Raw genomic sequence first — 57,671 nt, 5'->3', positions numbered from 1 at the left:
TTGCCGAAGTCGATAAGCGCTATGGCTCGTTCGACCTCTATGTTCGCGAGGGGATTGGCCTGGATGATGCCGCGATCGACCGGCTTCGCACGACCTTGCTGGCGGGGGCGCCGCAATAGCCGCCGTGTTTGCGTCCGGCTCTGCACAGCAGGCAGCATTTGGCGTTCACCAGAAAACGGCCATGTTTCGTGGTCCAAATTAGCAAAATATAAGCGGACGCTCGGACTCGGGGATTCAGCCCTGTGTCAATTGTCCGTCGCAATCAGGGTGAATGGCGCCCAAGCGGCGGGATGCGCCCAGTCACTGGTCCAGCCTTCCACCACGGTGCCGTCTTCGCGCCTGCCCGATCGGATCGCGCGCATGGCCGATTGGAAGGCAGCCGCCTTGCCTGCCTTCCGGTTCCGCGCCGCGTTGACGAGTGTTTCGACCGTGAGCGCAGCCGTGACCCTATCGCCGACGCGCCAGCGGCTCGCGAGCAGTGCGTCGGTGCCGGCATATAGGAATGAACGTGCCAGCGCCGATAGGGCGTCGGCCCCGCCAGGCCCTTCGGTCGTTCCCGTGTTGCAGGCCGACAGAATGACCCACTCGGCCGAGAGGTCGAGCTCGGCGGCTTCGGCGGCGGTCAATATACCGTCGTCGGCGTATGTCGCGTGGCCTGGGGGCGTGAAGATCAGGCCGGGCTCGGCGAAACCTTCGATCTCGCCGGGCAATATGCCATGCGTGGCAAAAGCGACGATGCGCGCGTCGCGCAATCGCGTGTTCGTTCGGACGGCGGTCTCGGTGGCATCGGGGCCGAGGTGGATTGCGTCGATGTCGGCGTCGAGCGCGCGCGCCATCGCGTTCAGCTCGACCTCGGTGCCGGGAAGCGAAGGAAGCGCGCGCAGGCGTTCGGGATCGGCGAGGGTGCCGCCGATCCCTCCGGTCCGTGGCGAGAGTCCCGTGGCAGCGGCCCGTTTGTTCCCCGCTTTGGCCAGCACCGGTGCGCCATAACCGATGAAGGGGCGTGCGTTTCGCCCGGCCGACCGCGGCTTTCCCGTCCGCAAGGATTCGACCGACGGCAGGGTAACGATCGCAAATCGATCGCCGAGCCAGGGGGTGGCGGCGAGCGCCTTCTCGGAGTCGGGGCCATTGGGTTCGGCGGTGATGAAGGCGGCGAAGGGAAGGTCGGCGAGCGCACCCGAAGTCGTCACATAGAGGGTCTTTACATCCTTAAGCAGCGGCTCATGCGGTTGGACGAGGAAGCGATAGAGATCCCAGGCGTAGCGGCGCTCGAACAGCGGCGACGCGGTCCAGATGCCGCTGCAAGTCTGGGGATCGACCTCGCAGCGAAACGCGTCGATCGTGCCGCGCAGGAAGGATTGCAGCCGCGGCACCGCGTGCCAGCCCGCCCCCTTGGTCGTCACGACAAAGGTGAAATCATAAAGTTCGCCCTCGGTGACGAGAAGCAGCGCCTCGCCCGGACGCAGACGGCGGCGCACCTCGTCTTCGCTCAGGGGCTGGGGCAGTGCGAGGCGCGCGTAATCGGGGTAGGAACGACGCAGCCGGGCCTCGATTTCACTAAGTTCCCGGCCCAGCGTCCAGATCCTGTCCTTCAAATTTTCGGCGGCGTCGGGTGCGCCGATCATGGCCGTGCCAAGGGTGTGGTTGAGGTCGCGGATTTCCGAGGCCAGATCCTGCTGGCGTCGCACCAGCAGGGCGAGCGGGGTATCGCCAAGCGCTTCGCGGGCGACGATACCGGCCAGCGCGCGGGTCGATGCGCTCGATGTCAAATCCTGCGCAATGCGGAAGGATTCGGATCGCAGCTTCGCTTCCTCTCTCCGGACCTGCGTCGCCCGATTGGCGTAGAGGGTGAGCGCCAGCGCGAAGGTGCCGGCCCCCGAGGCGTCGGACCAGCCGCCTTCACTGACGGCGGCGGCGACCGCGCGCTCACCCGCGCTTGCCCCCGCCACATCCCGCGCCGACAGCACGCGCGTTCGTTCCGCGCGCGCGCGCGCGACCGCACCGCGCATAAGGCTGACATATTCGGGCGAAGCGGGATCCTTGCGCGCGATCGATCGGGCCAGTTCCATCGACGCGATCGCGACATAGCGGTGACCGGGATCGAGCGAGCCGGCCGCGCGCGCCAGCGCGCGCCGCTGATAATCGATCGCAGCTTCGGCCTTGCCCTGCTTGGCGAGGATCGCGCCCATTCGGCCGAGGTCGGCGATATTCTCTTCCAGGTTGCTCTCGGGAAGTGCGGAACGCAAGGCGATGACGCGTGCCTGGAGCGCGCTGGCATCGTCATATTTCGCGCTCTTGATGAGCAGGCCGACGAGATTGCCGAGCGAGCGGAGCGTGTCGGGATTGCCCGCTCCCAGGTGGCGCTCGCGGATCGCGATCGCCTGGCGCAGCCGGACCTCGGCTTCCAGCTCCCGCCCTTGACGGTCGAGGTTGGTCGACAGCAAGGCGAGCGTTCGCGCGGACCCAAGGCTTTCGCGCCCCTTCGTGCGGACGAGGGTTTCGAGATTACGGCGACAGATCGCCTCGGCGCCCGGCAGGTCGCCCATTTCCTCAAGGTTCAGCGCAAAATCATTATATTCCTCGAGGACGAAAGGGTCCTCGGGGCCGAGTGCGAGCCTGCCATATTCGATCGCCTTCTGGATTGCCGTCGAGGCTTCCGGCCGGCGGCGCTGCCCGGCGAGCACTTCGCCCAGGGTGCCCCACGCCGCCGACAATGATCGCGTTTCCCCATCCGACGGCGTGAGCAGTTCGATCGCGCGGCGCGCACTGGCTTCGGCCTCCGCATAGCGGCCGCGTACACTCTGGACGAGCGCGAGCCGCCGCAACGCCGCGGCGTGCGCGGCGCGGTCGCCGAGCCGCTCGCGAATGCCGATGGCGTTCCGCATCAGCGTTTCGGCGGTGTCAGCGCGGCCGGTCAGATAGAGAATGTTCGCGAGCGTCTCCATGTCGGTTGCCGCGCCCGGCGATCGGTCCCCGGCTGAACGCCGGGCCATCCGTGCCCGAACCGCGGCTTCGGCCTTGACGAACTTGCCGCCATCGATGAGTTCGCGGATCTCCTTTTCGGTATCGCCGACCATGGCGATGCTCGCCGGGGCTGGCGGCGCTGAATCGCCTTGCTGTTCATGGGCGGGAGCGCGCGCTTCCGCACCGCGGCGGAGTATCGTGGCAAGCTGGTAGAGCGACGCGCGGGTGTCGGCGTGATCGCGCCCGAGCACGCGGGCCTGGATTGCATAGGCCTGTTCCGCGGTCGTTTCGGCCTCTGCGATGTCGCCCTGCAGCGCCAGATAGAGCGACAGCAAATAATGTTCGCGCGCGGTTTCGACACTGTCGCGGCCTGTCGCGTCCGCGACCGCATCGACCTTGCGGCGTTGCCCCGCGGAGCGTTCGCGATAGGCCGACATCTTCGCTTCGGCATCGGCGAGCAGTGATTGCAGTGCAGCGACCACCGCATTGCCGTCGCCGAGCATCCGCCGACCGGCGCCGACCCCTTCGCTATAGGCCGTAATAGCTTCCGGAAGCCGGCCGCGGGCTTCGAGTATCCGTCCGGCATTGCCCCAAGCCGCGATCAGCCGGTCGTCGGCCAGGCCGGGTGCCGAGAGCAGGGTTATGGCGCGCCGCGCTGCGGCCTCGGCCTCTTCATACCGCCCGCGTTCGAGCAGGACCGATGCGAGGCGGTTGAGGCTGCGGCCCGTCAGCCTGTCGTCGCCCAGCTGTTCGCGTGTTCGCACCGCGGACCGGATCAGGGGTTCGGCTTCCTCGGCGCGCTTTGTCATGGCGAGCAGGAGTGCCAGCCATTCGGTGTCGCCCGCGGCCGCGGCGGTCTCCATGCTGTCCGCTGTGACATGCGCCTTCAGGCGATCGCGCAGGATCGTTTCGGCTTCGTCAAATTTGCGGGCATCGATGAGCGGCTGGACCGCGGTGTCGCCCGGTTGCGCCGCGGATGTCGTTTGCGCCCGCAGGGGCGCAGGCTGCGCCGTCATCAGGATGCAGGCCAGCCAGCCAAGGCGATGGATGACGCGAAGTGAATGTTTTTCCATGAATGATTGCGGTCGATCGAAAATCGGTCCCATTGGATGTTGGAACAGGCGGGCACGGCATTGGTTCCGCCAGCACGCTTCCCAGTTCGTACCGCTTTCATCCAGACAACACCCGCGAGCGAGGTGGCTTTCGATGCGGGCTTCGGCGACTTCTCGGAATTCAACCGGCGATTTCGTCGATTTATGGGAGCGACGCCGGTCGCGTTTCGTCACCGCTGACGGCTGCCGGTTCCTCGCGACTGCGGCGTGCGCGTGACCACTGGCGAGGGGAGCCTCATCGAGGAGAAAGCTTGCCTTTTGTACGGCTCGTTAGGTGGAGCAGCCGGCAGCGATCGCAGCGGTATATCCGGAGCTGCAACTCAGAGCGTCGAACCACAGCAAGCGCCTCCTCCTCCGATCGATAGGAGGCCTTCTTTACGCAAATGCTTAGTCTCGTGCGCATACTGCCTCATTGCCAAAGATCGCGGACGGCTGCTTCTCGCACAAAAGAGGCCGAAAGAAATTGTCTGCTATCGGCCAGTAGCAGCCAAGGATCGGTGCTCGGTGGAATGCAATGCGCTGGTGACATCCAGAAACGCGGAAATCAGGCGCGATTGCAACCGGTCCTGCCGGCACACGATATGGGCATAGTTGAAGATTTCGGCATCGACGACCGGCAGGCTGCGGATGCGTTCGTCGGCGATATATTCGGCGCTCGAGACGAAACCGAAGCCGACGCCGCTCGCGACCGCCTCGCGCACCGCTTCGCGGCTGCCGATCTCCATCACGATTTTCGGCCGCACATTCGCCTTCGCCATGGCCTCGTCGCTCGCGCGGCGGGTGTTCGAGCCATGTTCGCGTGCCACCATCGGCTGGTCATGGAGGTCCGCGATGCGGATATGGTCGCGGTCCGGCGCGAATAGGGGATGGTCGCGGCGCCCGAATGCCACGATCGGGCTTTCGCTATATTGGGAATACCAGAGCCGGTCGTCATTTTCGACATAGGCCAGCACCGCGACGTCGGATTCAAACTCGAGAAGGTTGCGCAGGACGACGTTCGAGTTGCCGATCGACACCGAGATTTCGATTTCGGGATAGCGGGCGTGAAAGGCGACGAGCATCTCGGTCACATGAAAAGGTCCGACCGCGCCGACGCGGAGATGGCCGGTGCGCAGCTCGCGGCTCTCGGTCAGGAAATGCCGGGCGTCGGCTTCGTCGGCAATCATTCGCCGCGTGATCTGTTGAAGCTCGCGGCCGGCGTCGGTGAGGCGCATCCGCCGCCCGGTGCGCACGAACAGCTCGACCGCATATTCCTCCTCGAGCTGGCGGATTTGCGTGGTCAGCGTCGGCTGGCTGATGTTCAGCCGGTTCGCCGCGGCGGTGACGCTCTCGGTTTCGGCGACCGCGTGGAAGGATCGGAGCTGCGTATACCTCATAGATTTTTTATATAGATACAGCGAAAACTATCAATTGGATAATCTGACGCGCATCGGCTTCAAGGCTCTCCAACAAGAGCAAAGGGAGGACGAAAGCGCCGATGTCCGTTTCGTGGAAATATGGAAATCCTGTCGAGGTGACGTTTTGCGAGGACGCCGTGGCGGCGGTCGGCGACAAGGTTGCGGGCCGCAGCTTTTGCCTCGTCACCTATAATGACCATCCCTATTTCGACGACATCGTCGCGGCGATTTCGGCCCGTGTCGGCGCCCCCGCGGTCGTAGTGCGCGAGGTTGAGCCGAACCCGAGCTTCAACGGGCTGCGCGGCCTGTGCCGCACCTTTGGTTCCGCCGCGACGACCCCCGAAGTCATCGTCGCGTTCGGCGGCGGATCGGTGATCGATTCGGCCAAGGCGCTCGCGGTCTCGAGCGGCGACTTCGCCAACGTCCAGGACTACCTCGAAGGTCGCAAGGGCGCCGAGGCGGTGAAAGCGATGCCGATCATCGCCGTGCCGACCACCTTCGGCACCGGCAGCGAGGTCACTTCTTGGGCGACGATCTGGGACACCGATGCGCGCAAGAAATACTCGCTGAACCGCCCCGACCTTTATCCCGAGCACGCGATCATCGACCCGTCCACGTCGCTGGGGGTGCCACGCGGGCTGACGCTGGCGACGGGCCTCGATACGCTGTCGCATGCGCTCGAAAGCATCTGGAACGTCAACGCCAACCCTGTCTCGGCCAACCACGCCATTTTCGCGGCGAGCGAGCTGATCGATGCGCTGCCCAAGCTGGTCGACGACCTTGGCAATCTCGAGCTGCGGACCCGCGTGGCGCGCGCCAGCCTTTTTGCGGGGCTCGCTTTCTCGAACACCAAGACCGCGCTCGCGCATTCGCTGTCCTATTATCTGACGTTGCACCACGGCACCGTCCACGGGATCGCCTGCTCGTTCATGCTGCCCGCCGTGATGCGCAGCGCGATCGGCCAGAACGCGGCCTGCGACCAGGCGCTGGCGCGGATATTCGGCGCCGACCTCGCCGCGGGCGCCGACCGGCTCGACGCCTTCCTGACCGGGCTCGGCGTGTCGACCGACGCGACCGATTACGGCGTCACGCGCGAGAATTGGCTCGCGGCGATCGACGATGCCCTCGACGGCGAGCGAGGGCGCAATTTTATCGGCACCCGCGATGCCTTTTTGTCCAGCGCGGCCTGAGGAGAATATTTGTGAACATGCCTACCACCCCCGCCGACCTCGTCGTCAACGGCCGCGCCTACGCGCATCCTGACCGGCCTGTTGTCGTCATCTGCCTCGACGGTTCCGAACCCGGTTATATCGAGGCCGCGATCGAGGCGGGGGTCGCGCCGAACCTCGACCGCATCCTGAAGACCGGAACGAACCGGACCGCGCTGTCGGTGGTTCCGACCTTCACCAACCCGAACAATTTGTCGATCGTAACGGGCCGCCCGCCAGCGGTGCACGGCATTTCTGGCAATTTCTTCTATGACCGCGAGGCGGGCGTCGAGGTGATGATGAACGACGCGAAGTTCCTGCGCGTGCCGACCATCTTCGCGACCGCCCAGCAGGCCGGGATGAAGATCGCGGTGGTCACCGCCAAGGACAAGCTGCGCACGCTGCTGGGCAAGGGGCTGGACTTTGAGGGCGGCACCGCGATCGCTTTCTCGTCGGAAAAGGCGGATCAGGCGACCAAGGCCGAAAACGGCATCGAGGACGTGCTCGATTTCGTCGGCCTGCCGCTCCCGAACGTTTACTCCGCCGACCTCTCGGAGTTCATTTTCGCCGCGGGCGTCAAGCTGCAGAACAGCTTCCGCCCCGACCTCATGTATCTGTCGACGACCGACTATGTGCAGCACAAGGCGGCACCGGGGGCCAAGGCGGCGAATGATTTCTATGCGATGTTCGACCGCTATGTCGGGCAGCTCGATGCCGCCGGCTGCACGATCGTCATCACCGCCGACCATGGCATGAACGACAAGCACGACAGCGACCAGCAACCCGACGTAATCTATCTTCAGGACGTGCTCGATGCGGCGCTCGGCGCGGGCACCGCCCGCGTGATCCTGCCGATCACCGATCCCTATGTCGCGCACCACGGCGCGCTCGGGTCCTTCGCGACCGTCTATGTCGATGCCGACAAGGTGCAGTCGGTGATCGACATCGCGGGCGCGGTCGCGGGCGTGACGGTCGCGATTTCGGCCGCGGAAGCAGGCGAGCGCTTTGAACTGCCGATCGACCGCATCGGCGACGTCGTCGTCATCTGCGATCGCCACAAGGTGCTCGGCACGACGGCCGCGCGGCACGATTTTTCGGGCCTGACCGAACCGCTGCGCAGCCATGGCGGGCTGACCGAACAGACCGTGCCGCTGATCTCGAACCGCCCGACCGAGGTGGCCCCCGATCGCGTCCTGCGCAATTTCGACGCGTTCGACATGGCGCTGAACCTGGTGCGCTGAGATGAACATCCACACCAGCCCCAGCCAGCCCGTTCGCCTCGAATCGATGCGCATCGCCGGCAAACTCGTCCGGACCGACGACGTCATCGAGGTCCGCAATCCCTATGACAATACGCTGACCGGCACCGTCCCGGCGGCGCGGCCCGAGCATGTCCGCGAGGCGTTCCGCACCGCCAAGGCGTTCAAGCCGAAGCTGAGCCGCTACGAGCGCCAGCAGATCTTGCAGCGCACCGCCGAACTGCTGCGCGATCGCAAGGAGAAGTTCGCGCGGCTGATCGTCGCCGAGACCGGATTGTGCTGGAAGGACGCGCTTTACGAAGCGAGCCGTGCCTATGACGTCTGGTCGTTCGCGGCGCAGCTCACCATCAAGGACGACGGCGAAATCTATGCCTGCGACATCTCGCCGATGGGCAAGGAGCGCAAGATCTTCACGACGCGCGTCCCGCTGCTCGGGGTGGTGTCGGCGATCACGCCGTTCAACCACCCGCTCAACATGGTCAGCCACAAGCTGGCGCCGGCGATCGCGACCAACAATCGCGTGGTGCTGAAACCCACCGAGCTCACGCCGCTCACCGCGCTCGCGCTCGCCGACGTGCTGTATGAGGCGGGACTGCCGCCCGAAATGCTGTCGGTCATCACGGGCAATCCGTCGACGATGGGCGACGCGATGATCACCGATCCCGATGCCGACCTTGTGACCTTCACCGGCTCGGTGCGCGTCGGCAAGCACATCGCCAACACCGCGGGCTACAAGCGCAAGGTGCTCGAACTCGGCGGCAATGATCCGCTGATCGTGATGGAGGACGCCGACCTCGACAAGGCGGCCGAGCTTGCGGTGGCGGGGGCGACGAAGAATTCGGGCCAGCGCTGCACCGCGGTAAAGCGAATCCTGGTGGTCGACAGCGTCGCCGATGATTTCGCGAAACTCGTCGCCGAAAAGGCGAAGTTGCTGAAAAGCGGCGATCCGATGGATCCGTCGACCGACGTCGGCACCGTCATCAACGAACGCTCGGCGATCCTCTTTGAAAACCGCGTCAACGATGCGGTCGAGCGCGGCGCGGAAATCCTGCACGGCGCGCCGCGGCGCGGGGCACTGTTCGCGCCCACCGTCGTCGATCATGTGCCGGCCGACTGCGAGCTGGTGTTCGAGGAAACCTTTGGCCCGGTGATCCCGATCGTCCGCTGCCCCGACGATATTTCGGAGGTGATCCGGATATCGAACTCGACCGCCTACGGCCTGTCGTCGGGCGTCTGCACCAACCGCCTCGATTATGTCACGCGCTTCGTCGCCGAGCTCGAGGTCGGGACGGTCAATGTCTGGGAGGTCCCCGGCTACCGGATCGAAATGTCGCCCTTTGGCGGGATCAAGGATTCGGGGCTGGGCGACAAGGAAGGCGTCGTCGAGGCGATGAAGGGCTTTACCAACGTCCGGACGTGGTCGCTTCCCTGGAATATTTAATATTTTGTCATAAAAACTGCACAAGAATCACTAAATAGAGAGCACATAAAGTGCCTATTCACGGGACAGATGCAAATGAACGTGGTTCAAAAAGGTGTTACGGAACTCCGTAACTTGACAGATAGTAGTATATTATTTCGTAAGGCGCAGCATCGTATGCTGTTTGCGGCGATGTTTTGCTATCTGTTCTTTTATACCGGTCGGCAAACCTTCGGGTTCGCGATCCCGGGCATCCAGGCCGAATTCGGCGTGTCGAAAGAAACGCTGGGCTGGGTCAGCGCGGCACTTTTGTGGTGTTATGCGATCGGGCAGGCGATCAACGGCAACCTCGGCGACAAATATGGTGGCCGCCGCGTGATGAGCGCGGGCGCGATCCTTTCGTGCATGGCCAACTGGGCGGCGAGCTTTGCAACGGGCGTGCTCAGCCTTGGCGCGCTGTGGGGACTCAACGGCTATTTCCAGGCGATGGGCTGGGCGCCGGGCAGCCGGCTGTTGTCGAACTGGTTCGGCAAGCATGAACGCGGCAAGGTGTTCGGATTCTATGTGTTCGCCGCGGGCATGGCGTCGGTGCTGTCCTTCGTCACCTCGATCATCGTCGTCCATGTGTTGCAGCTCGACTGGCGCTGGATCTTTCGCCTGCCCGTGCTGTTGATGCTGGTCGGGGGTATCGCCTTCTATCTGATTGCGCGCGAACGCCCCGAAGACTTAGGGTTTCAGTCGCCGCACGACGATGTCGCCGACGAGGACACCGCCCCCGATGTCGCCGACGACGAGAGTTCGTGGGCGCGCTACAAAGCGGTGCTTTCCAACTGGCGCTTGCTGCTCGGCGGCCTTGCCATCGGTTTCCAGAATTCGGCGCGCTACGGTTTGCTCGTCTGGGTGCCGGTGCACTTCCTCGGCGGTGCGGGGGAAGCGGCTCCATCAAACAGCTTCATCGATCCTCAGTGGATCAGCGTCGCGCTGCCCGTCGGGATGGCGATCGGGGCCGCCACCAACGGCTGGGTATCCGACAATGTCTTCGGGTCGAAACGCTATCTCGCGATCGTCCTCTATATGGTGCTCGCCACCGTCACCTCGCTGTTCATGTACACGATCCCCGCCAGCGACGTGTATCTCGGCCTCGCCACGCTCTTCCTGTGCGGCTTCTTCGTCTACGGCCCGCAGTCCTCCTTCTGGGCGCTGTGCCCCGACCTCGTCGGGCACAAAAGGGCCGGGACCGCGATCGGGATCATGAACTTCTTTGCCTATCTGTTCGCGGGGCTCGGCGAACCGCTGATCGGCGGCTTCATGGACACGCATCACGACACGTCGCTGGTGTTCCTGATCGTCGCGGGGGCGAGTGCCGCCAGCGCAACGGTGGCGTTGTTCATCCGGCGATGAACCGCCCCTGAGGGGCCGCCCGGCAAAGTTTCACGTGCTCAGTTTATCCGGCCGCGCCGATCGGTGGCCGCCTGCCTACCCAGACTGCGATTTTTGCTTAATGCGGAGGGAAACATGAAAGCTCGTCATTCGATTCTATGCGGCACCGCGATGGTGTTCGCGCTCGCCACAGCAGCCGGCGCCCGCGCGCAGGATGCGGCTCCGTCCGCCGACGCGGCACCCGCAGAAGCCGATGCGCCGACGAAGGAAATCGTCGTGACCGGCACCAATATCCGGCGCGCCGAAACCGCGCTGCCGGTCACCGTCATCGACCAGTCGGAAATCGACCTGCGCGGCGGATCGACCGGCGCCGATCTGTACGAGACGCTGCCGTCGGCGTCGCCGCCCGAAATCAACGAAGGCACGATCGCCTCGCAGGGCGCGCGTGGCGACGTGTCGTCGCCCGACCTGCGCGGCATCGGTTCGGGCAGCACCTTGCTGCTGATCAACGGCCGCCGCATGGCGCCGCATCCGATTTCCGGGACCGATCAAGGCGTGCCGTCGCTTTCGGCCAATGCCAATGTCATCCCCACCGCGCTGATATCGCGCGTCGAAGTGCTGCGCGACGGCGCATCGGCGATCTACGGTGCCGATGCCGCGGCTGGGGTGATCAACAACATCATCTCGCCGACCAAGGATCGCGGACGCATTTCGATGGAAAGCGCGATTACGCAGCACGGCGGTGCCGAGGAATTCCGCGTTACGGCGGCGAAGACCTTTCAGTTCGGCCAGACGTCGATCGGCATTTCGGCCGACTATTTCCGGCGCAACGACCTGCTGTTCGGCGATCGCAAATGGGGGTCGCAGTCCGACCTGCGACGCACGCGCAAACTGCCCGCGCCGTGGAACGGCCTGCCGATCGTCAATCCGGCGACGGGCGCGAACTTCTCGCTCGACAACGACCTCGATAACGGCAGCACGATCACCCATCATGGCCAGTTCCGCCGCGGGTTCATTCAGTCGGACTTCCTGACGTTCAACGGCGGGCGGCCCGACGGCAACCGCGGGATCTCGACCTCGACCTCACCCGCGGGGGGCGTCGCGACGGTCGCGACCGACGGCACCTTCTTCCTTTATCCCGGCGCCGATGGCGCGGTGAACTTCAAGCAGACGGCGCCGTCGCGCAACCTCGGCAACCCCGAGGACGAATATTATGACAACCGCCTGCCGCACCGCACGCTTGTGCCGGGGCTGAAGCGGCTCAATCTCGCGATGTTCGTCGAACATGAGTTCAACGACAGCTTCACCATATTCGGCGATGTCCTCTTCTCCGGCTCGCACGCGAACAGCCAGCGCGAAGCGGCGAACATGCAGAACGTCAACGAACCCGGCCTCTATGTCCCGGCGTCGAACCCCTATAACCCGTTCGGCTCGCGCTTTTATCATCCGCAGGGCCTGCCCAACGCCGATGGCACCGCGCGCATCGCCGGCACACCCGCCGACGTCACGATCGTGTCGGGGCTGATCCCGCCGGGCACCAAGGATCGCTATATCGAAGTCGATTCGACCTTCTACCGTGCTATGGCGGGCGCGCGCGGCAAGTTCGGCGACAGCTGGGCCTGGGAAAGCGGCCTGCTCGTCTCGGGCGCCTACAGCCACGAGACCGAGTCGAACATTTTCCGCGAATCTTTGCTGCGCCGGGCGCTCGCGCGCACCGATGGCAGCGCCTACAATCCGTTCCCGGTGACGTTCAAGGTGGTGAACAACCGCGTCGTTGTCGATCAGCCCTATGTGAACCCCAACACGGTCACCGAGCCGATGTACGACACCGACAACCGCTATGGCAAAACGCGGATCATCGTGTGGGACGCGAAGATCGGCGGCGAGCTTTGGAAGCTTCCCTTTGGCGGCGGCCCCATCCAGGTCGCGGCGGGTGCCGAGGCGCGCTGGGAAAGCTATCATGCGTGGAAGGCACCGTTCGCGGGCCTCAACCCGCCCGGATCGGGGAATGATTTCCCGTACCTGCGCGAAAACGACAACGACTTCATCGCGATGAGCCCCAATTCGGACATCGACGCCAAGCAGAATGTGCAGGCCGCCTATGCCGAGGTCGCGCTGCCGCTGGTGACCGACGACAACCGCTTCTTCCTGTTCGACCGGCTCGAGCTGAGTGCCGCGATCCGTCACGAGCGCTTCTCGATCCACGGATCGAGCACGACACCCAAATACAGCATCCTCTGGGCGCCCGCGTCCTGGGTGAAGCTGCGTGCGTCCTATAATGAATCGTTCCGCGCGCCGAACCTGGCGCAGACCAACACCACGCCGCTGCTGCGCGTGAACTACACCGCCGATCCCTATCGCCGCGACGTCACCAATTCGGCGGCGGACGACAGCGCGCCGCGGCGCACCTTCCGCCAGGGCAACGACCGGCTCAATCCCGAAAGGGCGAAGAACTTCGGCGCGGGCATCGCGATGGAGGTGCCGGGCATCCGCGGGCTTTCCTTCACGGTGGATTATTGGCGGCTGAACCAGCGCGACGCGATCACCGCGCTCGGCAACACCGAGGTGCTCGCGACCGATGAACTGCTGCTCGACCTCGCCACCCAGGCGGCGCTCGCGTCGGGCAAGACGGCCGACCAGATCGATCTCGGATCGGGGACGGCCAATTATGCGGGCAACAGCCGCGTCACCCGCCGCGCCCCTACGCCGGTCGATATCGCGACCTTCAACGCGTACAACGCCGCGCAGCCAACCAACGCCACCAAGCGCGCCGTCGTCGGTGAGATTACCAGCCTGATCAACGACTATATCAATCTCGGCTCGCGCAAGCTCGCGGGGCTCGACCTCGCGCTGCAATATCGCGTGCCCGACTTCGGCCTCGGCCAATTCACGCTGAAGGCCGAAGCGACGCACTATCTGAAGCGCGACGAGGAGCTGGCCGACGATGGCATCGTCAACGACGAACTCGGCAGGAACAAGCGCGCCAAATGGAAGGGCATTGCGTCGGTCAACTGGAAGAGCGACGGCTGGTCGCTGGGCTGGTTCACCAGCTATTACGGCCCCTACGCCGACACGTCGGCGTCGACCACCGAGGCGATCTATGAAGCCCTCGGCCGGCCCAAGAGCATCATGACCTTTGACGATAACGGCATCAAGCGCTTCTATCTGCGCGTGAAGCCCGCGATCCTGCACAATGCGCGCATCACCTATGCCTTCGGCCCCGGCAACGACACGCGCGTGACCTTCGGCGTCAACAATGTCTTCGACGCCGACCCGCCCGTTGCCGACGAGGATGAGGGCTATTTCGTGGGCACCGTCAACCCGCGCGGCCGCCAGTTCAAGCTGAAGCTCGAGCACCGGTTCTAAGATTCCGCCCGACCCATCATTCATTTGTGGAGCCAGTCATGAAACTTTGGCGGACAATCCAGTTTTCGATCGCACTCGTGATGGCAACAAGCCTGCCGGTGGGCCAGGCGGGCGCCCGGGCGGGCGCGGCAACCCCGAACGCTGCCGAAGTGTCCGGCCGTCACCCGGTGCTGATGATCTCGATCGACGGGCTGAGGCCCGACGCCGTGCTCGACGCCGATAAACACGGCTTGAAGATTCCGATGCTGCGCAGCTTCCTGATCGGCGGGAGCTACGCACAGGCCGTGATCAACGTGAACCCCACCGTGACCAACCCGAACCATACGACATTGGTCACGGGCGTGCTGCCCGCCGAGCACGGCATCTATAACAATCGGCCCTTCGCGCCGGCCGCTAAGCTGCCGAAAAGCTATAGCAGTTATGCGCAGATCAAGGCGCCTACGCTGTGGGGGGCGGCAAAAGCAGCGGGCCTCAAGACCGGGAGCATCTTCTGGCCGGTCACCCAAAGGGCTACCGATATCGATTTCAACCTCGTCGAAGGCAATGACGAGGATGACGCGAAGATCGCCGACGACGCGATCGCGCTGATCGAGCAGAAAAACCCCGAATTGCTGACGGTCCATTTCGTCAATTTCGACCATCAGCAGCATGAGTTCGGTCCGTTCAGCGCCGAGGGCAACGCGGCGCTTGAACGGATCGACACCGCGCTCGGCCGCGTCGTTGCGGCGTACCGGAAGACGCATTCCGGCGGCGTCGTCGCGGTCGTGTCCGATCACGGCTTCGACAGGGTGACGCATCAGGTCAATCTGAACGCCGCCTTCGTCGACGCGGGCTTCATCAAGCTCAGCGGCAAGGGCGACGAGCAGGAGGTCACCTCGTGGAAAGCCTTTGTCTGGTATGTCGGCGGATCGGCGCTGATCGTTCTCCAGGACCGGAAGGACCAGAAGACGAAGGCAAGCGTCAGCGAATATCTGCAAAAGCTGGCGGCCGACCCGGCCAACGGGATCGAGCGCATCTACGCCCGCGACGAATATGCGAATCGCGGGCTTCCGCCGGCAGCGGAATATGTCGTGGCGTTCAAGCCCGGATACCGGATGGCCAACGCGATGACGGGGCCGATCGTGAAGCCGTCCAAAGGCGGAGCGCATGGTGCCTTCTCGACGCGGACGGTCCGTGCCGACATGCATTCGTCCTTCTTCATCACGGGGCCGGGGATCGCCGCGGGCCAGAATCTGGGCGTGATCGACATGCGGCAGATCGCGCCGACGCTTGCCGCGGAACTGAAGGTTTCGCTTCCCGCCGCCCGCGCACCTGTGCTTCCGATCCGCGGCCAATGACGGAGGAAAAGCGCGTGTCCGACGTGTATCCGGTTCCGGCGGCGTGGACAGAGCGGGCGCTCGGCGAAGCGGCCTATGCCGCGATGTACGAAACCTCGCTCGCAGAGCCCGACGTTTTCTGGCTGGAGCAGGCGAAGCGACTCGACTGGATGAACGCGCCGGACACGGCGGGCGACTGGTCGTTCGACGAAGGCGATTTCCGCATCGCGTGGTTCGCCGACGGCACGCTCAATGTCGCGGCCAATTGCATCGACCGGCATCTCGCGAGCCGGGGCGACGACGTCGCGATCATCTGGGAACCCGACGATCCCGCCGAAGACCCGCGTCGTATCAGCTTTCGCGAACTGCACCGCGAGGTCTGCCGCTTCGCCAATGTCCTGAAGGCGCAAGGGGTCGGCAAGGGCGATCGCGTCACCATCTATATGCCGATGATCCCCGAGGCGGCGTTTGCGATGCTCGCCTGCGCGCGGATCGGAGCGATCCATTCGGTGGTGTTCGGCGGCTTCTCGCCCGAGGCGCTGGCGGGCCGCATCACCGATTGCGACAGCCGCGTCGTCATTACCGCCGACGAAGGGCGGCGCGGCGGCAAGCGCATCGCGCTCAAGGCCAATGTCGATGAGGCGGCAAAGCGCGCGCCCGCGTTGGAGAAGGTGATTGTTGTGCGGGCAACCGGCGGCGCGGTGGCGATGACCGCGGTCCGCGACATCTGGTATCACGAGGCCGCCGCAGAGGTCGCCGCCGACTGCCCGCCTGAGGAAATGAACGCCGAGGATCCCCTGTTCATCCTCTACACGAGCGGCTCGACCGGCAAGCCCAAGGGCGTGCTCCACAGCAGCGCGGGCTATCTGCTCTGGGCGAGCCTGACGCATGAGCTTTGCTTCGACTATCGTCCCGGCGAGGTGTGGTGGTGCGCCGCCGACATCGGCTGGGTTACGGGGCACAGCTACATCCTCTATGGCCCGCTCGCCAATGGCGCGACGACCCTGATGTACGAAGGGCTGCCCAACTGGCCCGACGCGAGCCGCATCTGGCAGGTCGTCGACCGGCACCAGGTTCACACCCTCTTCACCGCCCCCACCGCGCTGCGCGCGTTGATGAAGGACGGCGACGCCTTCGTGACAAGGACGAGCCGCAAGTCGCTCCAGCTGCTTGGCACGGTCGGTGAGCCGATCAACCCCGAGGCGTGGCGCTGGTATCATGCGGTCGTGGGCGAGGGCCGCTGTCCGATCATCGACACATGGTGGCAGACCGAGACCGGCGGCGCGATGATCGCGCCGATGCCGGGCGCGACTGCGCTCAAGCCCGGCAGTGCGACGAAACCCATGCCCGGCGTCGATCCGCAACTCGTCGATGGCGAGGGGCATGTTTTGCCCGGCGCAGCCGAGGGCAATCTCGTCATCGCGCGGAGCTGGCCGGGACAGATGCGCGGCGTCTGGGGTGATCGTGCGCGCTTCTTCCAGACCTATTTCACCACCTATCCGGGCAAATATTTCACCGGCGACGGCTGCCGCCGCGACGACGACGGCTATTACTGGATCACCGGCCGCGTCGATGACGTCATCAATGTTAGCGGCCACCGCATGGGCACGGCCGAGGTCGAAAGCGCTTTGGTGCTCCACCCCAAGGTGGCCGAGGCCGCGGTGGTCGGGATGCCGCACGATGTGAAGGGGCAGGGCATATACGCCTATGTGACGCTCAATGCCGGCTGCGCCGCGGACGACGCGCTGCGCGGCGAACTGGTGAAATGGGTACGCAGCGAAATCGGCCCGATCGCGACCCCCGACGCGGTGCAGTTCGCACCCGGCCTGCCGAAAACCCGCTCTGGGAAGATCATGCGCCGCATTCTCCGGAAGATCGCCGAAGGGGATGTGTCGTCGTTCGGCGACACATCGACACTCGCGGACTCCGCGATCTTGGAAGCTTTGGTGGCCAATCGAATCCGTTGAGAGGCGAAAGCGCCGTATCAAGATTGGTGGAATTGCCACCGCGGGCGCATTGCAAATCGAACGGCCGCATGTTCCCGTTTTTTTCATAAGCGGACATTCCGCAAACGGTGATTTGCTGTCAGGTCAGTCGCTCGTGGAACGGCGCGCCAACGACCTGATGGTGCATGGCTCAATCCGCTCGTGTCGCCCGTTTACAGCGGTTTCGCAGCCGGTTTCCCGCCGACGCTGATTCAGGGCGGCACGCGCGAAACATCAATGTCTCCGGGTTTTTCGATTGGATAGCGGTGACCCATTCGTCGGCGCGAGCCAGGACATATCGGTGCTTCGCCCCGTCGAGGGATGCGCCGACAGGAAAATTCCGCCTTTGGGAATCTGAATGGACAGCGTGTAACCGCATTGACGCGAAGCGCCCCTAACCGGCCGAGTTCCATAAGGGGACTCGACAATGCAACTCGCACACAAAAAAAATTACGCTCTGACGCTTCTATCTTCTTTGACCGCGTTGGCATGGTCAATGCCCAGCATCGCTGCGGAACAGGATGCAACCCAAACGGCCGCTCCGGAAGCGGAGGCAGGAGCAGAAGAGACGGCGCAATCGGACATCGTCGTGACGGGAAGCGCCCGCGCCCAGCGCCGGTTCGATGTATCCTATGCCGTGAACTCCCTTGGACAAGAAGAGGTCCAGCGGATCGCGCCCAAGAATTTCGCCGACCTGCTCGGCACCGTTCCGGGTATCCAGGTCGAAGCGACTGGCGGCGAAGTGCAGAACATCACGCGCGTCCGCGGCATTCCTACCGATCGCGGATACCTGATCTTCCAGCAGGACGGGCTGCCGCTCTACCATGAGATTGACGGCGTGTTTTTCAACTCCGGTGAAGGCATGAATCGCTTTGACCTGATGACCGAGCGCGTCGAAATCGTGCGCGGCGGTCCGGCGCCGATCTATGCCAGCAGCGCCGCAGCGATCGCCAATAACATCACCGTGTCGGGCGGCCCCGACGCGCGCGGCAAAGCGCAGTTAACTTTGGGTGATACCGGCCTGTACCGGCTCGACGCGATGCAGTCGGGTCCGATCGGCGAGCGCACCTATTTCGCCATCGGCGGCTTCCTGCGCCAGCATGACGGCTATCGCGACGGCGGCTTTCCCAGCGACAAGGGTGGCCAGATCCGCGCCAACCTGAAGCACGACCTCGACAACGGCTTCGTCAAGGTGTCGATGCAATATACCAACGACCACAACATCTTCTACCTTCCGATCCCGGTCGCCGATCCGCGCAATCCCTCTCTCTCGCTCGATCCCTATATCGATTATCACACGGGTACGCTGAACTCTCCGGCGCTCCGCAACGTCAACGTCAAATATCGCGATGGTGCCGGCGTGCTGCAGGGTTTGAACCGGGATCTTGCCGATGGCCGGCACATGCGCTTCTTCAACGTCGGCCTGCAATATGAAGGCGATTTCGATGGCTGGCTGGTTTCGGCCAAGGGCGGCTTCACCAAAGGCAAGAGCAGCTTCGACGCTTTCTATTCGACCACCAACCCGGTTAGCGCGAACACCTTTGCGGCAAGCTATCTGACGGCCGCTCGCACCGCTTTCGGGGCCGACGTGGCGCGGCTCGGCTATGCCGTTGCGGGCACCAACGGCGCGACGGTTTATGATCCGGGCGCGGCTTCGGGCCTCATCATGTCGGGCCAGTATCGCGTTTCCGAATCGGACTTTTATTCGGGGCAGGCCGATCTCAGCGTTACCCGCAAGTTCGAGACCGGCTTGGGCACCCATGACGTACGTATAGGCGTTTATGGGGCGGCTTATGGCAATACGCTCTTTCAGGCCTATCAGGACATGCTGATCGAAGTGCAGAGCCAGCCCCGCACGATCGACCTTGTCGCCTATTCTGCGACGGGCGCCGTGCTCGGCTCGGTCACCCAGAACGGCGTGTTGCGATACACCACGACGCTGAACCAGGGCGAGGCCGATGCGAAGATGGTCGCCGTCTACGCCAATGATACCTGGGAGATTACCGACGGACTGCGGGTCGACGGCGGCATCCGTAAGGAATGGTATGACTATGAAGGCTTTGCGCTGTTGTCGACCGCCGCCGATCTGGGTGATGCGACGACGCTGGCCGACAACGCCACCCGCGCTTTCAGCGGGGCCATCGTTTCGAACAAGCTCAAACCCTCGGCGACCAACTGGACGGCCGGCGTCAATTATGACTTCACGGACAATTTCGGCGCTTACGGCCGCGTTTCGAACCTGGAAGTGCCGCCCCAGATGGGCGTGGTATCCAGCACCGCCCCGACAATCATCAAAACCAAGGCGCGGCAATATGAACTGGGCGTCAAGGCCAGCTTCGGCCCGCACTACCTCTACGTCACCGGCTTTTACACCAAGTTCGATCCTTTCAACGCGACGTTTATCGCGTTCAACCCGGTGACCGGCCGCAATGACCAGCCCGTGCCGTTCATCGGCGAGGCTGTCGCAAAAGGCGTCGAGGTTGACGGCCGGATCAAGCCGGTGAGCTGGTTCGAACTGGCCGGTTCGGTCACCTGGGCCGACCCCCAATATCGTAATCTCGCGAACACGTCGGGCGCCGATCCGACCGCGGTGAACGGCAACCAGATCATCCGCGAGGCCAAGTTTTTCGGCAATGTGCGTCCGTCTGTCCGTTTCCCGGTCGGCGGAGGCGAAGTCGAGATCGCAGGACGTTACGAATGGGTGGGCCGCCGCTACGTCGATCTTTTCAACCTGACGGCGTTGCCCGCTTATCAAACATTCGGCGCAAGCGCGTCGGCGAGCTTTGGCAACTGGCGCTTCCAGGTGGTTGGTGACAATCTGACCAACGCCAAGGGATTGACCGAGGGCAACCCGCGGACCGACCAGCTCGCCGGTCAGGGCGCGGGCGATGCGATCTATGGACGACCTTTATTCGGCCGCAGCTTCCGCTTTATCCTCAGCCGCAGCTGGTAAGGGTGCGCGCAATTCGCACCACAGCCTTGAGCATCTGCCTGGCCGTCGCCTCGTCCCTTTATCCGGGACTGGCGGCGGCGCAGGACCCGGCCGGCTACGCATCGCCCTTTGCCGACACGCTGGCGACCCGCATCTTTCCGCTGTTCGCAATGATGCGGGCGCCCGATTGGGCGCAGGCGCTGCGTGACGATCCCGTTCTGGTGGAACTTGCCGCCGCGCGCGCCGCGCGGGTGCCGGAAAACAGCTGTGCGCCGTCTCCGCAATGTCTGGCCGATGCGTGGATATGGACCGAGGCGGATATCGCCCTGGTGCAGACGCGGTTGCGGCTGATGGTGAGCGATAAAAAGCGCGCCAGGGCGCTCGTGACGCGGCAAATGCGACCTTCCGGGCGCTTCGCCCGCCATGCGGCACTGTCCGATGCGGAGTTTGTGGCCACGGCGTGGGCCGAAACGGCGGCAGCGGTGAACCAGGTCATCGCCGTCTATGCCAAGGGGACACCACCGCGTTATCCCGTTATCGACTCCATCATTTTCAATATTGCCGACCCCAAGATGGCGGACGTGCTGGATACGCACGGCGTCGCCACGGCCGCGCGGGCGAAAGCCGATGATCTTTTCTTCGATCCATCGTTGCGTTACGCGATTGGCCTGCTCCAGATGAACGAGCGTATCGACGCGGGCAGCTACCGGCCGCTATTGGGCGGTGACAATGCCGACACGGCCCGGGCGGTCGCCCGGATGAACTGGCGCGCAAAGCCCTATACCGCGCTGCTGGTGTTCGGCCATGGCCCGGAAGACGTTCAATCGCGCACCGGCGTGATGGGGCATATCCGCCTGGCAATTGCGGCCGATCTGTTCGCGCGCGGTTTGGCCCCTTTCATCATCGTATCGGGGGGCAATGTGCACCCCAACCGCACGCCGTTCAACGAAGCGGTCGAGATGAAGCGCCTGCTGGTCACGCAATATGGCATTCCGGCCGACCGCATCCTGATGGAGCCGCATGCGCGCCATACCACCACCAACCTGCGCAACTGCGCGCGGCTTCTGCTTGCCGCCGGCTTTCCAGAGGATCGGCCGGCGCTGATCGTGTCCGACCATCGCACGATCCAGTATATCGGCGGCGAGGAACTGGCGCTCCGCAACCTGAAGGAAATGGGGGTGCAGCCGGGTCGTCTGGCACCCGGCCCCGATCGCTTCACGCTGCGCTTCGTCCCCGACCCGGTCGCGTTTCACGTCGAACCGGCCGATCCGCTCGATCCCTGACGTCCTGTTCGGAGCAAAGTCCGTGCGCCATTTCCTGTTAGTTTTCGCTGCGGCCGCGTGCGCCGCCGTTCCTGTCCCCGTCCTCGCCTGGGGCGAACGCGCCCACGCAGCAATCGACAGGGCAGCCATCGCAGCGCTGCCCGCCGACGGTCCCATATTCCTTCACAGATATGCCGACTATATTGCAGCATCTTCGACCATGCCCGACAGCTGGCGCAGCGCCTCAGAGCCCTTTTCAAAGATCGAGGAGGATCCCAATCATGGATGGTTCAAGGAGCAGTTCGCATTTTTGAGCCCCATCCCGCGCTCGCGCTACGAGTTTATCCTCGCCTTGCATGACGAGTATCTGCGGATCAAGGACAGCGATCCGGAGCGGGCCAAGCGGACCAACGTGCGCTGGACCGGCACGCTGCCCTATGCGGCAATGGAAAGCTATGGGCGCCTTGTCGTTTGCATGCGCCAGATTCGCGCTGCGCAAAAAGCGGGTGCCGACGCCAGTGTGCCGGAACAGAACTGTGCCTATCAGGTTGCCCGCCTTGGGCATTATATCGGCGACGGTTCGCAGCCGCTCCACGCTTCGGTCAACAGCGATGGATGGCTGGGCGCCAATCCGAAAAACTATACGACCGACCGAAGCATCCATGGCCGTTTCGAGAGCGAGTTTGTCGATGCGATCGCGCTGGAGCCACAGAACCTCGCCGACCGGATCGGCGCACCGGCTCGGCAGCGAGGCGATTTGTTCGATGCCGTCCTGTCCTTCCTCGACGAGGCGGGGAGCCATATGGAAACCGTCTACATCATCGAGAAGAGAGGTGGCTTTGCCAATCCGGAGGATCGGGACGCGCGGGCTCTGGTCTACGGCCGGGCGGCAGCAGGCGCTGCGATGCTCAGGGACATGATCTACCGCGCATGGACCGAGAGCGCCGAGCCGTCCGCTCAGGTGAATCCGTCCCCGCTCGATCTTGCAAATCCTCTCTACAATCCGGCCACTGGTTCCGCGCCCAGTCACTGAGCGCGTTCTCGACGGGATTCGGTCGGGGGTCTTCGGCACAGCTCCGCCTGAAGGGCCAAATGGCATCGTGCGTGACCGATTCGGTTTAGACCGATCGGGTCCTTGCGACGAAGGTCGTGGTGTTCAGAAGCGCGTCGCTACGATAGCAAGGCGCAAATAGCCGCGATGCGAGAAGCGTCGCTCATCTGCGAGCCCCGGATTTGCTTCCGACGTCGATTGACCGCACCGGTCCGCTTGCCGTCTCGCGAACCACAATCGGTCTGACATATCTATTGCAAGTGGCCTGACCACATATTAGTGGTTGGCAGGCATAAGCTGTGTTCGCGTGTTCACGCTAGCGGCAATATAATGCGAGAGCCTGGCGCGTCAGGAAATGAAGCGTGTTCGGGATGCCCTCGCAATAAAAAATTGAGAGGAGCCACGATGTTTCGAAGGATCGCATTTCTAGCTTTGGCCACCGCACCGCTGATAGCGCTGACGCCCGGTTCGGCTGCGCAGGATCAGCGGCAGGCTCCGTGGCAGGACGTCACGCCGCGCGCCGGACTCGCGGGCTGGCACAGCGCTGGGGGGCAGGCGCCCTATCGCGTTGTCGACGGCGAGGTCGTTGGCAGCGCCGTGCCGAACTCGGCGAACAGCTGGCTGGTGTCCGACGCGCTTTACGGCGATTTCATCCTCGAATTCGATGCCAAGACCGACCCGACGCTGAATTCGGGCGTGATGATCCGCGGCCAGAGCCGGCCCGATTATCGAAACGGTGTGGTTCACGGCTATCAGATGGAGATTGATCCCTCGTCGCGGCGCTGGAGCGCCGGCATCTATGACGAACAACGCCGTCAATGGCTCTATACGCTCGGCCGCAACGATGCGGCGCGGCAGGCCTTTCGCTCGGGCGACTGGAACCACTATCGTGTCGAAGCGATCGGGACGCGCCTGCGCACCTGGATCAATGGCGTGCCCGCCGCCGATGTTGTCGACGATGTGGACGCGCGGGGCTTCATCGCTTTCCAGGTGCACTCGGTTGCCGATGCGGTCGCGGCGAAGAAGCCCGAGGCACGTTTCCGCAACGTGCGGATCATCACCGACACGCCCGCCCGCTTTGCCTCGCCCGCGACCAAGGTCGAGCAGCAGGGATGGCTGGCCAATCGCCTGACCGACGCCGAGCGCGGCGCCGGCTGGAAGCTGCTTTGGGATGGCAAGACGACGCAGGGCTGGCGGAGCGCCAAGGGGCCCGCTTTTCCGAAGAAGGGCTGGTCGATCGCCGACGGCATCTTGTCGGTCGAAAAATCGAGCGGCGCCGAAGCGACCAATGGCGGCGACATCATCACCACCCGCGACTACAAGAGTTTCGAGCTGTCGGTCGATTTCCGGCTGACGCCGGGCGCCAATAGCGGGATCAAATATTTCGTCGATCCGAACCTGCTGAAGGGCGACGGATCGGCGATCGGCCTGGAATTTCAATTGCTCGACGATGAGCGCCATCCCGATGCCAAGATGGGCCGCGATGGCAATCGGACGATCGGCTCGCTTTACGATCTGATCACCGCGCGCAACCTCTCCGATCCCGACAGCCTGGGCAAGCGCGTCAACGCGCCGGGCGAATGGAATCGGGCGGTCATCGTCGTGCGCGGCAAGCATGTCGAACATTGGCTGAACGGGTTCAAGGTCGTCGAATATGAACGCGGATCGCCCGCTTTTCGCGAGCTTGTCGCGCGCAGCAAATATGCGAAATGGCCGAACTTCGGCGAATGGGAGCAGGGACCGATCCTGCTCCAGGATCATGGCGACCGGGTCGACTTCCGGTCGATCAAGCTGCGCGAATTCTAAGGGGACAGGACATGATTGACCGCCGTACGATGTTGAAGGGCGCCGCAGCGACGCTGGGCGCCACGATGAGCGCGCGCAGCTATGCGCAGATCAAGGGTGCGAACGATCGCTTGCGTGTGGCGGTGGTTGGCGTGAACGGGCGCGGGCAGGCGCATATGAGCGCTTTTTCGAAGCTGCCGAACGTTTCCGTCACGCATTTCGTCGACGTGGATTCGGCCATCCTCGCGAAGCGCGCGAGCGAATTTGCCGCCAAAGGCCATCCTGCCCCCAAGATCGTGGGGGACTATCGCCGGCTGCTCGACAGCAAGGACGTCGACATCGTCAGCATCGCGACGCCCGATCATTGGCACGCAAAGCTCGCGATCGATTCGATGAATGCGGGGCGCCACGTCTATCTGGAAAAGCCGATCGGCATCGCCCCCGCCGAAGGCGAAGCGCTGATCGCGGCACAGCGCCGCACCGGGCGTCAGTTGCAGGTGGGCAACCAGCAACGGTCGAGTGTGGAGACGCGGCAGCTTGTCGACATGGTCCGGGCAGGCGAGCTCGGCGACGTTTATGAAGCCCAGACCTGGTATGCGAACAATCGCGGGTCGATCGGCAAGGGACAGGAAATCGCGCCGCCGGCCAATCTGAACTGGGATTTGTGGCAGGGACCGCGCCCGCGCGGGCCGTACCGGTCGAACCTGGTGCATTATAACTGGCACTGGTTCTGGAAATACGGGACGGGCGAGATTTGCAACAATGCGATGCACGAGCTCGACATTGCGCGCTGGGCGATGGGCCTGACCTATCCGACCAGCGTGTCGACGCAGGGCGGACGGCATTTCCACCGCGGCGACGATTGGGAAATGTATGATTCGCTCGCGCTCGACCTGATCTACGACGATGGTCGCGCGATCCGCTGGAACGGGCAAAGCTGCAATGGCATCAAGACCTATGGGCGTGGCCGCGGCGTGCTGCTGCTCGGCACCAAAGGGTCGGCCATCGTCGATCGCAACGGGTTCGAGTTGTACGATCTGGAAGGCAAGTTGACGCGGGAGGTGAAGGCCCCGGCCAGTTCGGAAACCACCGGAACGGTCGGCGAGGGTGCGCTCGACATCCTTCATGCCGGCAATCTGGTCGACGTCATCCGCGGCCGCGCCAGCGCGCTCGCATCGCCGATTGCCGAAGGGCATATCAGCACCGCGCTCTGTCACCTCGGCAATATCGCCTATCGCACGAGCGGCGCGCTGACGATCGATCCGGCGACGGGCAAACCGACCAATGCCGATGCCATGAAGCTGTGGTCGGTCGATTATGAGCCGGGCTGGGAGGTCAAGGGCTGACCCCTGGGGCGATCATGACCGACGTTGTGCGCTTTGCTTCGATGGGGACGCGCGTCGAACTGCATCGGTTCGGTGCGGGTGACGACGACGCGTTGACGGCGGCGCAGCGCGCGATCGAGGCGGTCGACGATGCGTTGACGATCCATCGCCCCTCGGCAACGACCGCGCTCAACGAACGCCTGATAGCGGGGCAGGGGGCTGCCATCGACGATGCGCTGCTGTTCGAAGCGCTGGTCACGATCGAGGAGTTGCACGCCTCGACGCTCGGGCTGTTCGATCCCGCGGCCGACCGCCGGTTCGCGTCGGCGGGATGGAGCGCCATCGCATTTGATCGCGGCGCCGCGCGGATCGAGATATCGCAGCCCGTCGCGCTCGATTTCGGCGGATTCGGCAAGGGCTTCGCGCTCGATCGCGCCTGCGCCGTCTTGCGCGAGAAGGGTGTCGTATCGGCGTGCCTGTCGGCCGGGGAAAGTTCGATTGCCGTCGTCGGCGAACACCCGCTTGGCGGCGGCTGGCCGTTCGCGATTGCACACCCGCTGCGCCCCGACGAGATTCTGGTCGAACTCGAACTCACCGACGAATCCGTATCGATCTCGTCGACCGTCGGTGCGGGGACGAACGCGCCGGAACGCGCCGCGATGATACGCCCGACCGATGCCACCATCGTGTCTGCGCCGCGCTGCACGGTTGCCGTCGACCGGCTTGGCGCGCATGCCGAGGCGATGAGCACCGCTTTGCTCGTCGCCGATGAAGATCAGGCGGAGCGCTTGCTGAACGGCGACCGGACGCGCCGTTTTCTATTCGATTTTCTCCGGGGAGCGGCGATCCCCGATCAATCTGCCAGGATGAGTTTTAATGACTGACAATGATTTCGACCTGTCACGGCGATCGTTCATCGATCGCGTGCTGATGGCGACAGCTGGCGCGGGGATGGCCGCAGCGGCGCCCTGGGCAAGCACAGCCGCCCTCGCCGCACCGGTGGCAAAGGGCGATCGCGTACGGCTGGGGGTGATCGGCACGGGCGATCGCGGTCGGGGACTGATCCAGAATATCGCCAAGACCCGCAACTGCACCGTGGCGGCGATCTGCGACAATTTCGAGCTGCATCTGGCAAAGGGGCGCGCGCTGGTCGATGCGTCGACGCGTGCCTTCACCGATCACCGGGCGATGCTCGATGCGGGCGGTCTCGATGCGGTGGTGATCGCGACCCCGCTCGACCTTCATAAACAGCAGAGCTTCGATGCGTTCGATGCGGGGCTTCATGTGTGGTGCGAAAAGGCGATGGCGCGCACGATCGACGATTGTAGCGCGATGGTGAAACGGTCGCAGGACAGCGGCAAGGTGCTGCAGATCGGCCATCAGCGCATGTTCAAACCCACCTATCTGAACGCGGTCCGCCGCGCGAAAGAGGGCGAAATCGGATCGCTTACGCAGATCCGCGCCAGCTGGCACCGGCAAAGCAGCTGGCGCCGGCCGGTTCCCGCCGGGGCTACCGACCGCCAGATCAACTGGCGCCTGTATCGCGACAGCTCGGCGGGGTTGATGACCGAACTGGCGACGCACCAGATTCAGGTCAGCAACCTGTTCTTCGACGCCGTACCGACCCGCGTGATGGGATCGGGCAGCATCTGTTTCTGGAAGGACGGGCGCGAGGTCTATGACCATGTCGCGCTGATCTATGAATATGCGGGGGGCCGCAAACTGATCTACACCTCGCTGCTGAACAATGCGCGTTACGGCTGCGAAGAGCAGATTCAGGGCAGCAAGGGGACGATCGAACCCGAACTCGGTCGCATTTACAAGGAACTGCCGCCGAAAGAGCTGGCGCTGCTACGGATGCAGGCCGACGTGGCGAGCGGGAAAAAACGTGCGGTCCCGATCGGCGGGGCGACCTGGTTCGCCGAGCTTCCTGTCACGACCCCCGGGGAGCCGCTTGGCTGGGGCGAATATGACGAGACGATGCTGCAGTTCGAGGGCTTTGGCGAGGCGGTGCGGACGGGCAAGCCGCTGCCCGGCCTGTTGTCGCAAGCCTATTATGCGAGCGTCGCGTCGCTGCTTGGCGAGCAGGCGATGGACAGCGGTCAAATACTGGCCTGGCCGACGTCGCTGATCGCTATCTGAAGAAGGAACAAGCCATGACCGATACCAACCGGCGCGATCTTCTGGGCCTTGGCCTGACCGCGGGGCTGGCCGCGGGCTTCGCGGCCGATGCGCTGGCGCAGTCCGCGGCGCGCGGCGATGCGCCGACCGAGGGCGCACCCGCACGCCCGGCGCCGGAAGCGAAATATCGCGTGCCATTCGCGGTGATCGGGCTCGATCATAATCACATCTATGGCATCACTGACGCGGTGATCCGGGGTGGCGGCGTTCTCACGACCTTCCATGCGACCGATCCCAAACAGATTGCGATGTTCCGCGCGCGCTATGGCGATATCGCGCTCGCGCGGTCCGAAGACGAGATTCTGGGCAATCCCGCGATCAAGCTGGTCTGCAGCGCGGCGATTCCGGGGCTGCGCGCGCCGCTGGGCATCCGCGTCATGCGCGCAGGCAAGGATTATCTCAGCGACAAGGCGGCGATTACCTCGCTGAAGCAGCTGGCCGATGTTCGCCGTGCGATCAAGGAGACCGGCCGCAAGTTTGCGATCATGTATTCCGAACGACTGGAAGTGCCCGCGGCGGTCATGGCGGGCCAGCTTGTCCACGACGGCGCGATCGGGCGCGTCATCCAGACGGTCAACCTCGCCCCGCATCGACTGGCCGCGGCATCCCGCCCCGACTGGTTCTGGGACACGGCGCGCAACGGCGGGATCCTCACCGATATCGGCAGCCATCAGGCCGATCAGTTCGTCTATCTGACGGGCAGCAAGCGTGCGCATGTCGTCGCATCGCAAACCGGCAATTTTGCGCATCCCGAACGTCCGGCGTTCGAGGATTTCGGCGATATGGTGCTGAGCGGCGACGGCGGCACCGGCTATGTTCGCGTCGATTGGTTCACGCCCGATGGTTTGCCGACCTGGGGCGATGGCCGTCTCTTCATTCTGGGCACCGAAGGTTATATCGAGCTCAGGAAATATGTCGATATCGCCGGCCGGCCCGGCGGAAATCACCTGCTTATCGCCGACCGGAAGGGTGTTCGGTATCTGGACTGCTCCAAAGTGCCTCTGCCATTTGGCCCGCAGTTCGTCACCGACATCGTCGAAGGGACATCGGTGGCGCAAGATCAGGAGGGAGCGTTGCTCGCCGCCGAACTGGTGCTGACGGCGCAGGCGCATGCCAAGCCCGCTCGGCAACAAGCGACCTTGTAACGCATAGGCCAACAAGATAGCGGTTTCCTCATGGGGAATGGCATGGAATCAAAACGGCTCTACGAACGCGTATCCACCGATATCGCGGCCAAGATCGAGGCGGGGGAATATCCGATCGGTACGCGTTTGCCGTCGGAGCGGCAACTCGCCCAGTCCTATGACGTATCGCGGCCGACGGTTCGCGAGGCGATCATCGCGCTCGAGGTCGACGGGATGGTCGAAGTGCGCAAAGGATCGGGCGTCTATGTGACGGCAATTTCGCATGCCGATGTTGACGGCCCCTCCGCCGACGTCGGTCCCTTCGAACTGCTCGAAGCGCGCCGTCAGATCGAGGGGGAGGTTGCCGCGCTCGCGGCCGGACGGATCACCGACGAACAGCTTGCGGAGCTTCGTACGCTCGTAAAAGCGATGGGCGATGCCGGCGGCGACAGCGCGCGCGCCGAGGTGGCCGACCGCCAGTTCCACGAACTGATCGCCAGCGCGAGCCTGAACAGCGCTTTCGTCGCGGTCGTGGAATCGCTGTGGGACATGCGCGCGCGCTCTTCGCTCTATCGTCTGCTCAGCAGCAAGGCGCATATCGCGGGGGTGACCCCGAGCGTTGCCGAGCATGAGGATATTGTCCTCGCGCTGGAAGCGCGCGATCCAGCGGCGGCGCGCGCCGCGATGCAAAAGCATCTGGCGCGCGCGCTCGAAGCGCTGTTGGAGGCAACCGAAGTGCACGAGGTCGAACTGGCCCGAAAGCGGGTCGCCGATGAACGGAGCCGCTACACCCAGTAATCCGGCTATACCCTTTGCCTATCCCTATCGCCTGACATCGAAACCCTCGCTCAGGAAGGCTTCGATATCGGATCGCCCGAACAGGCTCGCATCGCCGGGAAGCGAATGCTTCAGCGCGGCGAGCGCCAGTCCGGTCTGCGCCGCAACCGCGATGGATTGGTCGCGCAGCAGCGCATCGAACACGCCCGCGGCGAATGCGTCGCCGGTGCCGATGCGGTCGACGATACCGGCCACCCTGATCTCCTCGGTCTGGGCGAAGTCGTCGCGCGTATCGATCCGCGCGGCGAGGCGGTGATGGTCCACATCCTCGACATGGCGCGCGGTCGAGGCGATCAGCGCCAGCTTGGGAAAGGCATCAAATGCCGCGTCCGCCGCGGTCCGTCGACGCGCCGGCCCGTCATCGCCGAAATCGCGGCCGAGCAGGAGCGCGATGTCGCGATGATTGCCGAACATGATATCGGCCAGGCCGACCAGCCGGGACAGGATGGCCCTGGCATCACCGTCCCAGCTTTCCCACAGGCGCGCACGATAATTGCCGTCGAACGAGACAGGAATAGCAAGCCGCGTCGCGGCGTCTGCGGCAGCGAAGGCCGCTGCCGTTCCGCCGGGGCCCAGCGCCGGGGTGATTCCCGACAGGTGCAGACGGCCGGCGCCGGCGAGGAGCCGATCCCAGTCCCAGTCCGCTGCGGGGGCGTCAGCGAAAGCGGAATGGGCGCGATCGTAGACTATGTTGGTAGCGCGCAAACCGGCGCCGCTCACTGCATAATAGGCCCCCATCCGTCCGGGCCGCCGCGCGACGGCCGAACAATCGACGCCGTGCCCCCGCAGCGCGGCGACGGCGGCGTCGCCGAGCGGATCGTCGGGCACGGCGCTGACGATCGCCGTGTCGTGGCCGAGCCGCGCGAGCGCGGTTGCGACATTGGCCTCGGCGCCGCCGATCCAGACGTCGAGCCGCGGCGTCTGGAGCAGAAGTTCGCGCCCCGGGGGCGACATGCGCAGCAGGATTTCGCCAAAGGCGACAAAGCGTCCCATGTTGGTCAGTTCCTTTCGGTCGGAATCCCGGCCGCGCCGGGCATCGTCCCGGCGGGTAGCCGGTCCGCTCATATCGTCCTCTCCAGGTTCGACCTGCTTCTTCCGGCCCGTCGGCTTGGAGCATGTGCAAGCCTATTTGGTATGGCCAATTTTGACAATCGCTTTTTTATCGCCTCATGACGGGGGCTATGCGAAACCCCGAAAATGCTCGTTTTCATTCAATATGGCCAATTTGGTCGTCGAAAAATTCTCTCCCATTCTATAAAATTACGCCAACATAGCTAGGTTTCGGCTGTGGGTCGATCCATATGGCCTGTTGGCATTTCCGGAAAATATGTGACAAGCCACTTATTGCAATCGGTCTGACCAATCTCTATAGGTGTTGCATAGAGGGGCGCGGAAAGCGTCCGGACTGTTGTGGAGAATGTGATGCGGGCCTTCATTTTCGATAGCGCATGGCGCGGCCTTTGATCGGCGGAGCCTTGCTGCCTGAGGGAGCCTCCGGCGCGCTCGCTCCGGCCCAGGGCGCGCCCGACGCGACGGCGGGCGACATCATCGGTACTGCGCAGAAACGCGAGCAGAACTTCTAGCCATCCCCAGCCTTGCCGGGGTTCGTTCGGACGGATCCCGGCATTTTTCTGATGCCACGGGAGAGACATATGACGCAGGCCATTGCAGCAGGATCGGCGCCGCCGGTGCCCAGGACGGGGCGCTATCGCTGGCTGATCGTCGCGCTGCTGTTCGCGGCCACGACGGTCAATTATATCGACCGCACGATGCTCGGCCTGCTGGCGCCCGTTCTCGGTGAGGAGATGCGGTGGAGCGAGAATGACTATGGCAACATCGTCATGGCATTTCAGGCCGCCTATGCGCTCGGCTTTCTGCTGATGGGCTGGCTGATCGACCGCTTCGGACCCAAGATCGGCTACAGCATTGCGATCGCCATCTGGACGATCGGCCATGTCGCCCATGGTTTCGCGGGGTCGATCGCCTCTTTCATGGCCGCGCGTGTCGTCCTCGGCGTCGGCGAGGCGGGGCATTTTCCCGCCGTCGTCCGCGCGTCGAGCGAGTGGTTTCCCCAAAAAGAGCGCGCTTTTGCGATCGGCTGGGTTAACAGCGCGACGACGATCGGGGTCATTCTGACCGCGCCGACGATCTGGCTGTTCATGGTCTGGGCGGGTTTCGACTGGCGTCAGACCTTCATCTACACCGGCGTATTTGGCGCTCTCCTGCTGATATTGTGGCTGTGGCTCTACAGCAATCCGCGTGAGAGCGGGAAGGTCAGCGATGCCGAGCTCGCGTGGATCGAGCATGATCCGCCCGAGCAGGTCGCGCGCCTCGGCTGGTCGAAAATCGTCACCAAGCGCGAAGCATGGGCCTTTGCGGTCGCCAAATTCCTCATCGATCCGGTCTGGTATCTGATGCTGTTCTGGCTGCCCAAATATTTCGCCAGTACCTATGATGTCGACCTCAAGGTCGTGCTGCTGCCGATGATCGTCATGTACCTGCTCTCCGACGTCGGCAGTATCGCGGGCGGCTGGCTCTCCTCGAAGCTGATCCAGCGCGGGCGCACCCCCAATTTCGCGCGCAAGCTGACGATGGTGATCGCCGGTTGTTTCGTCCTGCCGCTGTTGTTCGTCACGGGCCTCGACAATATGTGGCTGGCCATCGTCCTGATCGGTCTCGCGCTCGCCGGGCATCAGGCCTTTTCGTCGACGCTCCTCTCGATCCCGCCCGACATGTTCCCCAAACGCGCGGTCGGGTCGGTGATCGGACTTGGCGGCTTCATGGGCGGCATCGGCGGGATGATCATGGCCAAGTCGACCGGGCTGGTGCTCGACGCGACAAACGGCAATTACACGATCATCTTCGCCGTGTGCACGACGGTCTATTTCCTCGCCGTGCTGGCGCTCCATCTCCTGAGTCCGCGCCTGACGCCGGTCACTGTCGAAAGCGAAGGCACCCCCGCATGACCCGCCCGTTTCAGCTTCATCCCGATCGCCTGTTCCCGTCCGATCTCGCGCAGCGCGATATTTGCCGGCGCCTTTATGCCGAGGTTGCCGACCTGCCGATCGTCAGCCCGCACGGGCACACAGACCCAAGCTGGTTCGCGGGCAACGCATCGTTCGGCAATGCCGCCGAGTTCCTGTTGCATCCCGACCATTATGCGTTCCGGATGCTCTATTCGCAGGGCATTTCGCTCGACGCGTTGGGGATCCGCAACAAGGCGGCCGGCCCCCGCGAGAGCTGGCGGCTGTTCGCCCAAAACTATCATTTGTTCCGCGGCACGCCGACGCGGATGTGGATGGACTGGGTCTTCGCCGAGGCTTTCGGGTTCGATGTGCAATTCTCGGGCGAGACGTCGGACCTCTATTACGACCGGATCACCGAGGCGCTCGCGACCGATGCCTTCCGCCCGCGCGCGCTGTACGACCGGTTCGGGATCGAGGTGATCGCAACGACCGAAAGCCCGCTCGATACCCTCGAGCACCACGCGGCCGTTCGCGCCGCCAACGCCAGCGGCGAATGGCTGGGTAAGGTGATCACAGCCTATCGCCCCGATCCCGTGATCGATCCCGAGTTCGAGGGCTTTCGCGATAACCTCAAACGCTTCTCCGACCTCTCGGGCGAGGATGCCTTCAGCTACGCGGGCTACCTCGCCGCGCATCGCAATCGCCGCGCCTTCTTCGCCGAGATGGGCGCGACCTCGACCGACCATGGCCATCCGACCGCGGCGACCGCCGACCTGTCGGACGCCGAGGCTGAAGCCTTGTTCGCGCGCGTTACCGGGGACAGCGTGAGCGGCGCCGATGCCGAGCTATTCCGCGCGCATATGCTGACGGTGATGGCGGGGATGAGCCTCGACGACGGGCTCGTCATGCAGATCCACCCGGGCAGCTTCCGCAACCACAACCCGTGGCTGTTCGACCACTATGGCCGCGATAAGGGCGCCGATATCCCGACCGCGACCGACTATGTCCACGCGCTGCGCCCATTGCTTGGGCGTTATGGCAACGAAGCCGCGCTGACGATCATCCTCTTTACATTGGACGAGACAAGTTATGCGCGCGAACTCGCGCCGCTCGCGGGCCATTATCCGGCGCTGAAGCTCGGCCCGGCCTGGTGGTTCCACGACAGCCCCGAAGGGATGCGGCGCTTTCGCAGTCAGACCACCGAGACGGCGGGCTTCTACAATAGCGTCGGTTTCAACGACGATACGCGCGCCTTCCTGTCGATCCCCGCCCGCCACGACGTCGCGCGGCGCATCGACTGCGGCTTCCTTGCGCAGCTCGTGGCAGAGCATCGCATGGAGGAGTGGGAAGCCGCCGAACTCGCGGTCGACCTCAGCTACAATCTCGCCAAGGCCGCGTACAAGCTGTGAGGCTGTCGGCGCAAACGAAGCTTCCGGCGTCGGTGCAGGCGCCGGGCTATGATCGTACCGCGCAGGCGGCGGGCATCGTCCATATCGGCATCGGCGCCTTCCACCGCGCGCATCAGGCGGTGTACACCGACGATGCGATGGGCGCGGGGGATCGCGACTGGGGCATCATCGGGGTGTCGCTCCGTTCAGGGGACGTCGCGGCACAGCTGAACCCGCAGGATGGGCTTTACACGGTCAGCACACGGAGCGTCGCCGGAACCGAAATACGATTGATCGGCGCGGTCCAGCAGGTGCTCGTCGCTTCCGACAATCCGCAGGCCGTGGCCGATGCGATTGCGGCACCGACGACGCGCATCATCAGCTTCACGGTCACCGAGAAGGGCTATCTGCGCCGGGCCGATGGCTCGCTCGATCTGGCTGCGGCGGCCGGCGGTTCCAGCCTCTATCGCTTCGTCGCGGCAGGGCTCGGGGCGCGCCAGGCCGCGGGCCTGCCCGGGCTGACGCTGCTCAGCTGCGACAATCTGGCGGGCAATGGCGCGGTGCTGCGCCGGCTGATGCGTGACTATCTCGCCGCTTGTCATCCCGACCTTTCGGCGTGGTTCGACAGCGAATGCCGATGCCCGGCGACGATGATCGACCGCATCGTCCCCGCGACCACCGATGCCGACCGCGCCGCCGTCGAAGCCGTGCTCGGCGTCCGCGACGAGGGCGCGGTGGTCACCGAGGCGTTCAGCCAATGGGTTATCGAGGATGATTTTGCCGGCCCGCGGCCGCGCTGGGAACAGGTCGGCGCCGAACTGGTTGCCGACGTCGCGCCCTATGAGACCGCCAAACTGCGCATGCTCAACGGCGCGCATTCGGCGCTCGCCTATATCGGGCTCGGGAAAGGCCACGATTTTGTCCATCAGGCGATCGCCGACCCGGCGATCCGGCCAGTGATCGAACGACTGATGCGCGAGGAAGCCGCACCGACGATCGACGCCGCGCCGGGGCAGGACCTCTCGGCCTATGCCGACGCCCTGCTCGACCGTTTCGCCAATCCCGCGCTGAACCACCGGCTGATCCAGATCGCGATGGACGGCAGCCAGAAGATTCCGCAGCGCTGGCTCGAAACGCTCGCCTGGCACCAGCACCGTGGGCAGCGTTGCCCTTCGCTCGAGGCTGCGATCGCTGCATGGATCGCTTTCCTGCGCAGCGACCATACGATCGACGATCCGCTTGGCGATAAGCTACGCGAAGCGGTCGCAGCTCCCGATGCAACGCAAAGGCTGTTCGGTGAAGGCGCGCTGATCGCCTCCGAGTGGCGGCCCGAAAGCCTAGCCTAATTCCGTCATCCCGGCGAAGGCCGGGATCTCGTCGTCGAAATATGATGCACCGGCGAGATCCCGGCTTCCGCCGGGATGACGATTAGTTTGGCACCAGCACCCCGGCTCTCCCGCACCTCAACAGATCACCAGTTGAACATCGTTCCGTCTTCGAGCCGGGCGACGGGCAGATAGGCGGGCTGATAGGGATATTTTGCCGCCAGCTTCTCGTCGATGTCGACGCCGTGCCCCGGGGCATCGCCCGCATACATATATCCCTGCTCGAAACGGTAGTTGTGCGGGAAAACTTCGTCGGTCTCGGGCGTGTGGCGCATATATTCCTGGATCCCGAAATTGGGGACCCAGCTATCGAAGTGGAGCGCCGCGCCCATGCACACGGGCGACAGGTCGGTCGCGCCATGGCTGCCGGTCTTGATCTGATAGATCGCGGCGAGGTCGGCGATCCGCCGCAAATGCGTGATTCCGCCGGCGTGGACCACGGTCGCGCGGATATAGTCGATCAGCTGGTTCTGGATCAGGTCCTTGCAGTCCCAGATCGTGTTGAAAATCTCGCCGACGGCCAGCGGGGTCGTCGTATGCTGGCGAATGAGTTTGAACGCTTCCTGATTTTCCGCCGGCGTCGCATCTTCGAGCCAGAATAATTTTGCGGGCTCCAGCGCCTTGCCGAGTTGGGCGGCTTCGATGGGGGTCATCCGATGATGGCCGTCATGGAGCAGGTGATGCTCGAACCCATAGGTGTCGCGGATTTTTTCGAATAATTTGGGGATGTGGTCGAGATATTTCTTCGTATCCCAGATCGTCAGCGACGGCAGCGCGGCGTCGGCGGGCTCATAGAACAGCTTGCCGCGGCCGACGCCATAAGCGTCCTTGATCCCCGGAACCCCCGATTGTGCGCGAATGGCCTTATATCCGAGGTCGATATAATGGCCGACGGCATCGACGGTTTCGGCAATGTCGGCGCCATTGGCATGGCCATAGACCATCACGCCGTCGCGGCTCTTTCCGCCGAGCAGGTCGTAGATCGGCATGCCCGCCATCTTGCCCTTGATATCCCAAAGCGCCGTGTCGACCGCCGCGATCGCCGACATGGTGACAGGGCCGCGCCGCCAATAGGCGCCGCGATAGAGATACTGCCAGATATCCTCGATCCGGCGCGGATCCATCCCGATCAGGCACGGGATGACATGGTCTTCGAGATAGGAAACGACAGAGAGCTCGCGCCCGTTCAGCGTCGCATCGCCGATTCCGAAAACCCCCTGATCGGTCTCGATTTTCAAGGTCACGAAATTGCGCCCCGGACATGTCACGATGACGCGGGCAGACTGGATCTTCATGCTATTTTCCTGTTCTCGTTTCGGGGAGCCGATCGGCTGCTCCCATTGCTCATAGCATCTGCCTTACCATTTTCAATAAAATTGGTAATACCAATTATGACAATTTATGGACCGGTTTTAACCTGGTTTCCGCCGCGCGCACGAGAGCGGTCCTAGCCCGCAACATATCGCCGCGAGCATAGTCGGAAAACCGACCGATGCTCACGGCGACAGGGAGAAGCTCAGAACTGGAAATTGACTGCCAGGCTGAACGTGCGGCCGAAATAGGAGGTGTAGAGCGGGTCTTTCCGCGTGGTGTCGGTGTAGAGGCGATTGGTTTCGTTGGTGATGTTCGACACCTCGGCGATGAGCTTGATATTTTCGTTGATGTTGTACGAGGCCGAAGCGTCGACGAAGATCGAGCTCGCATTGACGTTCGCGTCGCTGTCGGTCGGACCCGGGACGCCGGTGAGGAAGGCCGCCCGATAGTTGACCGTCGACCGGACGCTGAATTTATCGTCCTCATAATAGAGCGTGGCGCTGGCGGTTTCCGGCGAGAGACCGACGAGAGGCGCCCTGCGCGTGAGGGTCGGCGAGATGATGTAATTGATGCTCGAGCGCACCCGCGTGAAGTTGGCGAGCAGGCCGAAATTGCTGAGCGCGCCGGGCAGGAAACGGAACGGCAGCTGGAGGTTCGCCTCGAACCCGCGCAGCGGCCCGCCGTCGGTGTTGTTGCTGCGTGTCACGCTGAACAGTTCGTCGGGCGTGATGCCCGTGCCCGTGCCCTCCAGCAGCGACAGCGGGAGCCCGAGATCGCGGAACGGCACCAGCTGGTTAGTATTCTGGATATAGGTTTCGATATTCTTGTAGAAATAGGCGACCGACAGCAGTGAACCGGGCGCGAAATACCATTCGAGTGCGGCGTCGATCGTGTTGGCCCGGATCGGATCGAGATAGGGGTTGGTGATCGAGGCGGTGCGGATCACGATGTTCGCGCTGCCGCTGGGGATGAGCTGCCCATAGGACGGGCGCGACATCACGCGCGCCGCGGAGAAACGCGCGATAAGGTCGGGCGTGACGTCGAGCGCGAGGTTTATCGACGGCAGCCATTCATCATAGCTACGCTCCACCGTCGAGATCACATATCGCGTGGGATAGGGCGACCCGGCCGGCGCGGCGGTGGGGATCGGCCCATATGTGTCGAAGCTGGTGCGGACATAGCGGACGCCGGCATCGCCGCGCAGCGCGAATGGCAAGACGTCTTCGGTGTCGAACTTCACCATGGCATAGCCCGACGTATATTTCTCGTCGACCCCGCCATAGGTGCCCTTGGCGCACTCCAGGTTGCAATATTGATAGCTGCTGAAGTTCACCGCTTCGCGGAACTTGTCCGGATCGATCGCGAGGAAATCCTGCATCTGGCCGTTCAGATTCTTGCCGATGTTCTTCGTCACGAAGGTGATGTCGGCGAGCGACACGCCGGCGGGGAGCACCTGCGGCAACGACTGGGCGGGGATCAACTGCCGCTCGCGCGCGGTATATTTGTTGGTGCGATACTGGCCACCCACCTGAATGGTGAAGTTCGGCGCCGCCTCCCACTCGGCGTTGAGTTCGAAGGTCTTGCTGACGATCGTATTTTTACGGATGAAGCTCGAAATCTGACCGCGCTGCGTGCCGTCGGCCAGCGGCGGGCCAAACAGGAAATTGCCCGGATTGGTCAGGTCGATGCCGTAACCGATCTTCGGGACATCCGGATTATCGCGAAAGTCGATCGAAAAATTATCGGTGTCGTTCGAATCCATCGCGACCTGGAGGCGGTCGACGTTCAATTTGGAATCGTTGATGCCGGCCAGGCCGAAGACGCGGAACGTGTCGGAGAAGCGATGGTCGAAGTTGAGGTTCACCTGGCGGAAGGTCGAGGTGAAACGCTCGTCCTGCATTTCCGATCGCAGGTCGACGCCGTCCCACAGGCCATGGATCAGCGACCCGTTGTCGTCGACTTCGATGTCGCGGATCGACATCATCGGCTGGCCGTTGTTCGAGGCGGTGCGGCCCATCGAGCGCGCATCGAGCATCGTGTCGAGACGATTGACCTTGAAGCGCGAATACAGGCCGTCGAGCGAGATATCGGTGTCGTCGGTGGGTTTCCACTGCAGCGTCAGCGACCCGGCCATACGCTCCTGATTCTGGCTGCCCTTCACCGGACGGGGCAGGCGCGGCAGGAACACCCCGCCACCCGGGCGGCCCGACACGCCCGTGCGGCTCATGATATAATCATAGGCTTCCTTGGTGCTGGTGCGGGGGTTGCCGGCGCTGCAGTTGTTGGCGTCGGCGCCGACCGGGGTGCCGCCATTGGCATAGCCCGGCGCGGGGCTGTTCACCGGTACGCCGCCAAAAGTGTAGCCGACGGGCGTGCAAAAGGGAAAGATGATGCCGCCCTGCGACTGCCCGGCGACGTAGGACGGCAGGATGTCGACCGCCGAATAGGCGTATTCGTCGATGTGGCGCTTCGAATAGGCGAGGCTGGCGAGCACGCCGAATGTGTCGCCGAACTGCTTGGAAACGAGCGCGGACAGGCGCGGATCGGCCTTTTTGCTGATGTCGTTGTAGATTCCGCGCGCCGTGCCCGAGAAGACGAAGTCCTCCTTCTGGTCGAACGGCCGGGGTGCGCGCAGGTCGACCGTCGCGCCGAGCGAGCCTTCCTCGACGTCGGCGGAGGTCGTCTTGCGGACCGAAAGCGCGGAGAAGATTTCGGTCGGGAAGGTCACGAAGTCAAACGAGCGCCCCGTTGCGACGCCGCCGCGGATATCGCTGCCGCTGACCTGCGAGGTGCCCTCCATCCCGTTGATCCGCACGCGGGTGAATTGTGCGCCGAGACCGCGAACCGAGATATTGCGCCCCTCGCCGCCATCGCCGCGCGACAAGGCGACGCCAGGAATGCGCTGCATCGATTCGGCGAGGTTGGAATCGGGAAATTTGCCGATGTCTTCGGCGACGATACTATCGACCGCCGCGGTTTCCTGTCGCTTCAGGTTCAGCGCGCTATTTAGCGAACCACGGAAACCGGTGACGATGATCTCTTGCGTATCGGCTGGGGGGGATTCGGTGTTCTCGGCTGTCGGACTGGTTTGTTCGGCCGGTGCCTGCGTAGCCGTCTGGCCATGGGCCGGCGACATGATCAGCAAGCTCATCAGACTCGTTGAAATAAGCAGGCGGCGCCTGCTGCAGCTCTCGCGACTCATTCTTCTCTCCCTTCGGCCTGCACCAAGATCCGTCGCCCTTTTGTGATCAGGGCGACCGATTTGACGTCGTGTGTCCTGTTGCCGGATAGACTTGTCAGTCCAATTTGGCAAGAGTGCCTTACCAATTATCGGAATGACGGGGATTATGCGCAGATTTCGCGCGTATAGACGGCCGCCATCGCGCGTTCGGGACATTTGGTCAGGCCAATATCGGCCCCGTGGAACAGGCCGGCCCGCATTAACGTGGGGGCTCCATGATGCCGTGCGTCGTCGGCGCTTCCCTCTCTTCAGAGGGGAGAAGGCGTTAGCGCTCCCGCGCCGCCGTCGTGCGGATCTCGTCGATCGGGCTCAACAGATAGGAGGCGAGCGAGCGGCGGCCGGTGCGGATGTCGGCGGTGACCGCCATGCCGGGGGTGAGGGGGATCGCCCTACCATCGCGCACGATCGTTGCGCGGTCCAGCGTCACCCGCGCGGTGTAGATCAGCCCGCGCTTCTCGTCCTGCACCGCGTCCGAGCTGATCTGCTCGAGCCTGCCCGGCACCGCGCCGTAGCGCGTGAAGGAAAAGGCTTCGACCTTGAGCGCGACGGGTTGGCCGGCGCGGACGAAGCCGACATCCTTGTTGGCGATCGCCACTTCGGCAACCAGCTTCCCGCGTGCCGGCACGATCACCATGATCGGCTTTGCCGCCTCGACGACGCCGCCGACGGTGTGGACGGCGAGCTGCGTGACCGTGCCGTCGACGGGGCTGACGAGGCGTTGGAGGCTGCTGCGTTTCGTCGCCTTGGTCAGCTCCTCCTGGCGCAGCCGTGCGTCGCTCTCGGCCTTGGCGAGATCGGCGAGGATGCGCGCGCGCGCCTCGGCGGTGGACTGGCTCGAATTGCCGCCGGCCACCGCGATCTGCGCCTCCGCCTTGCGTGCGGTGGCGAGCGCGGCATCGCGGTCGCGCGCGGCGACGAGGCGCTGGCGGCGCATCTCGATCACGCGCAGCTTCGAGACATAGCCCTTTTCGAGCAGCGTCTCGTTGGCGGCGATCTGCTCGTCGAGCAACGGCAGGGTCTCAGCGAGCTTGTCGGCCTGGATCTGCGCCTCGGCGCGGGCGGCGCGGGCGGATTCGGTGTCGGCGGCACGCGTCTGGCTACCCGCCCGGATCTCGGCGAGCTGGGCGCGGGCGAGCGCGATCTGGGTGGCGGCGACGTCGGCCGTGGTGCCGGCGGGTGGGGTGAAGCGCAGGCCCTGGCCGTCGAGTGCGGACAATATGGCGCGCAGCCGTGCGGCATCGAGCATGGCGGTTTCCAGCGCCTTGCCGGCTTGCGCCGTGTCGGCATCCGAGACGGTGGGATCGAGCTCGACCAGCGGCTGACCGGCGCGGACGCGCTGGCCGTCGCGGACCAATATGGCGTGAACGATCCCCGCCGCGCCGGGCTGGATCAGCTTGACGTCGTCGGCGGGGACTAGCTTGCCCGGCGCCGAGGCGACGACGTCGACGCGGCCAAGGACGAGCCAGAGCAACGCGACGGCGAACAGGCCGAGCAATAGCCAGGAAGTGACCCGCGCGGTCGGCGACACGGGGCGCTCGACCACTTCGAGCGCGGCGGGAAGGAAGTCGGTCTCCTCGGTGCGCAATATCCCGCGCGACCGCGCGCGTTCATTGTCGAGCGCGTCGCGAACGGCGGTCCAGTGGCGCGTGAGCGCGGTCATGCCGCGGCCCCCGCCTGAACGCCGATCTGACGGTGATGGAGCGCGGCATAGCGGCCGCCGAGGCGAAGCAGCTCGTCATGCGTGCCGCTCTCCACGATCCGTCCCCTGTCGAGCGTCAGGATGCGGTCGCACTGGCGGATCGCCGAGAGGCGGTGCGCGATGATCAGCACCGTACGGCCGGCGGCGATCGCCTTGAGGTTGCGCTGGACGATCTCCTCGCTCTCGGCGTCGAGCGCCGAGGTCGCCTCGTCGAGGATCAGGATGCGCGGATTGGTGATCAGCGCGCGCGCGATGGCGAGGCGCTGGCGCTGGCCTCCGGAGAAATTGACGCCGCGCTCCTCGACGATCGTGTCATAGCCGCGCGGCAGCTCCAGAATGAAGTCGTGCGCGCCGGCGAGGCGGGCGGCGGTCATCACCCGCTCGATCGGCGTGACGGGATCGGCGAGCGCGATATTTTCGCGGATCGAGCGGTTGAACAGGATATTCTCCTGCAACACCACGCCGATCTGACGGCGCAGCCAGGCGGGATCGATCTGGGCGATGTCGACGCCGTCGATCAGCACGCGGCCGCTGGCCGGCAGATAGAGACGCTGGAGCAATTTGGTGAGCGTCGACTTGCCCGAGCCCGAGGCGCCGGCGATGCCGAGCGTCGCGCCGGCGGGCAGATCGAGGTCGATGTCGTCGAGCGTCCACGGGCCTTCGGCGGCATAGCGGAAGCGGACGGCCTCGAAGCGGACATGGCCGGCGAGCGCAGGCAAAGTTGTGCGCGATCCGGCGCCGGGTTCGGGGCCGCTATTGAGGATGTCGCCGATCCGCTGGACCGAGAGGCGGACCTGCTGGAAGTCCTGCCACAGCTGCGCCATGCGGATCACCGGGCCGGAGACGCGCTGCGCGAACATGTTGAACGCGACCAGCCCGCCGATGGTCAGCGCGCCGGCGATCACCTGCTGCGCGCCGAAGAACAGGATCGCGGCGAGGCTGAGTTTCGAGATGAGCTGGACCGCCTGGCTTCCCGAATTGCCGAGGTTGATCACGCGCTGGTTGGCGGCGCTGTACGCGGCGAGCTGGCGTTCCCAGCGGTCCTGCCATTGCGGCTCGACCGCCGCGGCTTTGAGCGTCTGCATGCCCGAGACGCTCTCGACGAGCAGCGCGTTGTTGGCGGCGCCGCGCGCGAACTTCTCGTCGAGCCGGCGGCGCAAGGGGCCGGTGACGACGAGCGAGACGATCACATAAGCGGGGAGGGTGAGCGCGACGATGGCGAAGAGGAGCGGTGAATAGAGGTACATCGCGACGAGGAAGACGATCGTGAACAGCGGATCGACGAGTACGGTGAGCGAGGCGCTGGTCATAAATTCGCGCACCGTCTCCAGCTCGCGGACGCGGGTCACCGTGTCGCCGACGCGGCGATTCTCGAAATAGGCAAGCGGCAGCCGGAGCAGGTGGCGGAAGAGGCGGCTGCCCAGCTCGACGTCGAGCTTCTGGCTCGTCTCCGAATAGAGCCGGGTGCGCAGCCAGCCGAACGCGACTTCCCACAGCGAGACGACCACCAGCCCGATGCTGAGCACCTGCAGCGTTGCCAGGCTGTTGTGCGCGAGCACCTTGTCGACGACATTCTGGAAGAAGAGCGGCGCGGCGAGGCCGAGCAGGTTGAGCGCGAGGGTGATCAGCAGCACCTCGCCGATCAGCTTTCGATATTTGACGATCTGGGGGACGAACCAGGTCATGTCGAAGGCGGGCGCCGCGACTTGCGCGGCGTCGCGGGTGGCGACGAGGAGCAGCGCGCCCGACCAGCGGGCCTCCAGCGCGGCGCGGTCCCATCGCTCGATTTCGGCACCGGGGCGCTGGATCGCCACGGCATCCTCGCCGACGCGGCCGATCACGAACCAGCCCTCGGCGCCGGTCGCCATCACAGGCATGGGCAGGCGTCTCAATCGCTCGAAATCGGCGGTCGTGGCGCGGGCGCGGACACCTTCGATGCGCTTGGCCAAGCGTAGCAGATCGGATGCCGTGACAGGGTCGGCATGGCCGAGATCATGGCGCAGCTCGGCCGGGTCTGCGACGATGCGGTGCATGGCGAGGATCAGGGCGAAGGCCGCGAGCCCGTCGTCCGCGGGCGGCTGCGACGTCCCGAGGGACAGGTCCTGCTGCACGGTGGATCTCCGATCGGATTCTTGAGGCGTTGACAATCTGCGGGGTGCGGCAACGTGAAGCGTCCGGCGCGAACCTTGGTAGCGGCCAAAGTCTGGAGAGCGAAGGCGCGGTGGCTCCGGTCGTCGGAGCAAAGGGGCGATTCGGCGTTCGCAGATGCAGCATATGGTTGACCCGGGTGCCGTCGCGGGCTGTTTGGTCGCGATTGCGCGGGGGGTGTCTTTTCAGGCTTATGACGGGAACCTTGCCATGCCGACCCTCTACATCTCACCGACCGGCAGCGGTTCGGGCGACGGCTCGAGCGCCGCGAACGCCGCGACGCTGAAGGACCTGCCGCAGCTGATCGCGGCGGCGGGACCGGGTGGGCAGGTGCTGCTGCTCGCCGACCAAGGGGCCTATACCGCGCCGACCGGGGCGCTGGCGATCGTCGCGGGCGGGACGGCGAGCGCGCCGGTGACGATCCGCGGGGTCGATGGTGCGGGCAATGCGATGGCGGCGACGATCGCCGGCACCCGGACCGAGCCGTTCGATCCGGCCAGCCCCTCGGGCGAGGAGGTCTTCCGCCTGCTCGGCGGCGCGAACAATCTGCGCTTCAGCGACCTTGCCTTTGAGAATGTCGGCACGGCCTTTCGTGTCGGCGCGGACGTGCGCAACCTCACGATCGAGCATGTCGACGCCGCGAACGTTTCGCGCTTCTTCGACAATATGGTCTCGGGGGCCAACGCCAGCGCGACGATCACCGGCCTGACGATCCGTGACGTCGCCGTCGATGGTTATTCCAAGGGCGCGATCCGCGTCCAGTATGACAGCAGCAACGTGCTGATCGAGGATGTGCGCGGCGACAGCCAGTTCCAGGATGGCGACAATTTCGCGATCGGCATTCACATCACCGGCACCGCGCACGACGTGACGATCGATCGCGTCGCCATGCGCAACGCGCTCGACACGGTGAACGACTATCGCAACGGCGACGGTTTCGCGACCGAGCGCGGCACCTATAACGTCACGCTGCGCGATGTGATCGCCACGGGCAACAGCGATGGCGGGCTCGACCTGAAGAGCGATAACATCGTCGTCGACGGCGCGATCGTCTCGGGCAATGGCCGTAACATCCGACTGTGGGGAACGGGCGCGCAGCTGAGCAATATCGTCAGCCTCGACGCGGGCGCGCCGCTGGCGGGCGGCAATCGCGAGCATATCTGGCTAGCCGAGGGCGCGAGCGCGACAATCGACGGGGCGTTCTTCTCCGATCCCGGTTCGCCGACTTTGTTCAACCTTGCCGAGAGGAATGGCGCGCTGACGGTGCGGGACTATGGCCTCGCTACCGGTGCGGGCACGGTGACCTTGAAGAAGGGCACGGGATCGGTGCTGACGCTGGACGGGCAGCGCGTCGTGGTCGCGGCGGGGACTGCGGGTGACGACTTGATCGGCGGCACGGCGGACGCCGATGTGCTGATCGGCGGCGCGGGCAACGACATGCTGGTCGGCAATGCCGGCGATGATGTGCTGACCGGCGGTTCGGGCGCGGACATATTGGTCGGCGGCGCCGGACGCGATCTGCTTAGCTACGCAGGTAGCGATGCTGGGGTGCAGGTCGACCTGATACGGCTCTCCGCCAGCGGCGGCGATGCTGCGGGCGATCTGTTCGACGGGTTCGAGGATGTCGAGGGTTCGGCCTTTGCCGATGTGCTGGCGGGGGACGCGGGCGCGAACCGGCTGTTCGGCGGTGCGGGCGACGACGCGCTTTCGGGCGGTGCCGGCGATGACCTGCTCGACGGCGGCGCGGGCGCGGACCTGCTCGATGGCGGTGCCGGGATCGATCGGGTCGATTATGGCAGCAGCGGCGCGGGCGTGGTCGTCGACCTCGCCAATGGCGCGGCGAGCGGCGGCGAGGCGGCGGGTGACCGGCTGATCGGGATCGAGGGGGTCAAAGGCTCGGGCTTTGCCGATACGCTTTCGGGCAATGACGGCGCGGACTGGGTCGGCGGGGGCGCGGGCGACGACCGGATCGACGGACGCGGCGGCGACGATCTGCTCGTCGGCGGTGCAGGTGCCGACACGCTGATCGGCGGCGCCGGGTTCGACAGCGCGGACTATTCGGGCAGCGACGGGGCGGTCACGATCGACCTTGTCGCCGGCACCGGCAGCGGCGGCGACGCCCAGGGCGACCGGCTCCAGGGGGTCGAGCGGCTGATTGGCTCGGGCTTCGGCGATGTGCTGACCGGCGACGGCTTCGACAATGTGCTGATCGGCGGGGCTGGCGCGGACCGGCTGACCGGCGGCGCCGGGATCGACACCGCCGATTATGCGGCGAGCGGCGCCGCGGTGAACGCGGTGTTGGGCGGCACCGGCAGCGGCGGCGATGCCGAGGGCGATGTGCTGGCGGGGATCGAGAATCTGGTCGGCTCGGGCTTTGGCGACGTGCTGGTCGGCGATGGCGCGGCCAATGCGCTGTCGGGCGGCGACGGGGACGACCGGCTGGCCGGCAAGGGCGGGGCGGACCGGCTCGACGGCGGCGCGGGCACTGACGTTGCGGACTTTTCGACCAGCGCGGGCGCGGTGACGGCGGACCTTGCGGCGGGCACGGCTTCGGGCGGGGTGAGCCTCGTCGCGATCGAGGGCCTGATCGGCTCGGCGTTCGCCGATGTGCTGAACGGCGATGCGGGCGACAATCTGCTGGTCGGCGGCAAGGGCGCGGACCTGATCAATGGGCGCGACGGCCTCGATACCGCCGACTATTCGGGCTCGGCGGCTGCGGTGCAGGTCGATCTTGCCCTGTCGGTACAGGGCGGCACCGGCGATGCCGCGGGCGACCGGCTGATGAGCATCGAGGCGCTGGTCGGCTCGGCGTTCGACGATGTGCTGGCCGGGGTGGGGGCTGACGAGGCGTTGTACGGCGGCGCAGGCGCGGACCGGCTCGAAGGGCGCGGCGGTGATGATCTGCTCCAAGGCGGCGCGGGCGCCGATGTGCTGATCGGTGGGGACGGTATCGATACGGTCGACTACAGCGCCAATTCGGGTGCCATCTCGATCAACCTCCAGACCGGCGCGAGCAGCGGCGGCGATGCCGAAGGCGACCGGTTCGACGGGATCGAGCATTTCATCGGCACGGGCTTCGCAGATACGATCATCGGCGATGGCGGCGATCAGATCCTCGCCGGCGGCGCGGGCGGTGACCGCATCGACGGTGCGGGCGGGTTCGACACTGTGGTCTATTCAGACAGCGCCGTGGGCGTGAAGGTCAACCTCGCCACCGGCGCCGTGTCGGGCGGCGATGCACAGGGCGACGGTCTGTCGGGGATCGAGGCGGTGGTTGGCAGCGCCTTCGCCGACACGCTGACGGGCGATGCGAACGCCAACCGGATCGAGGGCGGCGGTGGCAATGACACGCTCGACGGCGGCGCGGGCGCGGATGTGATGATCGGCGGCGCGGACGACGATAGCTATGTGGTCGACAATGCGGGCGACCAGGTGATCGAGACGGTCGGCGGCGGGCTCGATATCGTGCGCACGGGCCTGTCCTCGCTGACGCTCGCCGATGGGGTCGAGTATCTCAGCTATACCGGCACCGGCGGCTTTACCGGCACCGGCAATGCGCTCGATAACAGCCTCTACGGCAAGGCGCTGGACGACGCACTCTACGGGTTCGACGGCGACGACAAGCTGGTGGGCGGCGCGGGCGCGGACCTGCTCGACGGCGGGGCGGGACGCGACCAGGTCGACTACACCAAATCCGCTGCGATCACCGTGAACCTTGTCACCAACGTCAATCGCGGCGGCGAGGCCGACGGCGACCGGCTGGTCGGCATCGAGACCGTGATCGGCTCCAACTATTCCGACAGCATCACCGGCGGCGACGATCCGCTGCTTGGTGACATGCTCTACGGGCGCGGCGGCGACGACCTGCTGTTCGGCGGGGCAGGCGATGACCAACTCGATGGCGGCGGCGGCAACGATGTGCTGCGCGGCGGCACCGGCAACGACCTCTATGTCGTCTATGAGGCGGGCGATCAGGTGATCGAGGCGGCGGGGGAGGGGCGCGACCGCATCCGCACCGCCGCGACCAGCTACACGCTCGGCGCCAATGTCGAGGAGCTGGTCTATACCGGGACGATCGGCGCGACGATGACCGGCAACGCGCTCGACAATTTCGTCGTTGGCAGCGGGGGCGAGGATCGGCTGAGCGGTGGCGACGGCGCGGACGTGCTGCGCGGCGGCGCGGGCGGCGATCTGCTCGACGGCGGCGCGGGATCGGACACCGCGGAATATGCGGGCTCGCTCGGCGGCGTGCTGGTCAACCTGCGCGCGCAGACCGCGACCGGTGGCGATGCCATGGGCGACCGGCTGGTGAGTATCGAGAATGCGCAGGGCTCGGCCTTCGCCGATGTGCTGCTCGGCAGCGTCGGGGCCAATATACTGACCGGCGGCGAAGGCGACGACGCGCTCTCCGGCGACGACGGCAACGACACGCTGCGCGGAGGTATCGGCGCCGACCGGCTCGATGGCGGCAAGAACGAGGATATGCTCTCGGGCGAAGACGGCGACGACACGCTGTACGGCGGGTCGCAGACCGACCGGCTATATGGCGGCGCTGGCAACGATCTTCTGGTCGGCGATGCCGAATGGGTCTCGTCGCTCGCCGCCAGGGACACGCTGGATGGCGGCGAAGGCGACGACATATTGGTCGGCGACGGGATGAGCATGACCGCGAGCGGCGTCGGCGGCGCGGACACGCTGATCGGCGGGCTCGGCGACGACATATTGTACGGCGACGCGGTAACCATGGCGGCTGGCGCGCGCGGGGGCGCGGACAAGCTGACCGGCGGCGGCGGGGGCGACCGCTTCGTCTTCGCGGCCGGGTCGGGCGCCGACGAGATCACCGATTTCACGCGTGGCGGCGCCGAGGCCGACCGGATCGACCTCAGCGCTTTCGACATCGCCTATGAGGCGCTGCGCTTCACCACCAGCAGCGCGGGGGTGACGATCCAACTGAGCGCCACCGATACGATCTTCGTGCGCGGCGTCGGCGCGCTCGATCAGGCGGACTTTGTCTTTGGCTGAGGTACGCGTCAGCCAAAGACGAAATCATTGGGCGAAAACCCCTGCGCGCCGCGGACGAAGATGCTGTCGGTGCCCATGGTGATGCGGGTCCCATCCGCGCTCGTGGTGAACTTAAGTTGCTCATACGCGATGTCGAAGGCGCTGAGGTCGATATAGTCTGCGCCCGAGGCGAAATCGCTGATCTCGTCGGCGCCCGAGCCCGGCGCGAAAACGAACCAGTCGGCGCCCGTGCCGCCCGCAAGCAGGTCGTTGCCGCCGCCGCCGATCAGGTGGTCGGGGCCGTCGCCGCCATAGAGCTTGTCGGCGCCGCCGGCGACCGCCGCGGTCGTTTCGCGGCCGTCGCCATAGAGCCAGTCATTGCCGTCGCCGCCCTCCAGCGTGTCGGCGCCGCCCTTGGCGCTGTCCGTCATCACGTCGCCGTCGCCGATCAGGATGTCGTTGCCCGCGCCGCCGGTCAGCCGGTCGTTGCCGCCCCTGCCGCTGCCATAGACATTGGTCGCATCGCCGATCAGCAGGTCGGCATCGTCGCCGCCGTCGAGCCGGTCGTTGGCGCCCTGGCTGCTCAGCCATTCCTGGTCGCCGACCAGCCGGTCCGCGCCCGTGCCGCCGAAGAGCGTGTCCGACTGCCAGCCGCCGAGCAGCATATCGGCACCCGACTGGCCCCGGAGCAGATCCTCGCCATTGCCGCCCACGAGCGTATCGTCGCCCGAATTGCCGGCGATGTCGTCGCCGCCACCGAGTCCGCCCAGCGTGTCGCTGCCCGCGCCGCCGATCACCGCGTTGGCGAGTGCGTTGCCATTGCCCGTGAAATCGCCGCCGCCGCGACGGATCAGCGCCTCGATATTGCCGGCGAGCGTGTAGCTGTCCAGCGTCGTCTCGACCCGGTCGAGCCCGGCGTCGGCGGCCTCGGCGATCCGGTCGTCGGCGTGATCGACAAGAAAGATGTCGTCGCCCGCGGTGCCTTGCAGCGCATCCGCCGTGGCGGTGTCGGGCAGGGGGAGCAGCGCGATATAGTCGGTCGCGCCGGGCGAGGCCTCGCCCTGATCGACGGTCAGCGTTTCGCGGATCGTGTCGATGCCGACGAGACCGGGGAGCGAATCGCGCGTGGCGAGCGTCGAGAGTTCGGACCGGGTGATCTCGACGCCCCGCAAGGTGAGCTGCCCTTGCGAGGAGATCACCTTGGTGCGCGATCCGGCATCGTCGAAGCGCCCGCCGATCACGGTGACGTCGGCGTCGTCGTCGAGCCAGAGCTGGTTCTGCTCGGAGATGCCGCCGCGCAATACCGGGTTCAGGCCGACCGAGTCGATCAGCGTCGCCTCGTCCCAGAGGCGGTAGTTGCGGCCATTCTCCTCGCTGAGCGCCCGGACGATCAGGGTGCCGCTCGACTTGAGGTCATAACCGCCGTCGCTGTTGCCGCGCGCGACCGTGTCGATGAAGCGTATGTCATGGACGCCGCGCTCGCTCGCGAAACCGTCGCCGTTGAAATAGGCGCCGGCGGTGCTCTGGATATTCTCCATGACCACCCGGCTCAGCGTAACGTTGTGGACGGTGCCGTCGAGATGGACGCCCGCGGGCAGGTCGTCGCCCGTCTGCCCGGCCATGTCCGCCGTGACATTGTCGATCACCACATTGTTGGTGTCGTACTGGACGCGGATCGCGACCCTCGAGAAGCCGTGTATGTCGACGTCGCGGATCGTCAGCCCGGTGATCGTCGCGGTGCCCGAAGGCGCGCTGGAATAATCCTCGAAGAAGCGGCGGACATTGTTCGCGTCGACATCCTCGATATGGAGGTTGGCGAGGTCGGCGGTGACGCGGAAGGCCGTGCCGACATTGTCGATCTGCAGGTCGCGGAATATGAGATTGTCGGCGCCCGCCCCGAGCTTGAACAGCTCGTTGCCGGAGGCGTCGCCCGCCTGCCAGTCGGCCGGTCGCGAGCCGGTGAAATGCGCGGCCATGGCATTGCCGCCCGAATCGACGCCGCGCACCACCACCGACTGCCCCTCCGTCCCGCCGCGAGTGATGCCGAGGATGCCGGTGACGTTATAGTCGCCCTGGTCGGCCAGCAGCAGCACCTCGCCCCCCGGTCCCGCCCTTCCGATCATATTGTTGAGCGAACCGATGGACGCTGCGTTATTGATATCGCTGCCACTTTTGTCCCCGGAACCGGCTGGCGAGATGTACAGGCTTGGCATGGCGAACGACCCCTTGCTGTTACGACGAGGTTAACCTCGGCCAATCCGCCATGCTGCACTGCACTATGGTTAAGCCAGCGTTTAGCTGATCATCGGAGTGGTTATCGCGATGGACCGCCTGCCCGGGGTGCAACCTGGCCCGGCGCTTAACATATTGGCATGTGGGCTTTTGGAGGCCGGGCGGCCGGTTCGAGGACGGCGGGATCATACCCAAAGGGGCCGACCTATTTGCGCGCGAAAAGCCCTAACAGGCAATAACCCGGAATCGCCGCCAGGGCGATGACGGCCAAAATGTCGAAGAGGCCGACCGTCAGCAGGCCCGTCACGAGCGAAGCGATCGTGACAATCGCCATCAGCAGCGGCCAAGCATATGTTCGGCGGACGGTCTGCCTGGTCATATTGCGTCTCCGCCTTCGACGACTTCGTGGACGCGTCGTTGAAGCGACTGGCCGCGATGCCCGATCCAGAGATAGATGCCGCTGCCGAGGATGACGATCGCGATGATGTCGAGCAGCGCCCAGACGATCTTGAGCGGCAGGCCCGCATAGTCGCCGAAGTGCAGCGGCTGCGACAGATACATGGCGCTGAGGCTGAGCGGCCAGGTCGGGACGCCGGTCAGCTTTGACGTCGCGGCGTCGACGAGCACGGGTTGATAGTTGCGCTGGTCGAGCTGCGATTGGCCGATCATGAACACGCCATAATGATGCTCGCCGCTATAACCCGTGCCCGGGTAGCTGACGAAGGCGGGCTTGAGTTCGGGCCGCGCCGCTTTCGCCTCGGCGACCGCCTTTTCGATCAGGCCGAATTGTGCGGGGGCGGGGCGGCCCGCCCATTCGCGGGTCAGCTCGGCAAGCTGGTCCTTCTGCCACTGGTCATAGAGCGGCTCGTCGAGCGTGTTGATGACGCCGGTGAGCCCGACGACCAGCAGCCAGGCGGTGGCCGCGATGCCGAGCAGGTTGTGGATGTCGAGCCACTTCAGCCGCGTGCTGCGCGCCTTGCGGATTGTCCCGAACTCGAGCTTGCGCATGAAGGGACGGTAAAGCACGACCCCCGATATGGTGGCGATGGCGAAGAGCAGGCCCATCACGCCGAGGAAGAGCTTGCCGGGAAGCCCCGCGAACATGTCGGTGTGCAGCCGCAGGATGAAGAACATGACGCCTTCGTTGAACTGCGGCGCGGGAACGGCCGTGCCGGTGTAGGCATCGAAAAGCGCGGTCTTCATCTCGGCCGGCGGGGTATCGGCGGTGGGGCCGAGATTGACGTAGACGATCGGTTCGTCGGGATACCAGCCGAGGAACAGCGGCCGGTTGCCGGGATATTGCGCCTTCGCGTCCTCGATCAACCGGTCGAGATTCGCCGGCTCGGCGCCGGGCGGCGGCGCCGACAATTCGGGCTCGGCGCCAGAGAGATGCGCGATCTCCTCCCCGAAGATCAGGGGCAGACCGGTAAGGCAGAGGAGGAGGAGGAAGACCGTGCAGACAAGGCTGGTCCATTTATGAACCAGATACCAGGCCTGCACGGTCTTCCGTTTCATGGCGTCAGAACCGGTAGCCGAGCGACGCGACGACATAGCGGCGATTGCCGCTGAAGCAGTCACCGAAGGTGCGGCAGGCGGTGAAATAGCTCTTGTCGAACAGGTTCGAGGCGTTGACCGCGGCGGTCCAGCGGTTCCAGTCGACCGACACCAATGCATCGACGAGTGTGTAGGAGGGCGTCGTGATCGCGCTCGTCGGGCCGGTCGAGCGGGTATTGCCGATATGGCGCACGCCCGCACCGATCCGCAGCAGCGCATCGGCGCCGAGCGGGACCGCCTTCACCGCCCAGAGCGACGCCTGGTCGCGCGGCACGTCGTTGACGCGCGCGCCCTCTTCATAGGTGTAGAGGCTTTCGGACACGCGCGCATTATTGTGGCTGTAGGCGGCGGTCAGCTGGAAATCGCCGGGCAGTTCGAACGCGCCTTCGATCTCGAACCCCTTCGAGGTCACTTCGCCGGTCTGGAAGACGTTGATCGGGTCGGCCGGATCGTTGGTCGGGCGGTTCTGCTCGACGATGTCGTAATAGGCCGCGGTGACCAGAATGCCGCGCTGCGGCTGCCACTTGATGCCGCCTTCATACTGCCGTCCGCGCGTCGGAACATAGGGTTCGCCGGTGCGCGGGTTGATCCCCGAAACCGGCTGGAACGCCTCCGAATAGCTGAGGTAGGGCGACAGGCCATAACCGATCTCGCCGATCAGGCCGACCTTGAAGGTCCACGCCGTATCGACGACCGCCGGGGCGCCTTCGGTCTTCGACCGCGCGCGGTCGTGGCGGACACCCGCGACCAGCGTGACGCGGTCGGCATAGCGGATCTGGTCCTGGACATAGACGCCGAGCTGCGTGTTGCGCTGGTCGGGCAGGGCGGCATAGGGCAGCACGTCCGCCGCAACGCCGCTATTGTTCGGGTTATAGGCGTCGACCGGCGTGATGCCGGGCGTGAACGCGCTGCCGCCCGAGGCGCTGAGCGTCTGCTCGAAATAATTGGTGTAGTCGAGGCCGACGAGGAGCTGGTGGCTGAACGGCCCGGTGTCGAAGGTCAGGCGCGCGTTCGTGTCGCTGGTAAAGATCTTGCCGTGCGGCTTGGTCTGATAGGCGTAGCGATGCAGCGTGCGGCCCGTTTCGGCGGTGCCGTCGATGAACGGATTCGCCGGGTTCGAATAGACGTCGGGATACAGCTCGCGGAAGGTCGCCTTGGCGTCGGTGTAACGCGCCCGCGCGCTGAGGCTGAGCAGGTCGGAAACCCGCTGGTCGACGATGAGCGTCGCCGACAGCGTGCGCTGGCGGAGCGTGTCATAATTCTCGTCACCCAGGAAGGTGCGGTTGCTGAGCCGCCGGGCGTCGTTGGGGGCGCCGATCGCCGACACGACGGGAATAAACTGCTGGCTCGATGCAGAGCGGTCGCGCTGGTAGAGGCCGATCAGCGTCACCGCGGTGTCCGAACTCGGCCGCCAGCTCAGCGACGGCTGGACGAGCACGCGATTGTCGTCGAGCAGCCGCGTCTGCTGGCCCGCGTCGCGCACGACCGCGACGATGCGGCCGGCGAGCGTATCGCCGCTGAGCGGGCCGGTCAGGTCGACCATCGCCTGCTTGCGGTCCCACGATCCATATTCGATCCGCGCGCTGCCGCCGGCTTCGAATTCGGGGCGCTTGCTGACGCTGTTGATGATGCCGCCGTTGGATGCCTGACCGTAAAGCACCGAAGACGGTCCGCGCAGCACCTCGACGCGCGACAGCGTGTCGACCGCGGCGCGGGCGAAGGGCGCGAAGGTGTAAAGGCTCCGCATCCCGTCGAGGAACTGGACGGGCGCGAGCCCGCGCACGACGCTCGCGTCGCCGCGCGTGTCGAGGCCATAGGCCTCGCCGGTGACGCCGGCTGAATAGCGTAGCGTTTCCTGCAAATTGAGCGCGCCGCGGTCGCGGAAAAGTTCTTCGGTGACGACGCTGATCGCCTGCGGGGTTTCGACGAGCGGCGTGTCGCTCTTGGTCGCGGTGACGGCTCTGTCGGCGGTGACGGTGATCTCCGCGCTGGTCTGGCTTTCCTGCGCCTGCGCGGCGCCCGTCCAGGCCACCGTTACCAGCAAGGCATTGATCATTTTATATTTCATCGCGAACCTCCAATATGGGAAGCGCGCTAGACGCGAATGATCGCTACTGCAACCCATTTGCAAGAGCGCAGCCTGCCAGCCGGAAAGATCGCGCGTCGAGCGCGCGACCGAGCAATCCGCAACCGGACCAAAGCTGGCCCCTCCGCCTGATGAACAGGCTCGGTGGAGCCGGGCAGGAAGGGATCAATAGGCTTTTCGGTCCGGGTGCGCCAATTCGGCTTCCGAAGGCCAATGGCCCTGCGGATTTTCCCGAACGATCTCGGTCAGCAGCGCCTTTGCGCCCATCTCGTCGCCGGCAAAGCGACGCTCCATCGCGATCGCGAACTTGATGGTGCTGTCACGGCTGTCCTTGAAGCCCGTGGGGTCGAGGCGACCCTGCATGATCTGCACCGCCTGGTAATAAGTGAAATTCTCGATCAGCTTCAGCCCCGGCTCGATCGCGTCGATCGCGGCGCGCGCCTTGTCGTGCTGCCCCATCTTCCGGTACGCGAGATAGGTCCAGTAGGCCGTCGGCACGCGCATGTCGTCGCGTGCGAAATCGGCGGCAAGCTCCAGCGATTTCGCCATGCCCGACACCATCGTCGGATAGTCGCCCGTCGCAAAGCTCGTTTGCGCGTGATAATAGACGATGTTCCCGCGATAGGTGCTGATCGTGAGGCCGATCGGGTTGGGCATGCCGTCGGGTTCGAAACTGTCGGGCGTGTCGCCCATCAGCGCGAGCGCCTTTTCATAATCGGCGAGCGCCTCCTTGAACTTGCGCGCGCGCGTCAGGTCGCGGGCGCGGAAGCGGTAGAGCTTGTAGCTCTCCGGGAACTGCTTGATCCCGGCGCTGAACGCATCGACCGCGTCACAGATGCGCCCGGCATAGTCGAGGCGCCGCCCGTACCAGATATGGCTGTCCTCGCGGCCCGGCGCGATGCGCAGCGCTGCCGCGGCGATCGCGATATCCTCGTCGAGCAGCTTTTGCGTCGCGGGCGAGAATTTAGGCACGGTCAGCGGCGTGCCGATCAGGCTGGTCGCGCAATTCCCCGCGTCGGCGCCAGGGACGTTCGCCGACGCAGGGGCTGCCGTCAGCAGCAAGGCAAGGGTGAGGGCGGAAAGACGGAGGCTCATCCGATCACTTCCTGATAGATGCGGCGGACGTTGGTCCCCATGATCTTTTCAACGGTGCTGGTCGGATAGCCGAGCTTGCGCACGCCATCCCACACCACCTCCATGCGCCGCGGACCGTTGAGTTCGTTGATGAACAAAGGCCAGTCGGGTTCGTGGAAATTGGCGCCCTCCTCGCGCTTCAGCTCGGCGATATAGGCGTCGGTCATCTCGACGACGCGGTGGTCGCGGTCGCTGCCGATCGCGACATGGTCGGCGCCCATCACCTTCACCGCATGGTCGATATGGCGGAAATATTCGGGCAGCGCGTCGTCGCGCTTCGTCGTCAGGAACGGCCGCATCTGGCAGATGCCAGCGACGCCGCCCTTGTCGGCGAGCAGGCGCAGGTTCGCGTCGGTCGTGTTGCGGACATTGCTGTGCACCGCCATGCACGCGGTGTGCGAGACGATCACGGGCATTTTCGACGCGGCGATCGTATCGGCCATCGTCGCCATGTTCGAATGCGACAGGTCGATCAGCATGCGGCGCTCGTTCATCCGCCCGACCAGATCGCGCCCGAAATGGGTGAGGCCGTTCGCGCCGAGTTCCTTGCACCCCGCGCCCGCCCAATTCTGGTCGTTATAGGTGATCTGCGCCGACCGCACCCCGAGCTTGTGGAACAGGTCGACATTGTCGAGGTCGCGGCCGAACTGGGTGCTGTTCTGGAACAGGTAGAACAGCGCGAGCTGGCCGTTCGCCCGCGCGGCGTCGATATCGCTGGTCTTCGTCGCCTTCAGGAACAGCTCGGGATGCTTGGCGATATGCGCGTCATGGTCGAGCACCGCCTGCACCGCCTCTTCATAGGCTTGCCCCTCATAGGCCTTGGGGTCGCAGAGCGTGACCGTGATCGCGTCGAGCCCGCTGGCGCGCATCTGGCCGATCAGCGCGGCGTCATATTCGAAGCGCACCTCGCCCATCGCGTCGAAGGTGAGGGGCCGCGTCTTCGATCGTGCCGCCGCCGCGGGCGCGAACGCCATCGTGGCCGATAAGGCCGCCCCCGACAGGATGAAATTCCGTCTGTCCATCGCTTCGCCCTCTCCAATTTTCTATTGGAAAGAAATTAGCGTATCGGAAAATTATTGCAAGCCCGATGATCGGGCGGGCGCTCAGCCGGTGTTGACCCACAACACGACGGCATCTTCCTCGCTCGTCGAATAGGCGGCGTGCTGCATGCTGCTGTTGATATAGATGCTGTCGCCGACGCCGAGATATGCGGGCTCATAATGCTCGGTCTGGAAGCAGATTTCGCCTTCGAGCACATAGAGGAATTCCTCGCCGCTATGCTGCGACCAGCTCTTGAAATCCTCGAGGCTGCGCGCCTTGATCGTCGTGACGAACGGCAGGATCTTCTTGTTCTTGAGCTCGGCGGCGATCAGCCGGTGGCGGTAGACCGCGGTTTCCATCAGGCGGCCCGCGCCGTCCATCGTGACGCTGCGCCGGCCCGCGGCATCCTGCCCCGAATTGCTCGCGAACAATTCGGTGATGTCGATGTCGAAGCCGGTCGCGAGTTTCTGCACGACGTCGAACGTCGGCGACATCTGGTCATTCTCGATCTTCGACAATGTCGAGGCCGCAAGCGCGGTCAACCGCCCCGCATCCTCCAGCGTCATCCCGCGTTCCTT

The 57,671-nt window shown here is 64.9% G+C and carries 36 protein-coding genes (2 of these 36 cut by a window edge); 22 read left to right on the top strand and 14 right to left on the bottom strand.

All coding sequences use genetic code 11. The features are described 5' to 3' along the window. Window positions 1-119, top strand: partial view of a tyrosine-protein phosphatase gene (locus tag ACTJI5_RS11405; protein ID WP_440860395.1) — the end only. Its footprint begins 1,015 nt before the window's first position; the window shows 119 of its 1,134 coding nt (coding positions 1,016-1,134); its start codon lies off the left edge, out of view; the stop codon is at window positions 117-119. Window positions 120-245: 126 nt separating this feature from the next. Here the strand turns inward: ACTJI5_RS11405 and ACTJI5_RS11400 are convergent, their stop codons facing one another. Next, on the bottom strand, window positions 246-4,037 hold the full coding sequence (locus tag ACTJI5_RS11400; RefSeq protein ID WP_440860394.1) for a CHAT domain-containing protein: 3,792 nt from the start codon (window positions 4,035-4,037) through the stop codon (window positions 246-248). 36 nt (window positions 4,038-4,073) lie between these two features. Here ACTJI5_RS11400 and ACTJI5_RS11395 point away from each other — a divergent pair, with 36 nt between their 5' ends. Then, a complete protein-coding gene (locus ACTJI5_RS11395; protein WP_439514128.1) occupies window positions 4,074-4,256 on the top strand; it encodes a helix-turn-helix domain-containing protein in 183 nt (60 codons plus the stop codon). Between the two features lie 290 nt (window positions 4,257-4,546). Here the strand turns inward: ACTJI5_RS11395 and ACTJI5_RS11390 are convergent, their stop codons facing one another. After that, window positions 4,547-5,452: a LysR substrate-binding domain-containing protein gene (locus tag ACTJI5_RS11390; protein ID WP_310252493.1), complete on the bottom strand. Its 906-nt coding sequence runs from the start codon at window positions 5,450-5,452 to the stop codon at window positions 4,547-4,549. Between the two features lie 101 nt (window positions 5,453-5,553). Here ACTJI5_RS11390 and psrA point away from each other — a divergent pair, with 101 nt between their 5' ends. The 16 genes from psrA to ACTJI5_RS11310 all read left to right on the top strand — a co-directional run bounded on the left by psrA (window position 5,554) and on the right by ACTJI5_RS11310 (window position 29,865). Further along, window positions 5,554-6,663 carry an iron-containing alcohol dehydrogenase PsrA gene (gene psrA / locus ACTJI5_RS11385; protein WP_440860393.1) on the top strand — a complete coding sequence of 370 codons (1,110 nt, stop codon included), beginning with the start codon at window positions 5,554-5,556 and terminating at the stop codon, window positions 6,661-6,663. A 17-nt stretch (window positions 6,664-6,680) separates the two neighbouring features. Next, a complete protein-coding gene (gene phnA / locus ACTJI5_RS11380) occupies window positions 6,681-7,922 on the top strand; it encodes a phosphonoacetate hydrolase (RefSeq protein WP_440860525.1) in 1,242 nt (413 codons plus the stop codon). A 1-nt stretch (window position 7,923) separates the two neighbouring features. Further along, a complete protein-coding gene (phnY, locus tag ACTJI5_RS11375) occupies window positions 7,924-9,381 on the top strand; it encodes a phosphonoacetaldehyde dehydrogenase (protein WP_440860392.1) in 1,458 nt (485 codons plus the stop codon). A gap of 156 nt (window positions 9,382-9,537) precedes the next feature. After that, a complete protein-coding gene (locus tag ACTJI5_RS11370; RefSeq protein ID WP_440860391.1) occupies window positions 9,538-10,761 on the top strand; it encodes an MFS transporter in 1,224 nt (407 codons plus the stop codon). Window positions 10,762-10,875: 114 nt separating this feature from the next. Next, window positions 10,876-14,106: a TonB-dependent receptor domain-containing protein gene (locus tag ACTJI5_RS11365; RefSeq protein ID WP_440860390.1), complete on the top strand. Its 3,231-nt coding sequence runs from the start codon at window positions 10,876-10,878 to the stop codon at window positions 14,104-14,106. Between the two features lie 38 nt (window positions 14,107-14,144). Then, window positions 14,145-15,443, top strand: coding sequence for an alkaline phosphatase family protein (locus ACTJI5_RS11360; RefSeq protein ID WP_440860389.1), 1,299 nt, complete (start codon window positions 14,145-14,147; stop codon window positions 15,441-15,443). Next, window positions 15,440-17,389 (top strand): acetate--CoA ligase, encoded by a 1,950-nt coding sequence (gene acs / locus ACTJI5_RS11355; protein WP_440860388.1) that lies wholly within the window; start codon window positions 15,440-15,442, stop codon window positions 17,387-17,389. Before ACTJI5_RS11360 ends, acs begins: the two co-directional genes overlap by 4 nt. Before the next feature lie 514 nt (window positions 17,390-17,903). After that, complete coding sequence (locus ACTJI5_RS11350; protein WP_440860387.1) at window positions 17,904-20,360, top strand: TonB-dependent receptor; 2,457 nt, start codon at window positions 17,904-17,906, stop codon at window positions 20,358-20,360. A gap of 26 nt (window positions 20,361-20,386) precedes the next feature. Further along, complete coding sequence (locus ACTJI5_RS11345; RefSeq protein WP_440860386.1) at window positions 20,387-21,622, top strand: YdcF family protein; 1,236 nt, start codon at window positions 20,387-20,389, stop codon at window positions 21,620-21,622. Between the two features lie 22 nt (window positions 21,623-21,644). Beyond that, window positions 21,645-22,634 carry a nuclease gene (locus tag ACTJI5_RS11340; RefSeq protein ID WP_440860385.1) on the top strand — a complete coding sequence of 330 codons (990 nt, stop codon included), beginning with the start codon at window positions 21,645-21,647 and terminating at the stop codon, window positions 22,632-22,634. A gap of 423 nt (window positions 22,635-23,057) precedes the next feature. After that, the gene (locus tag ACTJI5_RS11335) at window positions 23,058-24,458 is read left to right on the top strand and encodes a 3-keto-disaccharide hydrolase (protein ID WP_440860384.1); all 1,401 of its coding nucleotides are present in this window, start codon (window positions 23,058-23,060) and stop codon (window positions 24,456-24,458) included. A gap of 11 nt (window positions 24,459-24,469) precedes the next feature. Beyond that, the gene (locus ACTJI5_RS11330) at window positions 24,470-25,783 is read left to right on the top strand and encodes a Gfo/Idh/MocA family protein (protein ID WP_439514137.1); all 1,314 of its coding nucleotides are present in this window, start codon (window positions 24,470-24,472) and stop codon (window positions 25,781-25,783) included. A 14-nt stretch (window positions 25,784-25,797) separates the two neighbouring features. Further along, window positions 25,798-26,646, top strand: coding sequence for an FAD:protein FMN transferase (locus tag ACTJI5_RS11325; RefSeq protein ID WP_440860383.1), 849 nt, complete (start codon window positions 25,798-25,800; stop codon window positions 26,644-26,646). After that, window positions 26,639-27,904: a Gfo/Idh/MocA family protein gene (locus ACTJI5_RS11320; protein WP_310252518.1), complete on the top strand. Its 1,266-nt coding sequence runs from the start codon at window positions 26,639-26,641 to the stop codon at window positions 27,902-27,904. The genes ACTJI5_RS11325 and ACTJI5_RS11320 overlap by 8 nt, the downstream gene beginning before the upstream one ends. A gap of 14 nt (window positions 27,905-27,918) precedes the next feature. After that, window positions 27,919-29,088: a Gfo/Idh/MocA family protein gene (locus ACTJI5_RS11315; protein WP_440860382.1), complete on the top strand. Its 1,170-nt coding sequence runs from the start codon at window positions 27,919-27,921 to the stop codon at window positions 29,086-29,088. Between the two features lie 42 nt (window positions 29,089-29,130). Next, window positions 29,131-29,865: a FadR/GntR family transcriptional regulator gene (locus tag ACTJI5_RS11310; protein ID WP_440860381.1), complete on the top strand. Its 735-nt coding sequence runs from the start codon at window positions 29,131-29,133 to the stop codon at window positions 29,863-29,865. A 24-nt stretch (window positions 29,866-29,889) separates the two neighbouring features. Here the strand turns inward: ACTJI5_RS11310 and ACTJI5_RS11305 are convergent, their stop codons facing one another. Next, on the bottom strand, window positions 29,890-30,897 hold the full coding sequence (locus ACTJI5_RS11305) for a sugar kinase (protein ID WP_440860380.1): 1,008 nt from the start codon (window positions 30,895-30,897) through the stop codon (window positions 29,890-29,892). A gap of 659 nt (window positions 30,898-31,556) precedes the next feature. On the opposite strand from ACTJI5_RS11305, the gene ACTJI5_RS11300 reads away from it, so the two are divergent. The 3 genes from ACTJI5_RS11300 to ACTJI5_RS11290 are packed head-to-tail and all read left to right on the top strand — an operon-like array spanning window position 31,557 to window position 35,604. Beyond that, window positions 31,557-32,870: an MFS transporter gene (locus tag ACTJI5_RS11300; protein ID WP_440860379.1), complete on the top strand. Its 1,314-nt coding sequence runs from the start codon at window positions 31,557-31,559 to the stop codon at window positions 32,868-32,870. Next, a complete protein-coding gene (gene uxaC / locus ACTJI5_RS11295; protein WP_440860378.1) occupies window positions 32,867-34,279 on the top strand; it encodes a glucuronate isomerase in 1,413 nt (470 codons plus the stop codon). The genes ACTJI5_RS11300 and uxaC overlap by 4 nt, the downstream gene beginning before the upstream one ends. Continuing rightward, window positions 34,276-35,604, top strand: a complete 1,329-nt coding sequence (locus ACTJI5_RS11290; RefSeq protein WP_440860377.1) for a mannitol dehydrogenase family protein — start codon at window positions 34,276-34,278, stop codon at window positions 35,602-35,604. The genes uxaC and ACTJI5_RS11290 overlap by 4 nt, the downstream gene beginning before the upstream one ends. A gap of 125 nt (window positions 35,605-35,729) precedes the next feature. Here the strand turns inward: ACTJI5_RS11290 and manD are convergent, their stop codons facing one another. From manD to ACTJI5_RS11270, 4 genes are all read right to left on the bottom strand, one after another. Next, window positions 35,730-36,938, bottom strand: a complete 1,209-nt coding sequence (manD, locus tag ACTJI5_RS11285) for a D-mannonate dehydratase ManD (RefSeq protein WP_440860376.1) — start codon at window positions 36,936-36,938, stop codon at window positions 35,730-35,732. Between the two features lie 221 nt (window positions 36,939-37,159). Further along, window positions 37,160-40,108, bottom strand: a complete 2,949-nt coding sequence (locus ACTJI5_RS11280; RefSeq protein ID WP_440860375.1) for a TonB-dependent receptor — start codon at window positions 40,106-40,108, stop codon at window positions 37,160-37,162. Window positions 40,109-40,463: 355 nt separating this feature from the next. Beyond that, window positions 40,464-41,858, bottom strand: a complete 1,395-nt coding sequence (locus ACTJI5_RS11275; RefSeq protein WP_440860374.1) for an HlyD family type I secretion periplasmic adaptor subunit — start codon at window positions 41,856-41,858, stop codon at window positions 40,464-40,466. After that, window positions 41,855-44,008, bottom strand: coding sequence for a type I secretion system permease/ATPase (locus ACTJI5_RS11270; RefSeq protein ID WP_440860373.1), 2,154 nt, complete (start codon window positions 44,006-44,008; stop codon window positions 41,855-41,857). The genes ACTJI5_RS11275 and ACTJI5_RS11270 overlap by 4 nt, the downstream gene beginning before the upstream one ends. A 247-nt stretch (window positions 44,009-44,255) precedes the next feature. On the opposite strand from ACTJI5_RS11270, the gene ACTJI5_RS11265 reads away from it, so the two are divergent. Next, a complete protein-coding gene (locus tag ACTJI5_RS11265; protein ID WP_440860372.1) occupies window positions 44,256-49,067 on the top strand; it encodes a beta strand repeat-containing protein in 4,812 nt (1,603 codons plus the stop codon). Window positions 49,068-49,075: 8 nt separating this feature from the next. On the opposite strand, the gene ACTJI5_RS11260 is transcribed toward ACTJI5_RS11265, so the two are convergent. The 7 genes from ACTJI5_RS11260 to ACTJI5_RS11230 all read right to left on the bottom strand — a co-directional run. Next, complete coding sequence (locus tag ACTJI5_RS11260) at window positions 49,076-51,169, bottom strand: calcium-binding protein (protein ID WP_440860371.1); 2,094 nt, start codon at window positions 51,167-51,169, stop codon at window positions 49,076-49,078. Between the two features lie 314 nt (window positions 51,170-51,483). Further along, complete coding sequence (locus ACTJI5_RS11255; RefSeq protein ID WP_440860370.1) at window positions 51,484-51,657, bottom strand: hypothetical protein; 174 nt, start codon at window positions 51,655-51,657, stop codon at window positions 51,484-51,486. Then, a complete protein-coding gene (locus ACTJI5_RS11250) occupies window positions 51,654-52,793 on the bottom strand; it encodes a PepSY-associated TM helix domain-containing protein (RefSeq protein WP_440860369.1) in 1,140 nt (379 codons plus the stop codon). Before ACTJI5_RS11250 ends, ACTJI5_RS11255 begins: the two co-directional genes overlap by 4 nt. 4 nt (window positions 52,794-52,797) lie before the next feature. After that, complete coding sequence (locus tag ACTJI5_RS11245) at window positions 52,798-54,900, bottom strand: TonB-dependent siderophore receptor (RefSeq protein WP_440860368.1); 2,103 nt, start codon at window positions 54,898-54,900, stop codon at window positions 52,798-52,800. Window positions 54,901-55,083: 183 nt separating this feature from the next. Further along, the gene (locus ACTJI5_RS11240) at window positions 55,084-56,013 is read right to left on the bottom strand and encodes a hypothetical protein (protein WP_058538982.1); all 930 of its coding nucleotides are present in this window, start codon (window positions 56,011-56,013) and stop codon (window positions 55,084-55,086) included. Then, entirely contained in the window at window positions 56,010-57,074 is a 1,065-nt protein-coding gene (locus tag ACTJI5_RS11235) for a dipeptidase (RefSeq protein WP_440860367.1), read from the bottom strand. The genes ACTJI5_RS11240 and ACTJI5_RS11235 overlap by 4 nt, the downstream gene beginning before the upstream one ends. 81 nt (window positions 57,075-57,155) lie before the next feature. Further along, window positions 57,156-57,671, bottom strand: the 3' portion of a protein-coding gene (locus ACTJI5_RS11230) for a helix-turn-helix domain-containing protein (RefSeq protein ID WP_082639728.1). It continues 108 nt past the right edge of the window; the window shows 516 of its 624 coding nt (coding positions 109-624); its start codon lies beyond the right edge, outside the window; the stop codon is at window positions 57,156-57,158.

It is taken from the genome of Sphingopyxis sp. 22461 (assembly GCF_052044915.1).
Classification (GTDB): Bacteria; Pseudomonadota; Alphaproteobacteria; order Sphingomonadales; family Sphingomonadaceae; genus Sphingopyxis.
Note: the sequence above shows the minus strand (reverse complement) of the source record. Positions and strands in the feature narration are given on the sequence as shown.

Excerpts from the sequence above, each read along its gene's own strand:
- ACTJI5_RS11400 (WP_440860394.1), bottom strand. The coding sequence starts at position 4,037 with ATGGAAAAACATTCACTTCGCGTCATCCATCGCCTTGGCTGGCTGGCC.
- ACTJI5_RS11395 (WP_439514128.1), top strand. The coding sequence starts at position 4,074 with ATGTTGGAACAGGCGGGCACGGCATTGGTTCCGCCAGCACGCTTCCCA.
- ACTJI5_RS11390 (WP_310252493.1), bottom strand. The coding sequence starts at position 5,452 with ATGAGGTATACGCAGCTCCGATCCTTCCACGCGGTCGCCGAAACCGAG.
- psrA (WP_440860393.1), top strand. The coding sequence starts at position 5,554 with ATGTCCGTTTCGTGGAAATATGGAAATCCTGTCGAGGTGACGTTTTGC.
- phnA (WP_440860525.1), top strand. The coding sequence starts at position 6,681 with ATGCCTACCACCCCCGCCGACCTCGTCGTCAACGGCCGCGCCTACGCG.
- phnY (WP_440860392.1), top strand. The coding sequence starts at position 7,924 with ATGAACATCCACACCAGCCCCAGCCAGCCCGTTCGCCTCGAATCGATG.
- ACTJI5_RS11370 (WP_440860391.1), top strand. The coding sequence starts at position 9,538 with ATGCTGTTTGCGGCGATGTTTTGCTATCTGTTCTTTTATACCGGTCGG.
- ACTJI5_RS11365 (WP_440860390.1), top strand. The coding sequence starts at position 10,876 with ATGAAAGCTCGTCATTCGATTCTATGCGGCACCGCGATGGTGTTCGCG.
- ACTJI5_RS11360 (WP_440860389.1), top strand. The coding sequence starts at position 14,145 with ATGAAACTTTGGCGGACAATCCAGTTTTCGATCGCACTCGTGATGGCA.
- acs (WP_440860388.1), top strand. The coding sequence starts at position 15,440 with ATGACGGAGGAAAAGCGCGTGTCCGACGTGTATCCGGTTCCGGCGGCG.
- ACTJI5_RS11350 (WP_440860387.1), top strand. The coding sequence starts at position 17,904 with ATGCCCAGCATCGCTGCGGAACAGGATGCAACCCAAACGGCCGCTCCG.
- ACTJI5_RS11335 (WP_440860384.1), top strand. The coding sequence starts at position 23,058 with ATGTTTCGAAGGATCGCATTTCTAGCTTTGGCCACCGCACCGCTGATA.
- ACTJI5_RS11330 (WP_439514137.1), top strand. The coding sequence starts at position 24,470 with ATGATTGACCGCCGTACGATGTTGAAGGGCGCCGCAGCGACGCTGGGC.
- ACTJI5_RS11325 (WP_440860383.1), top strand. The coding sequence starts at position 25,798 with ATGACCGACGTTGTGCGCTTTGCTTCGATGGGGACGCGCGTCGAACTG.
- ACTJI5_RS11320 (WP_310252518.1), top strand. The coding sequence starts at position 26,639 with ATGACTGACAATGATTTCGACCTGTCACGGCGATCGTTCATCGATCGC.
- ACTJI5_RS11315 (WP_440860382.1), top strand. The coding sequence starts at position 27,919 with ATGACCGATACCAACCGGCGCGATCTTCTGGGCCTTGGCCTGACCGCG.
- ACTJI5_RS11310 (WP_440860381.1), top strand. The coding sequence starts at position 29,131 with ATGGAATCAAAACGGCTCTACGAACGCGTATCCACCGATATCGCGGCC.
- ACTJI5_RS11305 (WP_440860380.1), bottom strand. The coding sequence starts at position 30,897 with ATGGGACGCTTTGTCGCCTTTGGCGAAATCCTGCTGCGCATGTCGCCC.
- ACTJI5_RS11300 (WP_440860379.1), top strand. The coding sequence starts at position 31,557 with ATGACGCAGGCCATTGCAGCAGGATCGGCGCCGCCGGTGCCCAGGACG.
- uxaC (WP_440860378.1), top strand. The coding sequence starts at position 32,867 with ATGACCCGCCCGTTTCAGCTTCATCCCGATCGCCTGTTCCCGTCCGAT.
- manD (WP_440860376.1), bottom strand. The coding sequence starts at position 36,938 with ATGAAGATCCAGTCTGCCCGCGTCATCGTGACATGTCCGGGGCGCAAT.
- ACTJI5_RS11280 (WP_440860375.1), bottom strand. The coding sequence starts at position 40,108 with ATGAGCTTGCTGATCATGTCGCCGGCCCATGGCCAGACGGCTACGCAG.
- ACTJI5_RS11275 (WP_440860374.1), bottom strand. The coding sequence starts at position 41,858 with ATGACCGCGCTCACGCGCCACTGGACCGCCGTTCGCGACGCGCTCGAC.
- ACTJI5_RS11265 (WP_440860372.1), top strand. The coding sequence starts at position 44,256 with ATGCCGACCCTCTACATCTCACCGACCGGCAGCGGTTCGGGCGACGGC.
- ACTJI5_RS11260 (WP_440860371.1), bottom strand. The coding sequence starts at position 51,169 with ATGATCGGAAGGGCGGGACCGGGGGGCGAGGTGCTGCTGCTGGCCGAC.
- ACTJI5_RS11255 (WP_440860370.1), bottom strand. The coding sequence starts at position 51,657 with ATGACCAGGCAGACCGTCCGCCGAACATATGCTTGGCCGCTGCTGATG.
- ACTJI5_RS11250 (WP_440860369.1), bottom strand. The coding sequence starts at position 52,793 with ATGAAACGGAAGACCGTGCAGGCCTGGTATCTGGTTCATAAATGGACC.
- ACTJI5_RS11245 (WP_440860368.1), bottom strand. The coding sequence starts at position 54,900 with ATGAAATATAAAATGATCAATGCCTTGCTGGTAACGGTGGCCTGGACG.
- ACTJI5_RS11240 (WP_058538982.1), bottom strand. The coding sequence starts at position 56,013 with ATGAGCCTCCGTCTTTCCGCCCTCACCCTTGCCTTGCTGCTGACGGCA.
- ACTJI5_RS11235 (WP_440860367.1), bottom strand. The coding sequence starts at position 57,074 with ATGGACAGACGGAATTTCATCCTGTCGGGGGCGGCCTTATCGGCCACG.